This window comes from Algoriphagus sp. (assembly GCF_029254265.1).
In the GTDB taxonomy this organism is placed as follows: domain Bacteria; phylum Bacteroidota; class Bacteroidia; order Cytophagales; family Cyclobacteriaceae; genus Algoriphagus.
Genome location: NZ_JAQWXX010000001.1, coordinates 1 through 44,647 on the forward strand (window position 1 = coordinate 1; position 44,647 = coordinate 44,647).

34 protein-coding genes are annotated in these 44,647 nt (G+C 38.2%); 20 read left to right on the forward strand and 14 right to left on the reverse strand.

Features of this window, described 5'->3' with window-relative positions; all coding sequences use genetic code 11:
* Positions 1-245: 245 nt before the first annotated feature.
* A complete protein-coding gene (locus P8O16_RS00005) occupies positions 246-2,018 on the forward strand; it encodes a histidine kinase N-terminal 7TM domain-containing protein (protein WP_300309549.1) in 1,773 nt (590 codons plus the stop codon).
* On the opposite strand, the gene P8O16_RS00010 is transcribed toward P8O16_RS00005, so the two are convergent.
* Positions 2,010-3,026, reverse strand: a complete 1,017-nt coding sequence (locus tag P8O16_RS00010) for an acyl-CoA reductase (RefSeq protein ID WP_300309551.1) — start codon at positions 3,024-3,026, stop codon at positions 2,010-2,012. The genes P8O16_RS00005 and P8O16_RS00010 overlap by 9 nt on opposite strands.
* 138 nt (positions 3,027-3,164) lie before the next feature.
* Here P8O16_RS00010 and P8O16_RS00015 point away from each other — a divergent pair, with 138 nt between their 5' ends.
* From P8O16_RS00015 to cas6, 5 genes are all read left to right on the forward strand, one after another.
* Positions 3,165-3,512 (forward strand): 4Fe-4S dicluster domain-containing protein, encoded by a 348-nt coding sequence (locus P8O16_RS00015; protein ID WP_300309553.1) that lies wholly within the window; start codon positions 3,165-3,167, stop codon positions 3,510-3,512.
* 166 nt (positions 3,513-3,678) lie between these two features.
* Positions 3,679-4,008, forward strand: coding sequence for a DUF3276 family protein (locus P8O16_RS00020; protein WP_300309555.1), 330 nt, complete (start codon positions 3,679-3,681; stop codon positions 4,006-4,008).
* An 82-nt stretch (positions 4,009-4,090) separates the two neighbouring features.
* Positions 4,091-5,185 (forward strand): AI-2E family transporter, encoded by a 1,095-nt coding sequence (locus tag P8O16_RS00025; RefSeq protein WP_300309557.1) that lies wholly within the window; start codon positions 4,091-4,093, stop codon positions 5,183-5,185.
* On the forward strand, positions 5,185-6,282 hold the full coding sequence (gene ychF, locus P8O16_RS00030) for a redox-regulated ATPase YchF (protein WP_300309559.1): 1,098 nt from the start codon (positions 5,185-5,187) through the stop codon (positions 6,280-6,282). The genes P8O16_RS00025 and ychF overlap by 1 nt, the downstream gene beginning before the upstream one ends.
* 96 nt (positions 6,283-6,378) lie before the next feature.
* A complete protein-coding gene (cas6, locus tag P8O16_RS00035; RefSeq protein ID WP_300309561.1) occupies positions 6,379-7,275 on the forward strand; it encodes a CRISPR-associated endoribonuclease Cas6 in 897 nt (298 codons plus the stop codon).
* A 34-nt stretch (positions 7,276-7,309) separates the two neighbouring features.
* Here cas6 and P8O16_RS00040 read toward each other — a convergent pair whose 3' ends face one another.
* Positions 7,310-8,584: a DUF5103 domain-containing protein gene (locus tag P8O16_RS00040; protein WP_300309563.1), complete on the reverse strand. Its 1,275-nt coding sequence runs from the start codon at positions 8,582-8,584 to the stop codon at positions 7,310-7,312.
* A 38-nt stretch (positions 8,585-8,622) separates the two neighbouring features.
* A complete protein-coding gene (locus P8O16_RS00045; RefSeq protein WP_300309565.1) occupies positions 8,623-10,548 on the reverse strand; it encodes an ABC-F family ATP-binding cassette domain-containing protein in 1,926 nt (641 codons plus the stop codon).
* Positions 10,549-10,639: 91 nt separating this feature from the next.
* On the opposite strand from P8O16_RS00045, the gene P8O16_RS00050 reads away from it, so the two are divergent.
* Complete coding sequence (locus P8O16_RS00050; protein WP_300309567.1) at positions 10,640-11,842, forward strand: PQQ-dependent sugar dehydrogenase; 1,203 nt, start codon at positions 10,640-10,642, stop codon at positions 11,840-11,842.
* A 32-nt stretch (positions 11,843-11,874) separates the two neighbouring features.
* Here the strand turns inward: P8O16_RS00050 and P8O16_RS00055 are convergent, their stop codons facing one another.
* The 4 genes from P8O16_RS00055 to P8O16_RS00070 all read right to left on the reverse strand — a co-directional run bounded on the left by P8O16_RS00055 (position 11,875) and on the right by P8O16_RS00070 (position 16,290).
* The gene (locus tag P8O16_RS00055; RefSeq protein WP_300309569.1) at positions 11,875-13,191 is read right to left on the reverse strand and encodes an AarF/ABC1/UbiB kinase family protein; all 1,317 of its coding nucleotides are present in this window, start codon (positions 13,189-13,191) and stop codon (positions 11,875-11,877) included.
* A gap of 2 nt (positions 13,192-13,193) precedes the next feature.
* Positions 13,194-13,859: a TetR family transcriptional regulator C-terminal domain-containing protein gene (locus tag P8O16_RS00060; RefSeq protein WP_300309571.1), complete on the reverse strand. Its 666-nt coding sequence runs from the start codon at positions 13,857-13,859 to the stop codon at positions 13,194-13,196.
* A gap of 120 nt (positions 13,860-13,979) precedes the next feature.
* Positions 13,980-14,522 carry an ATP-dependent protease subunit HslV gene (hslV, locus tag P8O16_RS00065; protein WP_300309573.1) on the reverse strand — a complete coding sequence of 181 codons (543 nt, stop codon included), beginning with the start codon at positions 14,520-14,522 and terminating at the stop codon, positions 13,980-13,982.
* 142 nt (positions 14,523-14,664) lie between these two features.
* Positions 14,665-16,290 (reverse strand): pyruvate dehydrogenase complex dihydrolipoamide acetyltransferase, encoded by a 1,626-nt coding sequence (locus P8O16_RS00070; protein ID WP_300309575.1) that lies wholly within the window; start codon positions 16,288-16,290, stop codon positions 14,665-14,667.
* Between the two features lie 120 nt (positions 16,291-16,410).
* Here P8O16_RS00070 and P8O16_RS00075 point away from each other — a divergent pair, with 120 nt between their 5' ends.
* The 6 genes from P8O16_RS00075 (at position 16,411) to P8O16_RS00100 (ending at position 21,659) form a co-directional block, all read left to right on the forward strand.
* Positions 16,411-17,370: an alpha/beta fold hydrolase gene (locus tag P8O16_RS00075; RefSeq protein ID WP_300309577.1), complete on the forward strand. Its 960-nt coding sequence runs from the start codon at positions 16,411-16,413 to the stop codon at positions 17,368-17,370.
* Between the two features lie 26 nt (positions 17,371-17,396).
* Positions 17,397-18,095: an SOS response-associated peptidase gene (locus tag P8O16_RS00080; protein WP_300309579.1), complete on the forward strand. Its 699-nt coding sequence runs from the start codon at positions 17,397-17,399 to the stop codon at positions 18,093-18,095.
* A 90-nt stretch (positions 18,096-18,185) separates the two neighbouring features.
* Positions 18,186-19,184 carry a 3-oxoacyl-ACP synthase III family protein gene (locus P8O16_RS00085; protein ID WP_300309581.1) on the forward strand — a complete coding sequence of 333 codons (999 nt, stop codon included), beginning with the start codon at positions 18,186-18,188 and terminating at the stop codon, positions 19,182-19,184.
* A 1-nt stretch (position 19,185) separates the two neighbouring features.
* Positions 19,186-19,752: a hypothetical protein gene (locus P8O16_RS00090; protein ID WP_300309582.1), complete on the forward strand. Its 567-nt coding sequence runs from the start codon at positions 19,186-19,188 to the stop codon at positions 19,750-19,752.
* 127 nt (positions 19,753-19,879) lie between these two features.
* The gene (locus tag P8O16_RS00095; protein WP_300309584.1) at positions 19,880-21,448 is read left to right on the forward strand and encodes a toxin-antitoxin system YwqK family antitoxin; all 1,569 of its coding nucleotides are present in this window, start codon (positions 19,880-19,882) and stop codon (positions 21,446-21,448) included.
* Between the two features lie 46 nt (positions 21,449-21,494).
* Positions 21,495-21,659 carry a Lacal_2735 family protein gene (locus P8O16_RS00100; RefSeq protein WP_139316563.1) on the forward strand — a complete coding sequence of 55 codons (165 nt, stop codon included), beginning with the start codon at positions 21,495-21,497 and terminating at the stop codon, positions 21,657-21,659.
* Positions 21,660-21,712: 53 nt separating this feature from the next.
* Here the strand turns inward: P8O16_RS00100 and P8O16_RS00105 are convergent, their stop codons facing one another.
* A complete protein-coding gene (locus tag P8O16_RS00105; RefSeq protein ID WP_300309588.1) occupies positions 21,713-22,234 on the reverse strand; it encodes a phosphoheptose isomerase in 522 nt (173 codons plus the stop codon).
* A gap of 207 nt (positions 22,235-22,441) precedes the next feature.
* On the opposite strand from P8O16_RS00105, the gene P8O16_RS00110 reads away from it, so the two are divergent.
* From P8O16_RS00110 to P8O16_RS00120, 3 genes are read left to right on the forward strand one after another with little or no spacing between them, the layout of a single operon-like run.
* Entirely contained in the window at positions 22,442-23,689 is a 1,248-nt protein-coding gene (locus P8O16_RS00110) for an ROK family transcriptional regulator (RefSeq protein ID WP_300309590.1), read from the forward strand.
* 19 nt (positions 23,690-23,708) lie between these two features.
* The gene (locus P8O16_RS00115; RefSeq protein ID WP_300309592.1) at positions 23,709-26,999 is read left to right on the forward strand and encodes a VCBS repeat-containing protein; all 3,291 of its coding nucleotides are present in this window, start codon (positions 23,709-23,711) and stop codon (positions 26,997-26,999) included.
* Positions 26,996-28,312 (forward strand): vanadium-dependent haloperoxidase, encoded by a 1,317-nt coding sequence (locus tag P8O16_RS00120; RefSeq protein ID WP_300309594.1) that lies wholly within the window; start codon positions 26,996-26,998, stop codon positions 28,310-28,312. The genes P8O16_RS00115 and P8O16_RS00120 overlap by 4 nt, the downstream gene beginning before the upstream one ends.
* Before the next feature lie 34 nt (positions 28,313-28,346).
* Here the strand turns inward: P8O16_RS00120 and P8O16_RS00125 are convergent, their stop codons facing one another.
* The 6 genes from P8O16_RS00125 to P8O16_RS00150 form a co-directional block, all read right to left on the reverse strand.
* The gene (locus P8O16_RS00125) at positions 28,347-30,209 is read right to left on the reverse strand and encodes an FAD-dependent oxidoreductase (RefSeq protein ID WP_300309596.1); all 1,863 of its coding nucleotides are present in this window, start codon (positions 30,207-30,209) and stop codon (positions 28,347-28,349) included.
* A gap of 87 nt (positions 30,210-30,296) precedes the next feature.
* Complete coding sequence (locus tag P8O16_RS00130; RefSeq protein WP_300309598.1) at positions 30,297-31,154, reverse strand: ROK family protein; 858 nt, start codon at positions 31,152-31,154, stop codon at positions 30,297-30,299.
* A 23-nt stretch (positions 31,155-31,177) separates the two neighbouring features.
* Positions 31,178-32,332 (reverse strand): glycoside hydrolase family 18 protein, encoded by a 1,155-nt coding sequence (locus tag P8O16_RS00135; protein ID WP_300309600.1) that lies wholly within the window; start codon positions 32,330-32,332, stop codon positions 31,178-31,180.
* A 91-nt stretch (positions 32,333-32,423) separates the two neighbouring features.
* Positions 32,424-33,989 carry a SusD/RagB family nutrient-binding outer membrane lipoprotein gene (locus P8O16_RS00140; protein WP_300309602.1) on the reverse strand — a complete coding sequence of 522 codons (1,566 nt, stop codon included), beginning with the start codon at positions 33,987-33,989 and terminating at the stop codon, positions 32,424-32,426.
* A 31-nt stretch (positions 33,990-34,020) separates the two neighbouring features.
* Complete coding sequence (locus tag P8O16_RS00145) at positions 34,021-37,149, reverse strand: SusC/RagA family TonB-linked outer membrane protein (protein WP_300309605.1); 3,129 nt, start codon at positions 37,147-37,149, stop codon at positions 34,021-34,023.
* Between the two features lie 550 nt (positions 37,150-37,699).
* A complete protein-coding gene (locus P8O16_RS00150; protein WP_300309607.1) occupies positions 37,700-39,862 on the reverse strand; it encodes a glutamine synthetase III in 2,163 nt (720 codons plus the stop codon).
* 231 nt (positions 39,863-40,093) lie between these two features.
* On the opposite strand from P8O16_RS00150, the gene mtaB reads away from it, so the two are divergent.
* The 4 genes from mtaB (at position 40,094) to P8O16_RS00170 (ending at position 44,265) form a co-directional block, all read left to right on the forward strand.
* Entirely contained in the window at positions 40,094-41,413 is a 1,320-nt protein-coding gene (mtaB, locus tag P8O16_RS00155; RefSeq protein ID WP_300309609.1) for a tRNA (N(6)-L-threonylcarbamoyladenosine(37)-C(2))-methylthiotransferase MtaB, read from the forward strand.
* 122 nt (positions 41,414-41,535) lie between these two features.
* Positions 41,536-43,545 (forward strand): alpha-amylase family glycosyl hydrolase, encoded by a 2,010-nt coding sequence (locus P8O16_RS00160; protein WP_300309611.1) that lies wholly within the window; start codon positions 41,536-41,538, stop codon positions 43,543-43,545.
* Positions 43,546-43,631: 86 nt separating this feature from the next.
* Complete coding sequence (locus tag P8O16_RS00165) at positions 43,632-44,030, forward strand: hypothetical protein (RefSeq protein ID WP_300309613.1); 399 nt, start codon at positions 43,632-43,634, stop codon at positions 44,028-44,030.
* Between the two features lies 1 nt (position 44,031).
* Positions 44,032-44,265 carry a hypothetical protein gene (locus P8O16_RS00170; RefSeq protein WP_300309615.1) on the forward strand — a complete coding sequence of 78 codons (234 nt, stop codon included), beginning with the start codon at positions 44,032-44,034 and terminating at the stop codon, positions 44,263-44,265.
* Positions 44,266-44,647: the final 382 nt, after the last annotated feature.

A 44,647-nucleotide genomic window follows, 5' to 3' on the forward strand; every position in this document is an offset into this window, starting at 1 on the left:
TCAAAACCGTTTATTTTGACCTAATTTAGTACCCGTTAAGATCGCAAGAAAGCGATTGTCACTGGCTGTCACTTCTAACTTATTTGGCTACTGGCATCTTTGCGGATATACATATTAAAAAATCTTTAGTCTTTTTGGACATCATAGATGATATTTTTTTTTAGTTGGTAATTATACAGTATAATTATGATCGATTAGCATCACCTTATCACTTCCTGTTACAAAACTGAACCTTCCATCAATTAATGGAATTAATCTTCAATCCATTTTCTATTATCTTAATTCTTTCTGGATTGATCGTAGGAGGACTATCCTTGATCATTGCATCAAGAATGGAAAGCTCCACCAAATGGGTCGCCATCACTATGCTTTGTGCGGCATTTTGGGGATTTTTCTATGGACTTGAACTGAGTTCTACGGATTTAGACTCAATTCTTATTTTGATAAAGCTCCAGTACATTGGGATTTCGTTCCTTGCGGTATCCTGGTTGTTTTTTGCCTTCAAATACGCAGGACTAGATTTCAAAAACTATTCCCAAGCTGTATTCTTGGTGCTGCTAATACCAACATTGACTTTCTTTTTCGTCTTTACAAATAACTTTCATGGTCTTATTTATGAATCCTACGAACTAGTCACAAAGGGTCCATTCAAAGCCTTAATTACTAAGATCGGACCTTGGTATCCAGTCCATGTAATTTATTCTTACCTCGCTTTTGGCTTTGGAAATTACATTATCTGGACCCGGTTCAAGTTTGCTGATCCAATTTTTAAGGCTCAAACCAGGTTAATATTTTTAGCAGGACTTTTCCCTATAGGATTTAATGCATTTTATCAATTAGGGATATATAAGCCATTTGAATTCATAGACTTAACCCCAATTGCATTTCTTTTTACATATATACTTGTCGGGATCGCCATAGTAAAATACAACCTCTTTAGCATCAAGCCTATAGCTAAGAATAAGATTTTTGAGGCAATTACAAAAGGGGTTCTTGTGATTGATATGAATCAGATTATCATTGATTTCAATCCAGCAATTTTTAAATTTTTCAAAGATTCAAAACAAATCAAAGTAGGAACGAAGCTGAGTGAAATCTATCAGAAACACCCTGAAGTTCATGAATTCTTAGATGATTTTGAAAAACGTGTGATTGAAATCAGAGAGGAAGCAGAAAAAGGCACTCGAATTATCAGACTGGAAATGATACCACTATTGGGCCGGGGATCCAGCTCTAATGGAACAGTAATTTTAATGGATGATATAACAGAAGAAGTAAAGATTAAAGAGACCTTGATTGCCCAAAAAAATGAATTAGCACAGCTTAATGATTTGAAAGACAAATATTTTAGTATTATTTCTCATGATTTAAAAGGGCCGGTTTTTGGAGTTAAAGAATTGATTCACTTGACGCAGACTGGCCTAATTTCCAAAGAAGAATTCTTTGAATTACTTCCAGAAGTTTCCAGAAATATGGAGAATGTAGCACAGCTGTTAGAAAATCTCCTTGCTTGGACGAGTTCACAGATTCGAGGTGAGCAATTAGTTCTTGAAGATTTTGATATTTACAGAGTTCTTAATCAACAAAAACAACTTCTGGAACGATTAGCGAAAGAAAAAAACATTAAAATAACTCTGGTAGAAAACCCTGAAATCCATGAAGTTATAGGAGATAAAAACATGATAGAACTCGTTATCAGAAACTTGATCAATAATGCAATAAAGTTTTCAAATCAGAATAGTGAAGTGATAATTTCCACAACAATATCAAATGGTTACGTTAAGATTTGTATTGAAGATTTTGGCAAAGGAATCAGCGCAGAAAACTTAGAGAAAATAAACGAAGGAATCTCATTTACCACCAAAGGATCAAAAAATGAGACTGGTACAGGTCTAGGACTAGTTTTAGTAAGAGAGTATGTTCGGAAAAACTCAGGAAGTTTAGAAGTGATTTCTACTGAAAATAAAGGGGCAAAATTCTGTATTAATTTAAAAGGAACAAAAACACCTTTAGATTAAATCACACAAAAACTTCATTGTATCAACCCCGTCTGCGTAATCCCAAGGTTCAGGACATTGGGCAGTTCCAAAAGGTAAAGAGTTCTCATATCTCCCATCTTTCGAAACTATACACTGAATTTTATCCTCAATCTCCTGCAATTTAGATTTCAGTTCTTTTTCTCCATCATATATTTCGAAAAACAAAACTGAGATTGGAGACACTAACGCTTCTGACTCTGTCACTAAGAGAAAGCCATTGTCTAAATGACTAACCCCGTTTACCAAATAAATGGACTTGTTATAATCATAGTTATTATGATATTTATGATGGTTTGACACATCGTTGAATACCTCAATTGCTCCAAGAAAATCTTGAAGTTGCTCGATATTTTTGAGAAAAACCTTAGATACATTTCTACAACCTAATCCAAAATATTGGAAAACATCTTTTCCTAATTTAAGATAATCTTCGGTAGTTTCGTCACCATAGAGAACCGCAACCGAAGTCCTGTTTTGCCGAATAACATGAGGGTATTTCCCAAAATAATAATTGAAATAACGAGATGAATTATCACTTCCTGTTGCGATATAGGCATCTTTGGCTTTCAACATCTCTTCGATTTCTATCAGATCTTCAAATTGAGGTTCGATTTTGATCAAATTGAAAATCAACCAGTTCATAATAACGCTATCGGTAGAACTAAGTTTTACTGAAGCAGTATGGCCTGAAAGCAAAACGCACATCAAATCATGAAATCCTACTGCCGGAATATTTCCAGCCATTAAAACCCCAACCTTTAATGAAGAGAAATAAGAAGGTAGCTCATATTGACTGAGCCAAGTATTCAGTTTTGAAGAATCCAGCATCGAAGCAATCCCTTTGAGAGCCTCTGATACTGAAGCCACAGTAAACCAATTATTAGCATTTTGAGCTCTCCACTGAATTTCTTCAAATTCCTCTTGGTCTAGATTTTTTATAAACTCCCCTAATTTAACAAATGCTGCAATCCTATCCTTTGAATCCATATTAACTTTTTGAAAGGTCAAATTTACCTATTTTGAAGGATCATACCTTAGAATTGAATTAAATTAGTTAGTACAACAACTTTTTTATTGCCTCTCAGTTTTATGGTTATTACTTTTGAGAATTAAAAAAATGAAGTCATGGCAATAATGATCACCGATGAATGCATCAACTGTGGTGCATGCGAACCTGAATGTCCAAATACTGCAATCTACGAAGGTGGTGTAGAGTGGACTTGGGGCGGAGGAACAAATTTGAAAGAGGTCACTCTTCCTGATGGGACCGTGGTAAGCGGAACTGAAAAACAAGAACCAGTTTCTGACGAGTTTTACTATATCGTAACTGACAAATGCACAGAGTGCAATGGCTTTCACGAGGAGCCTCAATGTGCAGCTGTTTGTCCGGTAGATTGTTGCGTAGATGATCCAGACCATCGGGAGACCGAAGAAGAATTGCTTACAAAAAAAGCATTTTTGCACGGAGAATAAAAGGTAGTTTATCTACCTTTTATTTTGCTTCATTGTTGATTGCTAGTAACTTATACTCGTAAAATCTCCATTCCTTTAAAAAAGAACAAGATTTGGTTGAAATCTAAATACGAATTGTTTTATCTTAGTTCTTATTAAATTAACCCCGTACCAAACTGAAAGCACTGTGGAAGATCAAAGAGGCTATGATAGAGAGGAGATTTTCTCCAAAAAAGTAAAAGCAGGAAAGCGCACTTATTTTTTTGATGTCAAATCTACTCGAGCAAACGATTATTATTTGACAATTACAGAAAGTAAGCGCAAAATGAATGGTGACACCTTCACCTACGAAAAACATAAAATTTTCCTTTACAAGGAAGATTTCTTCAAATTTGCAGAAGCTCTGAATGAGGCAGTAGATTATGTCAAGCATGATTTATTGCCTGATGTGGATTTTGAGCAATTTGAAAAAGAAGATGAAAATGAAGAAATCAACTCTGACCTTAAATGGGAATAATGAATTATCTAAATTTCATTTTAACAATTGAGAAATAGTATCTTTAGAGGAGGCATAATCGCCTCCTTTTATGGTTAAATAAATGCAGCGTTTTTTTGCTTACCTAATTTTGTTTATTGTTTTGTTCCTCCTTTTCGGATGGTACTTTTCGAACATTACAATTTATTTAATAGCCTCATTGATCCTTGCAGCACTTTTGAGGCCTTTAACCAACCGATTGCATGATTTCCATGTTCTGGGACAACATATCCCTCGGTGGGCGGCTATTTTACTCTCCTATGGCTCAATAGTGTTGCTTTTTGTTTCACTCAGCTTTTTGTTTTATCCACTTATTAACAATCAAATCATCATCCTTAGTGAGTTGGATCTGGACGGGATTTACGAGAAAGTTCAAGCACCGGTCTCAAAGGTTGAGCGATTCCTTTTTCAATATGAACTTTTAGAAAATAAACCGGGATTTCTATTCGGAGAACTTAAAAACTCAATGATCGAAACCATCAAGGGTTTTGACTTTACAAGTTTTATAGGTGGAGTGATTAATACCACGAGTAGCTTGTTTATAGGATTCATGGCTATTGCATTTATCACCTTTTTTCTACTTTTAGAAAATGGGCTACTGAGAAGAAATCTAATAAACCTTATTCCTAATCCTTATTTTGAACTTTCAGTAGCTACTTTTACAAAAGTTGAAAAGCTCCTTTCAAATTACCTCTCCGGGCTATTGATTCAAATGCTTGCCATTTTTTCTCTCGCCAGTCTGGGGCTGAGTATTTTAAGCGTAGAATACGCTTTGACTATAGCATTATTTGCAGCTGTAGCCAATCTTATCCCATATGCTGGGCCTATTTTAGGTGCAAGTTTTGGAATCATTGTAGGAATATCATCAGGAAATTTCGAGACTAACGTAGAACTTAACTATCTGATTTTTAAAATACTATCGGTCTTTGCTACTGTACAGATTATAGATAATATCTTAATTCAACCATTGATATTTTCTAAATCAGTAAAAGCTCATCCCCTTGAAATTTTTGTTGTTATCTTTGCCGGTGCAAAAATCGGCGGTGTAGTCGGAATGATTTTCGCAATACCGGTTTATACCATTTTTAGAGTTTCATTTATTGAATTCTTTAAAGGGTATAAGTCTTATAGAATATTTAAAATAAAACCTACGAATTAATGGCCTTACAATGTGGCATAGTGGGACTTCCTAATGTGGGAAAGTCTACTTTGTTCAATGCACTCTCAAGCGCAAAAGCTGAAGCTGCAAATTTCCCATTCTGTACGATTGAACCCAACGTCGGCGTCGTAACAGTCCCAGACAATCGACTCAAGATTCTTGAGCAATTGGTCAATCCAAATCGCGTATTACCTACAGTAATTGAGTTCGTTGATATTGCAGGCCTTGTAAAAGGTGCAAGTAAAGGTGAAGGCCTAGGAAATAAATTTTTGGCAAATATCCGAGAAGTTGATGCCGTGATCCACGTGATTAGGTGTTTTGAAGATGATAATATTGTTCATGTCGCGGGAGGAGTAGATCCGATATTTGACAAAGAAGTAATTGACACTGAACTTCAGCTCAAGGATTTAGAATCTGTAGAAAAGAAAATTCAAAAGTCAGAAAAAATTGCAAAATCTGGAGATGCTAAAGCCAAGAAAGAATTAGAAACTTTGATTCTTTTCAAAAATGCACTTACTGAAGGGAAAAATGCCCGATCAGTTGATGTTGAAAGGGAAGATTTGGAGGCAGTGAGAGATTTGCATCTCCTGACTATCAAGCCTGTACTTTATGTAGCCAATGTGGACGAAGGAAGTCTAGCTAAAGGAAACAAGTTTGTAGACGCACTGAGAGAAAAAGTGAGTGAAGAAAACGCTGAAGTTATCATTCTTTGCGCTGCTATTGAGGCACAAATTGCTGAGTTTGAAGATCCAGAAGAAAAGGAAATGTTCCTTGGAGAATATGGTTTAGAAGAAAGTGGTCTCAATAAATTGATTTCTGCAGCATACTCTTTATTGGATCTAATTACTTATTTCACTGCTGGAGTTCAGGAAGTGCGAGCATGGACTATCAAAAAAGGCTGGAAAGCTCCCCAAGCTGCAGGAGTGATCCACACAGACTTTGAAAGGGGATTCATAAAGGCTGAAGTTATCAAATTAGCCGATTACCAACAGTTGAAAACTGAAGCTAATTGCAGAGATAATGGGAAAATTGCGATTGAAGGCAAAGAATATGTAGTAAAAGATGGAGATATCATGCATTTTAGGTTCAATGTTTAATCTTTTCCAATAAAAGTTGTAATTTTGTCGTTCTGTAGTTTAATCACCCTTAAATAGCAGTTTTAAATTTATTGTCTCATTTATTTTTAATTTATCGTGAGAGTTAGACTTATATTTTCCCTAAAAAACAAGGGCTCGTACTTGCCGTTCCACCACCAGTACATCTTAGCCCAATTCCTTAAAGGAGTTATCGTAAAAGGTGGAAGAGAAGAATTTTTCAACTACAACTACTTCAATTTTTCTGGCCTCAAAGGTCAGACTAAGGTAAGTAGAAGTGGATTGCATTATTATTCAAGTTTGGTCACCCTAGTCCTTTCTTCACAGAGTGAAGAATTTATGGACTACCTACTTGAACAAGTATTTGCTACTCCTAAAATTGAGTTGGGAAATCTTATTTTAGTACCTGAGTATACCGAAATTGAAGTAGAACCAACTTTGGAAACTTCCAACAAGTTTGTTTGTATTTCACCTTTGGTATTAATCACTCCTGCATTCAATGAAGAAGCTGGAAAGCGTTTTATCAGTCCTGATAGTGACGAGTTTTCAGATTTGCTTTATGAATCTACTTTAACAAGAATGGAACGATCTGGTTGGTACACACCTGAGCAGATGGAGACTTTCTACAAATTTCAAGTAGTTCCTGATATGGTTTATGTAAATAAGCTGAAGGATTCCCAAAAGAAATTTGCTCGTATCTATGCAGTATATGATATGGATGTGAAGTATGAAGTAAGAGGATATACACTTCCAATTACCCTTTACGCAGCTCCAGAAGTTCAAGACTTTGTTTTCAAATGTGGTCTTGGTGCATTTACTCATAAAGGATTCGGAATGTTGGATCTTGCAAACCACGGAACTGGTGTACGAACTAATACCTATAAGTTCAAGCGAGAAGGATTTGTTCCCTACAAGCCTTCAGAAAGAACTCGACAAAACGTTGCTCCAACCTCTGATGAAAACGAAGAAAGTCAACCTTCATCAGATGAATCTTAAAAAATTAAAGCCTGCTTTTCAGCAGGCTTTTTCATTATAACCTTCTTTTGTTTGGATTAAGATTTATATATCCAACAAGTTGGTCATACCTAGATCCTAAATTTCTGAAATAGATAAGGGTTTCATATTCATTTTCTGTTTCAAAGTGACTTCCCTCAAAATGTTTCGTTTCAAATACCCCATCATCTGAGACTGCAAACTGGTAATCATACCAACCTTGCTTCAACAGTAATGTGGTTTGATATACCTTTAACTTGGGATCCCACTTCATTTTTGCCTCAGGTGATTTACCCCACTGAGTAAGTGCTCCTAATAAGAAAATTTGAGAAGATGTCTCTGGAATCGAAAAACGAAAAGTAACCAACATATATTCACTTTCAATCTCAGGGTCTCCACCTGGGCGATCATTGGTGAAAACAAGATATTGCCCATTAAGATCTAAGTATTGAGAGTATACACTATTTTGACGAGGTGTATTAATTACCGCATCTGCATAAATCACATCTGTCTCTACTCTCACATCTGCAATATTCAAACCTGTGGCTCGAATAAATCTCAAATCTACAAAACGGAATTCATTACTTGCATCAAACTCATTTTGTCCATCAAATAACTCATATCTCAGGATTTTTGAGCTTTCATTCATAAATGTAGGCTTGACCAAATACTTAGAATTGTCCCATCGCTGATTTTGTCTAAGTACAACTTTGATTTGGTCTGTGGGATTCATCACTTCTCCTTTCGAATAATTCAACACCACATTTATTTGCTGAGCCCCTCTTCTATCTTGAGTTTGGGAAGGAGGAACGATTGCAGATCCAACCGTAAAAAGCTCTTCATAAATCATAAAGCGTTTTGTCAGAATCACATTAGACTCATCTCTCCCTCTATAAACTTTGAGAATATAGTTGCCTGACTTGGTTACTCTGGGAAGTTCAAACTTATAATGAATATAGGGGATCCGAGTACTTATGGAATATTCATAATCCTGAATATTGAATTCATTGAAGGTGATCAAAAAGTCATTATCACGTAGTTGAGATTTTTGCCAGTCCGCATCGCAGTGGATCAATTTTGCGCTATACTGTTCTGCATCATAAGCTAAATCGTCAAATAGCAACACTAATGGTCTTGAGCCTGAAAGTGGTGCAACGGGAGAGCTTAATTGACTTTCGGCAGTTGCTCCAAGAGGAAAGAGACGAACCGACTGAATATGATCTGTATAAATTTTATCCTCCAGTTGGGAAAAAGCATTGAATCGAATCCCAAAAAGAAGCAGAAAAAGAAAACTCTTTAAATAAATCTTCATTCTGAAAATTAATCAAAACATAATTGATTCCTCAATTTTCAAGCAATGACTTCCTGCAATGATGAAATTTGATCTACCAGTTTTTCCCAATCGCTATTCAAATCAGAAAGCTTTGATTCAAGTTTTTGATGTTTTTCTTGAACAATTTGGGCTTCAACTTCATTAGAATAAAGCTCTGGATTCGCCATTTCAACTTCAAGCTTTTCTTTTTGGGTTTCAAGTGTTTCTATTTCGCTCTCAATTTTCGAAAGTTGTTCTTCCAATTTCTTGAGTTCCTTTTTCGCCAATTGAGCTTCCATCGTATTCTTTGAAACCGGAGCTTGTTCTTTCTTCTGAACTTTCACCACATTTGGAAGAGGCTTCTCCTCCACTTGATTCGCTTTCCAAATTTCATACTCTTCATACGTTCCTGGATATTCTTTGATCTCATGATTCTCGATGTACCAAATCTTATTTGCTACACCTTTTATAAAATGTCTATCGTGAGAAACAGTTACAAAAGTGCCCTCATATTGCTGAAGAGCCTGGATCAAAATATTTACCGACTGAAAATCCAAGTGGTTGGTTGGCTCATCCAACAAAAGAAAATTAGCCTCTGAAATCAAAGTCTTAGCTAAAGCAACTCTGGATTTTTCACCCCCAGACAAGACTTTTATCTTTTTAAATACTTCTTCATTCGTGAACAGGAAGCAGCCTAAAACACCTCGAAGCTCCATCTCAGACTTTGCACTTCCGGCCTGTGTCATTTCCTGAATGATCTCATTATCTAAGGTAAGGGCTTCCAACTGATGTTGTGCAAAAAAAGATTTGATCACATTGTACCCTTCTGTACGCGTACCAGTGGTTTTTTCAGATCCATCAATAATTCGAAGAAGTGTTGACTTACCTTTTCCATTTGCACCTATCAAAGCAATTTTATCTCCCCTTTCGATTCTTGCTGTTGAGTTTTTTAGAATCACCAAGTCACCATAAGACTTTGAAACTTGATCTAGCACGATTACGTCACGGCCAGATTGCTTCGAAAACTTAAATTTGAAATTTACCGAAACCTCATCACTGACTACCTCATGGACTTTATCCAATCGGTCTAGGGCCTTGATTCTAGATTGTACTTGATTTGATTTAGAGGCTTTTGCTCGGAATCGTTCGATAAACTTTTCCGTCTGCTTGATCATTTGCTGCTGATTCTCGTAAGCGTTTTGCTGAATTTCCATCCGCTCTACTTTCTCCTCCTTATAGAAGGCATAATTTCCAGCATATAGCGTAAGCGTCTGATTCGCAACTTCAACAGTACTACTGATGCAATTATTCAAAAAAGTCTGATCGTGAGAAACTACTACAACAGCACCTTCATAGGTTTTCAGATAATTCTCAACCCACTGAATAGAAGGCAAATCAAGGTGGTTGGTAGGCTCATCAAGCATGAGTAAGGAAGGCTTTTCCAAAAGTAGTTTTGCAAGCATAACCCGCATTCTCCATCCTCCAGAAAAAGTACGAAGCGGCTTTTCGAGATCTGCTGTTTTAAACCCAATCCCTTCCAAAACCTCTTCTGCTTTTGCCTTAATGGTGTAGCCTTCATTCGCTTCGAATCGCTCTTGTAAAAAAGCTAATCGATTGATGATCTCTTCCGAATAGTCCGTTTCCATTTTTTTGAGAACTTCATCAATTTCATCCTGAAGACTCAAGGTTTCTTTAAATGCTGCCAGTGCAACATTTAAAATACTTTCGTCAGATTGGTAGGATAACAAGTCCTGATTTAGAAAGCCAATAGTACAATCTTTCGCCTTTTGTACCTCTCCGGAAGAAGGCTGATAATCTCCATTTATTATTTTCAATAAAGTGGACTTTCCTGTTCCATTCTGTCCTACCAAGCCTATTTTATCTTTTGGCTTGATATGAAGATTGGCATTTTCGTAAAGTGGACGGCCTCCAATAAAGTAAGAGAGATTATTAATCGATAACATAGCGCAAAAATAACATTAAACCCGCTTATAAACCTTTCAAAGCAAAACAATCTGAACTTAGCTATATTTATTATTCAAAGATTCTACGCATATGAAAACTGAATTCAATTTCTCACTACCGGTTTTATTTCTTTTTTTCGCAATCATTTTCGGCTGTAGTCAAAAGCAACCTGCTGACGCTCAGTCCCTAAAAACCCCAAACAGCTCCAATAAACGGAATATTAAAAACGCTGTTGCTGACGTACAATTGGATAAAATCAAACTTCCAAAAAATTTTAAAATTGATGTTTGGGCTGCTGATGTTCCCAATGCCAGATCAATGGCTTTAAGTGACAATGGAATTGTCTTCGTAGGCAATAGACAAGAAAAAAATGTCTATGCCATCATTGATGAAGACGGTGATGGAAAAGCTGATGTCAAATTTATTTTAGCAGAAGGTCTGAGAATGCCAAATGGCGTTGCATACAAGGATGGAGATCTTTATGTAGCTGAAGTCAATCAAATTCTGAGATTTAAAGATATCAAAAACACCCTCAACAATCCCAAATTCGAAGTCATCTATGAGGGATATCCAACAGAAAGGCATCATGGATGGAAATTCATTTCATTCGGCCCTGATGGAATGCTTTACGTCCCTGTAGGAGCACCTTGTAATATTTGTGAGTCTGAGGATGAGATTTTTGCGAGTATCACACGAATTGACCCAAAATCTCCAAACCCTAAACCAGAAGTCTACGCTCATGGAGTGAGAAATTCAGTCGGGTTTGATTGGCATCCAGTCACTGGTGAACTATGGTTCACTGATAATGGTAGAGATATGATTGGTGATGATGTCCCAAATTGTGAGCTCAACAGAGCTACCACTGCTGGACAGCATTTTGGATACCCTTATTGGCATGAGGGATCTGTAAAAGATCCTGAATTTGGTGATAAAGGTAAAGCTCAAAGTGCCTATGTAGCTCCCGCTGCTAAACTTGGAGCTCATACCGCTCCTCTAGGAATGCGATTTTATGAAGGGGGAATGTTTCCTTCTTCCTACAAAAATCAAATTATCGTGGCAAAACATGGTTCTTGGAACAGAAGCAAAAAATCTGGCTATGTGGTCGCTTTAGAAAAACTAGATGCAAACTCTAATGTAATCGGTGAAGAAATTTTCGTCTCAGGATGGCTTGATGAAGTGACTCAAGAAGTTTGGGGCAGACCAGTGGATGTGCAAGAATTACCCGATGGAAGTCTGCTTATTTCGGATGATATGGCAGGAGTTATTTACCGAGTAACATATACAGGAGAATAAAAGTAAAGGGAAGCAAATGCTTCCCTTTATTATTACAACCAATCTGGCTTTGTAGTATCCACTTCCGCCTGAAGTTGGTTTAATAGGTTATACAATCCGAAGTAAGTTCTGTTGATATATAATCCGTGTCTTGATCCTCTCGCTTGACGAGATTTTTTAAACATTTTATCATTAGAAATACGATCTCCAAGCTGGAAAATACGCTCAAAGAATCCATCATCGGCAAAATCAAATCGATCCACGTGAAATGGTTTGCCCAATAAGCTGATCATTTCTCTGAATATCCCCTTAAAATAAAGCTGTTCCTCTGGTGTATCTTTATCCGAGATGAATTCAAGATTGTAGAAAATCTGGTTGAGCTCTTCCTCCTTGATCAATAAGTCCTTTTTGATGAGGGCAAAATACCCTTCATAAAAATCCTCAGGAATTACTTTTACACATCCAAAATCAATAATACCAAGCTGATCTCCCTCCTGTACAATGAAGTTGCCCGGGTGAGGATCTGCATGTACTTTTTTAAGATTATGAACTTGATGATGGTAGAAATCCCAAAGTGCTTGTCCAATTTGATTTTTAGATTTTTGAGTTGGGTTTGTATCTAGCCATTCTTTCAAATGTTTTCCATCAATCCAATCCATCGTGATGATTCGATCTGAGCTATACTCATCATAATAGATAGGAAACTTCAAATTCGGAATATGCCCACATTCAGAAGAGATTTCTCTTGACCGTTCAATTTCCAGAACATAATCTGTTTCCTCTAACAGCTTTTCCTCAACTTCAGCCATGTAATGATCCAATTCTCGCTCATTCATATTCAAGAGACGAAGCGCAAATGGTCTTACTAATTTTAGGTCCGAACTTACCGAATCCGCTACACCCGGATATTGAATCTTTACTGCAAGTTTTTTACCGTCTTTTGTTGCCTGATGAACCTGTCCGATTGATGCGGCATTTATCGCAGACCTTGTGAAACTTTCAAATATACCTTCTGGAGTTTTGCCAAAATGTTTTTGAAAAGTTTTGACTACCAAAGGATAAGATAAAGGTGGAGCAGAGTATTGCGCCATGGTAAATTTGTCCTGATAAGCTCTCGGTAAAAGGTTCTTATCCATAGACATCATCTGAGCAACTTTCAATGCGGAACCCTTCAACTCGCTCAAGGAATTATAAATATCTGAGGCATTATTTGAATGGAGCTCTTCCTTATCCATTGATGGGTTGACCATCTTTTTTGCATAATGCTTAACATAATTCCCCCCAACTTTGGCTCCGGTAGAAATAAATTTTGCAGCACGCTGAACCTTTGAAACAGGGATTGCCTGTTGTTCTCTTAATTTTTCAGCCATGATTATTTCGATTGATATATAAATTTTGCGAAGTCTAGGAATGAATCTAAAGCACTTTTCCCCATCAAGTCGAAAGCTAGATTCACTGATTTTTCGATTGCTGCATCTGTTTTCTCAAATCGTGGTGAACGATCATCCAACCAATATTTGAATACAAACCAAACCTGTAGCCACATAGCCTCATCGTATCGGTCACTGATGATTGGTCGGGTTGCAATCTCTTCTGTTTCCTTTCCTTCAAGAATGATTTCATTTGCAAAATCCTTGAATTTATCCTTGAAATCTGAAATTTCTTTTGGTAGGGAAAGCATACCTTTTGAACCTTCACCGTAGATACTAAGGAGAAAGGATCTGTTTTTCTTCAATTCTTCAATCCAGGTAAACAAGAAACTGAGGAATTTTTCACGAGCAGAATATTCTTTAAAAACCTCCTGCGATTCGATTTGAGATATCGTGTCCTCGTAAATCTGGATCCAGACTGCTGATTTGATTGAATCAAATGAAGTGAAGTAGGCATAAAACTCTTCCTCCTTCATTTTTAAATCTTTTGCAAATTTGAAAACGGACTTAGGTACAGTACCATGCTCTAAGACATGATTTTTATATCCCTCCAAAATCAATTTTCGAAAATCCTTTTTGGCCGTTTTCTTGGTAGTAGCTGATTCCATAATTTTTTTTCAATGTCAGAGAGGTAACACATAAATGGACGTACTGGTTTTCAATCGCACAAAAAAACCGAAGTTATTTAACTTCGGCTCCCAAAAATCTTATTTATATGCCTCTAATAATTACTTGATTACTTTTTCGATCACCAAATTATGATTGGTATAAATACATACATCTGCAGCGATATATAGGCTTTCTCTTACCATTTCCTCAGCAGTCATAGTTGGAGCAAACTTCTTCATTGCACGAGCTGCTGACTGTGCAAACATGCTTCCCGAGCCTATGGTTGCTATTTCCATATCTGGCTCAATCACATCTCCAGTTCCTGAGATAATCAAAATATCATCTGCATCAGCTACAATCATCATCGCCTCAAGCTTACTCAGCATTCTATCTGTTCGCCACTCTTTTGCCAATTCTACTGCTGCTCGCTTCATGTTATTCCCAAAAGCACCTAGCTTCTCTTCAAATTTCTCAAGAAGTGTAAAGGCATCAGCTGTAGAACCTGCAAATCCGGTAACAATTTTCCCTCCTTGTAATACTCGGAGTTTTTTCACGGAACTCTTAGCTATGGTATTACCTAAAGTCGCTTGCCCATCTGCACCAATTACTACTTCTCCATTGTGCCGGATAGCTACAACAGTGGTTGATTTAATTCTTTCCATACTAATGATTTAAATAAGTTTGAGTTTAAAAACCCAGAAAAAGCAGCAATAATTTCCCTGGCAATTATCTATCGGGCTTTTCACTCCAATAAGTGTACAAAAAGCAAAAAGTCCTGAATTCAGGACTTTTTGGCAGTCATTTCTAAATTAATATTCTTACTGGATCTTCCAAGAGGCTCTTAAGTGTCAGAAGGAATGCCGATCCTACCGCACCATCTACTACTCTGTGGTCACAAGAAAGGGTTACTTTCATGATATTACCAATTTTCATTTCACCATTTTTCACAATTACAGTCTCTTTGATGCCTCCTACTGCAAGGATACAAGCATCAGGTGGGTTGATAATAGCTGTAAATTCATCGATCCCAAACATACCAAGATTGGAAATAGTAAAGGTATTTCCTTCCCAATCTTTAGGTTGTAGCTCTTTATTTTTAGCTTTTGCTCCAAGAGTTTTAGCCTGATTAGATATCTGAGAAAGTGATAGATTATCCGCAAATCGGATCACAGGAACCAAAAGGCCTTCCTCTACTGCAACAGCCATTCCAATATGGATATGCTCATTATATCTGATTTTATCTCCTAGCCAGCTAGAATTCACTTTCGGATTCTGACGTAATGCAGCAGCTGAAGCTTTGATAACCATATCATTGAAAGAAATTTTAACCGGAGAAATCTCATTCATAGATTTCCGGGCTTCGATCGCTTTATCCATGTTGATTTCCATGGTCAGATAGAAGTGAGGAGCTCCAAATTTACTTTCTGCAAGTCTTTTGGCTATCACTTTACGCATCTGTGAAACTTTCTCCTCGTGGAAACTTTCCTGTCCAACTGATGATACTACTTGACTTGAAGAAGCTACAGTAGGAATAGCAGCCGGTACAAAATTCTCAATATCTCGTTTTACTATTCTCCCTCCTTCTCCAGATCCACTCACTTGAGTAATGTCAAAACCTTTTTCTTCCGCCATTTTCTTTGCAAGCGGCGAAGCTTTAACCCGATCGCCGGAAGAACTGGTAGCAACAGGTGCGGTGGGAATTGAGGCTGTCGAATTTTCCTTAGGAGTTTCTACTTTAGGTGCTTCCTCTTGCTTAGACTCCTCAGAGACTGTATTCTCTTCAGCTTTCTGTGCTTTGAGCAAAGTCTCAAAATCTGCTCCTTTTTCACCGATTACAGCGATAACTCCATCAACGGGAACACTATCTCCGGCCTCTACTCCTATATATAAAAGAGTACCATCTTCATAAGACTCAAGCTCCATTGTAGCTTTGTCAGTTTCCACCTCAGCTATGATTTCACCTGATTTCACAGAATCACCAACCTTTTTTAACCAAGAAGAGATAGTGCCTTCCTGCATGGTATCAGACATTTTCGGCATTGTAATTACTGTAGCGTTGATTGAAGACGTATCAATTTTCTCAGCTTTAGGCTTTGATTCCGATACAACTTCTTTCTTTTCTTCAGCAGGTGCTACTTTTTCTTCCGCTTTAGCTTCTGCACTACCATTAAGCAAATGATCAAATTTCTCACCCTTTTCTCCGATAATGGCAATTACACCATTTACAGGTACTGAATCTTTCTCTTTTACTCCAATATATAAGAGGACACCCTCATCATAGGATTCCAGCTCCATAGTTGCTTTATCGGTTTCAACTTCAGCCAAAATATCCCCTGGCTTAACGCTATCCCCAACTTTTTTCAACCAAGCAGCGATCACACCTTCTTCCATGGTGTCACTCATTTTAGGCATTCTTATAATTTCGGCCATATGTTATTGCGCTCTGTTCGTTTTTAAAGTGTCCAAAAATAGTTTTTATAAAGTCTTTATTCAAATTTAAAACTAGTAATTTCCCCATGCTTTTCAGCCCCAATCACTTATTCTTCTGAAATGCCTCTAATTCAAAACAGTACTTACAAAAGACCAAAATGGCTTTTCAATAGTCATCTTGAAACAATTTATCCTGCAATTTTCCGGAAAGTAGAACTCTCAAAACCTACTTCTGAACGAATCACCACACCTGACGGGGATTTTCTCGAATTGGATTGGTATCGCAACTCTAGTTCTAAACTCGTGATTATCAGTCATGGTTTAGAAGGTAACAGTTCTAGGGCGTATATGCTTGGAATGGCAAAAACATTTATTAAAAATGGATTTGATGTGTTGACTTGGAATTTTCGGGGTTGTGGAACCGAAATGAATAGTCAAGTAATCTTTTATCATTCAGGAGCTACTTATGATCTGGATTTTGTAGTGAAACATGCAGAAAAAGATTATGAAGAAATTCATCTGATAGGTTTTAGTTTGGGGGGAAATTTGACTTTAAAATATCTTGGAGAAAAAAAATCATCTATTCCAAAGATTAAAAAAGGAGTGGCAATTTCGGTTCCAATGCACCTGGGGAGTTCTTGTGAAAAAATATCCAAAGGTGAAAACACGCTTTATTCCAAACGCTTTTTAAAAACGCTCAAAGAAAAAGTTGTTAAAAAATCACTGGCTCATCCAGGCAAAATCCCAATTGGCACATTAAGAAATATAAAAACTTTATCAGATTTTGATGATTATTTTACTGGGCCACTTCATGGTTTTTCGGATGCAGCAGAATATTATGAAGTAAACTCTTCTTTATATTTCTTGGATCAGATAGAAGTGCCTTCATTGATCTTAAATGCACAAAATGACCCTTTCTTAAGCGAGAAATGCTTTCCTATTCACCTAAGCAGAAAATTGGAAAATATTTTTTTTGAATTCCCCAAACATGGGGGACATGTAGGTTTTAGCCCGGAAAATTCGGACTTGCCATACTATTCTGAGCAACGCGCTATTGAATTTATTGCCAAGGGTTTCTAACTTTCAGAACATAATCACTCAAAATCATGTGCGGACGATATTCTCTCAGTAAAAGTAAAATCGAACTTGAAGAACGATTTCAGGCGGAAATGCTACCGGATTTTACCCCACGATATAATATCGCTCCTACACAGTTGGTTCCCGTGATTACTTCACAGAGTCCTAAAGGCTTTTCCTTTTTCTATTGGGGTATCACGCCGGACTTTGGTCAAAATAGGCCAGTAGCCCAAAAGCTCATTAATGCGAGAGCAGAAACAGTGACTGAGAAAGTGACTTTTAAAAGCTCTTTTCAAAAAAGAAGATGCTTAATTCCCGCTGATGGATTTTATGAATGGAAGCGTTTAGGAAAAAAAACAAAAATCCCTTACAGGTTTACACTACGTGAAAATGAACTCTTTGCTTTCGCTGGAATCTGGGATGAATACGAGACAGTCAATGGCGAAATTCAACACACTTTTTTGATTTTGACTACAACTCCAAATGATAAAGTAGCTGAAATTCATGACCGGATGCCTGTTATTTTGGCCAAGAAGGATGAAAAAAAATGGCTTGATTCATATTCTTCAGAAGAGGAGTTAACACAAATTCTGAATCCTTTTCCTTCAGATTTAATGATGGGCTACACCGTTTCTCCATTGGTAAATTCGGTTGAAAATGACAACCCTACATTGATCCGAAAAACATCCCCCATGGATCAGCACGGAAACTATACGCTCTTCGGGTGAGTTAAATAGTGATCCTTCCATCACATCTTTTTTGTAAGAGTGAATGAAGGTCCGCATATTTGCCGTCCAATTTATAAACCCATAATAAAGATGAAGAAGTCCAGAATTCTAGGAGTAGGTCATTATGTACCAGAGCGTGTTGTGACAAATGATGATTTAGCCAAAATGATGGATACAAATAATGAGTGGATAGTAGAACGAACAGGAATTAGAGAACGGCATTGGTTCACACCTGGGGTTGACACGGTTACCTCCATGTCAAAAAACGCTTCAGAAATGGCGCTAAAAAGAGCTGGCGTCCTAGCATCAGAGATAGATTTTATAGTTTTTGCTACCATCACACCTGATTATTTCATACCTGGAAATGGAGTTCTTCTTCAGCGAGAACTTGGCATGGGAACAATTGGAGCTTTGGATATCCGAAATGCATGTTCTGGATTTATATACGCCCTCTCGATAGCAGATCAGTTTATCAAAACTGGGATGTACAAAAGAATACTTGTTGTGGGAGCTGAGATTCAATCCTCCGCATTAGATAAATCAGACGAAGGCAGATCCAGTTCGGTAATTTTTGCAGATGGAGCTGGTGCGATTGTACTTGGCGCAGTAGAATCAGATCAACCTGGCATCTTATCTACTCACCTTCATGCCCAAGGAGAATACGCTGAAGAATTATATTGTTCGGATCCGGGTAGTAGCCGTGAAGTTCGAATTTCACAGGAATTAATTGACTCTGGAAACTTCAACTTAAAAATGAATGGGAATGCAGTATTCAAGCATGCAGTTGTTCGATTCATGGAGGTGATCAAAGAGGCTCTTAATGCGAATCATTTGGATAAATCAGCTATCGACCTTTTAGTACCACATCAAGCGAACCTCCGAATCAGTCAATACATCCAGCAAAAAATGGGACTTCCTGATGAAAAAGTATTCAACAATATCATGCATATGGGAAATACAACTGCAGCAACTATTCCGATTGCATTGAGCGAAGCTTGGGAACAAGGAAGAATCAAGGAAGGTGATTTGATTTGCTTGGCTGCATTTGGTTCAGGATTTACTTGGGCTTCTGCCTTGCTAAACTGGTAATATGGAGGAAAACATTCCAAAATTAGACTTGCAGCTCTGGCTTGACAAGGAATTGTTTCAGAGTCAAAACAAATTAAAAGCGGGATTTTGGGATCTTTTTTCACAGATCGGAAATGAAATTGACACAGCTATTTTAGCTAAGATTCATTTTAAAAGTAAAGGGATAAAGCTGTCGAAGGGAGGGGATTTACTTGGATTCCCCTACCATGTTTTGGATTTGATTAGGGATTTCGATCCTGATAGAGGTTTAAATATTAGAATTCTAAATTGGTTTGGCCAAGGAATGTATCTCTTTGTACATTTTGGTAAAAACCATCCACTTTCTTATGAAGACTATTTTTTTCAAAATAGCTTTTTTTATGCTTTAAGCTCATCTCCTTGGGACTATCCTGATTTAATTTTAAAGGAATTGAAAACCACCTCCCCAACTGCAGCAGAGATGAATTCTATGAAATTTCACCAGTATTTTAAAAAAATTAACATCGAATGCCAATCTAGTAATCCTAAAAAGATGATCTTGGAAGAATTAAAAAATTTGTTAGAGTTCTTCCTCTTAAAAATGGAATAAAAGAAGATTTAACTTATTTTTAAACAGGAATCGGATTCTTCCGTACAATAATCGAATTGAATAGAAAAAGACTTTTCTTTTTTCACAATCCGGTTAACCCTCCGGCTTGATCCGTAACAAAGACTGTATGAAATACCTCCTTATCGGCTTTATTCTTTTTAGTACTCAACTTTTTGCCCAAGAATCAAACTTGATTCGACAATATAGCCCTGACTCTACAATTATGGCTACAGGGGTGGTCACCAACAGTTTGAGAGAAGGTCTTTGGAAATTTTATGATCCAAAAAGCAACAATATTCTTACTGAAGGCACATTCAAGAAAGGCTTAAAAGAAGGCACCTGGATATCCTATTATCCAGATGGTAAGAGGAGTATTGAAGCTGAGTATAAAGACGGAAAGCTTTTTGGTCCAGCGAAATATTATGATCCAGCAGGAGCTTTAAAGTATGATATGATTTTCCAGGATAGCGTTTTGGTTGGAAAATTCACTCAATACTACGGCAAAACCGGGAATCAGGAATTTGTCTCCCCTAGTCAAGTCTTAATGGAAGGTTTATACGAAGCAGGTGAAAAAACTGGTCAATGGCTAAAGTTTTATCCAAACGGAGAAATTTCTTCTAGAGAATTTTATGTCAAAGGAAAGAAAGAAGGGCCATTTATCGAATACGATTACTATGGCGAACTCATTACTGAGGCTATGTACAAAAATGATCTTCTAGAAGGGACTTATAAGGCGTTCACTTATGAATCAAACTTGATAGAGGAAGGCAACTTCTCAAAAGGAAAAAAAGTCGGGGAGTGGAAACGGTATTTCCCAGGAACAAAAAACCTAGAAGCAGAAGAATATTACGATGAAAATGGGAATCGGGTCGGCACTTGGAAATATTACTATGAAAACAAGCGCTTAGCACGTATAGAAAAGTATGAAAATGGTATTGCAGTAGGTACATGGGAAGAATACTATCCTAATAAATCTATCTCGAAACGAAAAACCTATGAATTAGGTGTTCCAGTTGGTGATTATATCGAGTATCATAGCACAGGTGAAATTTCAGTATCCGGTCAATATTCAAATGGTATGAAGACAGGATTATGGAGAAGTTTTTTTCCTGACGGCGAAATTTATTCTATCGGAGAATATCGAAATGATTTGAAAACCGGTCTTTGGAAATACTTTAATAAAATTGGAATTCTAATCGCGGAGGGAGAATATAGCTTAGGGATGGAAGTCGGTCAGTGGTTCTATTACTACGATGGAGGCCAACTCAAGTCAGTAGGAACCTATGAGCTGGGATTTGAAAACGGTATTTGGGGTCTTTTCTATGATAATAAACAGTTGACCCAAGAAGAAATTTGGGACAATGGAAGACTGATGAACGTTAGTGATTACAACAATTACACTGGAAGCAAAAAACTAGACAAAGGAACCTTGAAAGATGGTAATGGTACCCGAATCACCTATTATGTTTCTGAAAAGAAAGAATCTGAAGGAACTTACAAGTCCGGAAAACCCAGTGGTATTTGGATCTTTTATCACGAAAATGGCCGAAAAGCTTCTGAGGGTGTAATGGTCGATGGAAAAAAAGAAGGACCTTGGAGATATTACAACCCAGCCGGAAGGTTAGAAGATTTAATCAATTATAAAGGTGACGAAATTGTGGAGAATCAGCTTCCAACCGTTCAAGAATTCAATTAACTCCAAACCATTTCCCTAGAATCAGGTTCTTCTTAAAAAAGAAATCATGTTTGGACTATTCAAAAAAAAATCCGAGAAAGAAAAACTTCAGGAAGCTTATGCTGCAAAATTAGCTGAAGCTCATAAAATGTCCACCTCCAATAGGACTGCGGCAGACAAACTCAGCGCAGAAGCTGAAGAAATAGCCAAAAAAATTGACTTGTTGAAGTAATTATTGACTTGCCTATAAACTGAAAAGCCTGATTGATATCAGGCTTTTTCTGTTTAGGATCTTGAATAATCATCTTCAAGTCGTACAATATCATCTTCATCGGATGGATTAGTTGAATCTGAATGAACCCAAATTTCAGCTACTATTCCCCAACCATCTAAACCAACCAAACGATGTCGCTCTCCTTTTTCTAAGGAAACAGTTTCTCCTAACACCATTTCTATTAATTCTCCTTGTTCATTGGTTTGACTTCTCACGATTCCCGATTCACCTGAGATCAATTTCCAGAGTTCGGATCTGCGAAAATGATATTGCCAAGAAAGTCTTGCTCCAGGTGACACCAAAAGAAGTTTAGGGCTCAATTTCTGTGAAAGTTGATTTTCCGACAACTCAACTTCATCAAAGTAAGTTGATTTGAATTTCGCTATTTGAGTTTCATCCAAAACAAAAAAACCTCCCCAAGGTCTTGATTGATCTATTTTCGAAATATGAAACCCCTCTCTCATCAAATAATGACTGACTTTTTGAAAAACCTCTTCTTTACTCAAGTCTGCCTCTAGGGTAAAATATTGCATGGAAATTATTTTTTTTCAAAAATAGAGCTTTCTGGAAAAGAAAAGATGTATGATTATTAAATACATTTGAAATCTTTTCAGATAATCAAACCAACTCTGATAATTTTTTTATCAAAAATTGATAAACCACAGTCTGTTATTCTATTTTTTTTAAAAAGTATTTTTTGAAACATGAAAATTCGCTTAATTCAAGTGTAACTTTAGCATATGAACCTGATTAATCCTCAAGCTGTCATCGATAAGATGGATGGCGTGGTAGAGATAAAGAGCTACCTCAACAAAATAAAAATCATCAAAAACCTCTACCAAAAAGGAGCAAACACCGCTAGTGAGATCTGCAGTGAAGTTGGAATCTCCCTACCCACCGTAAACTCACTGCTTAGCGATCTTATGGAAAATGGAGAGGTCATCAAACATGGAAGAGCAGAGTCTCAGGGAGGAAGAAAACCCGACCTTTACCGCTTAGCCGAAGACGCTTTCTATGTACTCTCCGTAGACCTTTCCAAATTCAACCTTAATCTTGGTCTTTACTCTTGTACACAGCAATTAACCTTTCCGAAAGAAAGCAAAAAGATCAACTTAAATAATGAGCAAGAAACATTTGAGCTGATCTGTAACTATATAGAAGACTATCTCCAGCGATCCGGAATTGAACCCTCAAAAGTAATTGCAATTGGCATTTCCATGCCAGGACTATTAGACTCCCTTGGCGGGGTAAATTATACGTATCTGAGATTCGGAAAAAAGACTCTTTTAGAGAATCTCGAAGCCCGCTTCAACAAAAAAATCTTCCTTGAAAATGACGCAAGGGCAATGACCTTAGCCGAGTTTAAATATGGTACTGAGCATAATTACAAAAACGTACTTGGACTATTTATTGGTTGGGGTATCGGTTTGGGGATTATCATAGACGGGAAAATATACCAAGGTGCATCTGGTTTTGCAGGAGAATTCAGTCACTCCCCCATCTTTGAATCTAGAGATATTACCTGTTCCTGCGGAAAAAAAGGATGTCTAGAAGCTGTAGCCTCAGGGACCGCAATTGTAAAAAAAGCAGAGCAAGCCATTCTTTTGGACAAAAATGGTATTCTGGCCAGAATGGTAAGAGATCACGAAGGTGAACTTGAACCAGGTCTAGTAGTAGAAGCTGCATTATCAGGAGATCAACGAGCAATCACGATTTTATCTGAAGCGGGACTTGATCTTGGAAGAGGAATCTCAATGCTTATTCAATTACTCAATCCTGAATTGATCATTATCGGTGGATCTGTAGCTGAAGCAAATCAGTACCTGATTACTCCAATACAGCAAGCGCTAAATATTTACAGCATGGCCAAATCAAGAGAAAAGACTAAACTTTCGCTCTATCAACTTGGTGAAGATGTTGGTTTGCTTGGAGGTGTAGCTGTAGTTAATGAAAAGTTATTTGATGATTTGATTACCCGGTTTGGATAAGTTCTAAGAATCAATTCACATGATCATCCAATTCATTCAAAAAATAGCATCAATTACAACCCTAGGGTTTATTTTAAATCTTTCAATGGTTTGTAATACTTTTTCCCAAACAGATTTTTCGACCAATTTCCAAAGGATAAACTCCAGAAAAGCAGGCGTCACTTTTAAAAATCAATTAAAGGAAGATGCTAATAACAATATTCTGAGATACGAATATTTCTACAATGGTGGAGGTGTCGCTGTTGGAGACTTAGATAATGACGGCCTGGAAGATATATTTTTCACAGGAAATATGAGTTCCAATAAAGTCTATAGAAATCTTGGAAATCTAAAATTTGAAGATCTGAGCAAGAAGTCCGGCCTTGAAGGAAAAGAAGTCTGGACTACAGGTGTCTCGATGGCCGATGTAAATGGGGATGGCTTATTGGATATCTATGTTTGCTACTCCGGGAAGGGCGAACCGAAAGAACGAGGAAATGAACTTTGGATCAATCAAGGGAACTTCGTTTTTAAAGAAGAGGCTGCAAGTTTTGGAATCGCAGACCAATCCAATAGTACACAAGGGTTATTCTTTGATTTTGATCGTGACGGGGATCTTGATTTATATCTTCTAAATCATCATATCCAAGTCATCAATGAATTGGAATTTGATGAGGCAAAGACAGTTCGCCACCCCTTTGCAGGAGATAAATTGTATCAAAACGACAATGGTAAATTTATCGACATCAGTGAGAAAGCTGGCATAAAAGGCTCTGCATTAGGCTTTGGTTTAGCCGTTATCGCTTCAGATATCAATCAAGACGGCTGGATGGATCTACTGGTTACCAATGACTACATCGAACCAGACTACCTTTATATTAATAATCAGGATGGTACCTTTTCGGATCGAATCACTGATTATTTTCAGCACATCTCTCATTTCTCCATGGGAGCAGATATTGCCGATATCAATAATGATGGCAACCCTGATGTCTATACTCTTGACATGCTTCCGGAAGATAATGAGCGGCAAAAACTCCTTTATGGTCCTGAAAATTATGAGCAATACGCCTTGATGATCCAAAAGGGTTTTTACCATCAGAATATGAGAAACATGCTTCAACTAAATCTTGGGGATGGATCATTTTCAGAAATCGGTCAACTTTCCAATATTTCCAATACCGATTGGAGCTGGTCTGCTTTATTTTTTGATGCCACGAATAGCGGATACAAAGACCTTCTGGTTACCAATGGATATTTTCGTGATTACACCAACCGCGATTTTTTAAAATACAAAGGAGATTATTATTTCAAACAGGCTGTCGCAAATGAAAAAGCTGACACGCTTCATTTGGTCACCACAATGACCTCTACGCCAGTTCATAATTATTTCTTCGAAAATCAGGGAAACTTGGAATTCAAAGATCGTTCTATGGACTGGGGTTTTGAAGAAAAAATATTTTCAAGTGGTGCTGCCTACTCGGATTTGGATAATGACGGAGATTTGGATTTGGTTATAAACCATTTGAATGAAACTGCTGGAATCTATGAAAACAGAGGAGAAACAGGTAATTGGTTAGAAATACAGCTAAAAGAAAAGTCCAAAAACACCAATGCTATAGGGGCAAAAATCCAAGTCAACTTAGGCGATTCAAATCAATTCTTTGAAATGCAACCCGTTCGAGGATTTCAATCTTCTGTAAGCCAACGAATACACATAGGTTTAGGTGAAATAGAAACTGTCAAATCACTACAAATAACATGGCCAGACGGATCCCTGCAAGTATTAGAGAATATTGAGAAAAATCAAATTTTAACGATTTTAAAAGAATCGAATTCTCAATTTTCTGAGAAGCAAAAAACTGAACCTATTTTAATTTCTTCTGACAAAGTGCCTCCTTTTATCCCACAATCAGTTGGCTTCAATGACTTCAAAAGACAGCCTTTGATGCTCACGATGCCAAGTTATATTTCTCCAGCATTAGCAAAAGGCGATTTAGATGGCGATGGAAATGAGGAGGTTTTTATCGGGGGTACAAAAGGTCAATCCGGAAAAATTTTCTCAAACATAAATGGAGAGTGGGTTCCTTATGCAAGATTCACTTCCAGTACTTCAGTCACAGATGCTGTCGCTATTTTCGAAGATTTCAACAATGATGGAGCACTTGACCTTTATGTTGGAAGTGGAGGCTATCAGGATTACATTGGTTCAGATGAAGCTCTAGAAGATCGGCTTTACCTCAATGACGGCAATGGTAAGCTAACTAAAGCTCCCTTTCCAAATTATAAATTCAGCACGGGAACGGCACAAGCTATCGATATCAATAAAGACGGTTACCTCGACTTATTTATTGGAGCTAGGATGATTCCAGGTAGATATCCTCTAGTAGCAGGTAGTAAAATTCTTATTAATGATGGCGAAGGCACATTTACCGATCAGACGGTTGCATTTTTACCACATGAGGGTAAAATAGGCTTAGTAACTTCATCCCAAAAAATGGACTTCAATGGGGATGGTTTCGAGGATTTATTGGTAGCCGGGGAGTTTATGAATTTGACTTTCCTAATTAATGAAAGTGGCAAAACCTTCTCTGACCAAAGCCAAAAATACTTAGCCTCTCCTCTTTCAGGTTGGTGGGGAAGTTTAGCTTTAGGCGATTTTGATTCAGATGGAGATTTGGATATCGTAGCAGGAAATTTTGGTTTGAATTCTCAATTTGAAGCAAATGAGCAAAAACTTTTGAAGCTCTATTCGGCTGATTTTGATCAAAATGGATCAATTGACCCCATCTTGGAATGTTTCATTGGAGACCAAGCTTATCCATTCCCAAGTAGAGATGAGCTTCTGGATCAAATGGTAAGTATGCGAAGTAAATTCACTGATTATGCGAGCTATTCCAAGGCGAAAATGAATGACTTATTTTCATCAAAAGAATTGGATGATGCTCAGATTTTGACCGCTAATACCCTAGAATCCATTTATCTCGAAAACACATCAGCAGGTTTTGTCCCCCACGCTCTGCCAAAAATTGCACAAGCCTTCCCTATTTATGCCATTCTACCTATAGATATAAACCATGATGGGAATTTAGATCTAGTCTTGGGGGGAAACCAAACCTTCACCAGAATCCGTATTGGTTTGATAGATGCAGGGTTGGGATTGGTCCTAAGCAATGACGGAAAGGGAAATTTCAAGGCACTTCTCCCTTCTGAATCAGGGCTCAATATAAAAGGAGACATCAAATCAATATTGCCAATAAATGTAGATGGAGAAACCCAGCTCCTTTTTGGTATTAATCAACAGGCTTTACAATTATTTAAGGTCAAATGAATTCACTAAAAACATATTTGCTATTGGCAGGATTGACGATTTCACAGTTAGTCCATGCTGAGCCTAAGTCTCCAAATTGGCCAAAAATCTATACAGATAAACTCTTTCATTTGACCGAAATCATGGTAACTGACGTGGCAAGTCCTCCAGTTGCCGCTAGAATCTATGCTTACGCTACCTTAGCTTCCTATCTAACTATAAAAGATCAAGGAATCGAATTCAAGCATTCTTCGCTTTTGGGAGGCACTTACCTAACCAAGAATTCTTGGTCAATTACAAAGACTACTTTAAAGTCTCCAGAATTTGCTGCAATCATCGCAATGCTTCAAGTGGGTGAAGCAATTATGCCCTCAGGTTATTTACTTAAGGAAAAACAGGAAGAATGGATTTCAGAAGCATTAAAAGCTAAAATCATTTCCAAAAAAGAGCTTCAGGGTCATTTGGAATATGGAACTGAAATTGCAAAATCAGTAATGGCAGTTGCCAAACAAGATGGCTATCTTCAACTCTCTACTTTAACCAGATATACTCCTTCGCAAGGAGAAGGCTTTTGGTACCCTACTCCGCCTGCTTATATTGCTGCCGTAGAGCCTGAGTGGAAAACCATCAAACCATTTTTCATTGAGGATTTAGCGGCATATAAACCTGCCTCGATGGCTCCTTTCAATCTTACGGAAGGCAGTTCCTTTCATACACAATTGATGGAGGTATATACAGTAACTCAAAAATTAACTGAAGAACAAAAACTGATTGCGAATTTTTGGGATTGTAATCCATTTATGGTGGATTTCAGCGGGCATATGGCGATTGGAATAAAGAAAATATCACCGGGAGGACATTGGATTGGAATTACTGGGATTGCTGCAGAAAAGCAGCAGTTATCATTTGCAGAAACTGCCTATGTACACGCTTTGGTAGGATTAACACTCCATGATGCATTTATTTCTTGTTGGCAAGCCAAATATGAAACGAATAGAATCCGACCTGAAACTGTCATTAATCAAAAGATGGATCAACGTTGGAGACCCTTGTTACAAACTCCCCCTTTCCCAGAATACACTTCAGGTCACTCGGTCATCAGCCGAGCTTCTGCAGTGGTATTGACTGGTTATTTCGGCGATAATTTTGAGTTTATTGATAGCTCCGAAACCTACTTTGGGCTACCCGAACGACCATTTAAATCCTTTTTACTAGCTTCTGAAGAAGCGGCAATTTCCAGATTATATGGAGGAATTCACTTTCGGGATGCAATTGAAGAAGGGGTCAAACAGGGAGAAAAAATCGGGAAGATGATTTGGGAGAAAACGAAGTAAATCAAATTCTCCTCTATTCTCCTTTTTCGATAGCTTATTTAAACTCCCCTTCCCAATTCACTTCCACTTCAAAAGGATTAAGTAACTCATCAATCAAAACTGCAACTTCCAACCGATTCAATTTTTTATCTGTGGTAAATTGACCAGAAAGTCCAGTTCGCTTATAAGCTTGAGCAATTTCCAAAAGTGGAGTGTTTGGTTTTACTTTTTCCAAGATCATCTGAAATCGCTCACCTGTCAATGAAGTTCCTGATGCTCCCCAGAAATCTTTCAGTTCTGAAAAGATCGGTCTTAGCCCATCTACCAATTCATATTCGGACACCAAGCGTTCTGGATAAAACCAGGTCTGATTAGCCCATAAATAAGGTACACCTTCACCTTTCAGAACGCCGCTAACTCCGATTTTCTGTACCGCCTGAAAATGTGGGCTTGAAGGATCGATATCAATAAAAGGCATTAAATAAGCGCCTTGATCCAAAAGGGTTTGCTGAACAGATCTAATGGAAACCTCGGCTGGAGCTTTTTTAGTCTTCAAAGAAACGCAAGCCAAAGTTCCTGCCGCTTGGCCTATTCCCAGGACCACAGGCTGAAGTCGCGTAGCTCCATTGACAATATTGGAAACTGATATACTTTTTTCTGCCAAGATCAATCCTTTATGATCTTTTGGTACCAAAGCTCCTAGAGGCACATTGTAAGATGGCACCCGGATTTTGATAAAATCAATAGCTGGAGCTTCCAAATTCTTTTTATGATGATGATCAATGGTATAATCTCCTACTATGGCTCCTGTACGATAATAGGGATTTGGGGCGGTATATGGATTTAACACATAAGGCAAGGTGAAATCCACCAAACCATAATATCGTCTGGATTCACGATGGTAGGGAATCATCGGCAGATCATCTGCAGTAGGATATTCTTCCTCAGCAAGGCCCAAATGTTTAAAACCTAATTCGTATTGAATATAGTAGACAAACCTGAGCGTAGCAGCTTTTGCGGCTTTCAAAGCTTCTCTTCGCTCATCCCTATCCATTTCCACAATATTCAGGTAATAATCATTTCCACAATTAGGCCAGTTAATCATGTATTTACCATTCGGTAATTTGCCATAATCCAGCATTTTACCGCAGTCCAAAGTAGGGGCATTATCTGTAGTGGGATCAGCATGAGCACAAGCGCATGCAAATTCAGTAGGATCGTAATTTGCTGGTTTTGGAATTGTCTTATCAGCTCCCGCTCCATAATCTTGAAGCGTAGCCACATAGGTCAAGTCCTGAATAATATTGTTGGCTTCGACCGGAGCATAGATTTCACCAATTACCCCACTTGCATCCATTCCTAGACGGTATTTTAATCCTTGTGCCGCAGCCACATCACCCAATTCTGTAGCATCGATCAAGAGTGTGCTGGTCACAGTAACTTCTTTACCAGCCTTGACAAAAGTGACAGTCCAAGTTTCCTCCTCATAAATCGCTGTATTCCATATACTTTCAAAGGAAATTTCAAGGTTTGGAGTTTGGGATGCTAATTTTTGCAGTAGTTCACTAGCTACTTTCGGTTCAAAAAGTGTATTGCTGACCCAGCCGGTTGCCATGTTTTTCGGACCTCCGTAATACTCCTCCAAACCCTGCTTAAATTCTCCATAAAAACCTCCGGAGATCTTATCATTCCCATCAATTGCAGAAACTCCTGCTGCTGTCAACATCCCTCCTAGCCAAGTACTCTCTTCTATTATAAGCGTTTTTATCCCAAGTCTTCCCGCCGAAATTCCAGCTGAAGTTCCACTGGCTCCTCCACCTACGACGATGAGATCAAAACTTTGCTGTGCGAAACTTTTAAAGGAAAAGAGTTCTATCAGGAGAAAAGTAACCAGAACTATAAAGTGTCGATTTTTCATGTGTTTAGAAGCGATTAATATTGGTCACAAGGAATCTCGCATGGTAATTAAACGTCTCAGTTTTTGACTAGTTAGTCATGCTCGATTTCATAATTTATGATTTTTAATATAGGGTTGGCAAGCACCAATAAGTGCCGCTTGCTCTCCCAAGGTTGAAATTTCAATCTTTACAGAACAGCCGTTATGAGAAAGATATTGGTTCATGGCTGGTAAAAACAACTGATGAAGTAGCGCAATTTTTCCACCTAAAATCACTGCCTCAGATTGAAGTCTGATAAGATAAGGGAACAAAAATTCTCCCAGTGTTTTTCCAAAAACATCAAAGAGTAGGGCAGCTTTTTCCAAATCAGAATCAACCAAATCCTTAACTCCTGTAATATTCAAATCAAACTGCTTTTTGGCTTCTCGAACAAACCAACTTGTACCTAAATAATCCTCAGCAATTCCACCTCTAAAGGGTGCTGTCCAAAGTTTTGCATCTTTGACCACATCCTCCACTTTAATCGCAGAGCCAAGTCCAGTACCGAGTGTAATTCCAATTGAATTCTGGAAGCTTTTTCCCGAGCCTGCCAGACTTTCCCCTAAAAGAAAAGCCTCTGCATCATTTGTAAATTGAATATGATTGGAAGGTATTCTCAGCGACTGTGCAAGTAGATTTTTGACAGAAACTTTGTAAAGTGCTTTCATTTTCCCTTGATCCTGAATCAGAGATACTCCAGCTGGATAATCATAGGGACCGGGCATAGCGATTCCTAACTGAAAGTTCTCTGAACCATTTGCTGTTGCTAGGATCACGTCTGACCAAGATGAAATTAATTCTTCGGAAGAAACTGATGTGTCAACAGAAGACTCTTCTAGATCATACAGACCTAGCTCCCCTCCTTCAAAATTTATGGAAGCTGCTGAAATATGAGAACCACCAATATCTACTCCAATGAGTTTCATGATTTAAATTAAAAATGAGGAATTTATCTTTTGAGCTTAAAATCGTTCAAAGGTCTTTTAATATTAATGTCAATCGCATCCAATAATGAGCCAGAAGGATCTTCCGAAAGCTCCCAAAACATCACTCCCGCAAGTTGCTCTTTTTTCATAAAATAGATCTTATGCTCTATGGATCTTCGGCTTTCAAAAGTCACCCATTCCCGATTTTCTTCAGAATACAAAAAAGGATTTTCTGAATTATAATCCCACCATTCTCGATAGGAAGGATTACTTTGTAATTCATAGATTTTATCCTGAGAAAGCCCTCGATCAAAAGTTCCAGGTTGGTAAAGCCCATTATTTTCAGGACCAACATCTTTCCAACGCTTGCCGTAAAACGGGATTCCTACAACTATTTTTTCTCGAGGAATTCCAAATTCAATATGATCCATTACTGCGGATTCCACAGATCGATTTCGTTTTGCTGCTGGCATTAAAGCTGGGTTTCCCTTATACAAATTAGCATGATGACCTGTGGTGTCATCTCCTGCACCAAAAAGATCATAACTCATGATATTAATTAAGTCCAGATACTGTTGAGCAGTACGGAGGTCATTTACTTCAAGATATTTCCGAAAACCTCCGGTAGCAATTGTTGATAGATAGTGCTTGTTATCAATCGCGCCAAGTGAGTCCAAAGCCTCTCTGAAGCTTTTAAGCATTGCTACAAAGTTTTCCTTATCAACATCTCTGACGACATTATTATCGCCTTGGAGTGCTGGATATTCCCAATCAAAATCCAGTCCGTCTAATCGGTGCTTAATTAAAAAATCGATTCCAGAAGCCGTTATTATTTTTCGACTTTCCGGTGTCAGAGCTGCATCAGAAAAACCTTTGGACCAAGACCATCCTCCAATCGAAACCAGTACTTTAAGGTTTGGATTCCGAGATTTGAGTGAATGAAGTTTCAAAAAGTTTAAGCTATCCCGCTCTTCAAGCCCATCACCGGAGCGAATTATTCCATCTACCACATTAGCAAATGCATAATTGATATGAGTTAGTTTTTCTACAGGTATTTTTTCAGGTTCAACATCTTTCCAACCAGCAATGTATCCGATTACTACCTTGTTTGGATTTGATTGGGCGAAATTTTCCTGAAAAAGAAATAAAAAGAGGAAGATCAAAAGATAGTTTTTCATAGAATTAGGTTCTATATAAATAAAGATAGAGGCCCGGGAGACCCAGAACCTCTATCATAAATTTGGTTATTAAATTAGAATATAGGGCAAATTAATTACCTCCGTCCCACCAAACTTTAGTAGCAAAAAGATCACCACCCATTCTTGAAACAGCGGCCTGATAATTTTCAGGATTTGCTCCGATTTCAGATTCCCAATATCTCAATCTTCTTGGAATGAAATTACCTTCGAATGCATTCGGATCTTGAGTTGGAGTTAATGCTGGATATCCAGTTCTTCTCCAGTTCGACCAAGACTCGATATCATTCAAATAAGTGGCTGCCCAATATTCTTCACCGATCAATTTCAATTTATCAGCATTAGAAGCAGCATCAAATCCTCGACCAGCGATATACGTTTGAATTTCTGGACCAGTCTTGGCAAATGAAGGGTCAAAAATAACCCAAGATGAAATTGCTGCAGTAACACCATTAGTAAAGTGGGTTGATGGATTACTAGAAATCCAACCCTTCACAGCAGCCTCAGCTCTCATTAATTCTACCTCTGCATATGAAATTAAGTAGTAAGGATCTTCCCAATCCAAATATTTCAGATTAAGCATAGAGAAGTTTTGCTGAACTGTAGAAAAACCGTCAAGTGTACCCGGAGGCACTGCATCTACTAAATTGGTTGAATTGTAGCCATTTGGAAGACCAATTTGCTTTTCAGGATCAGTGATCCAAGTAGACGCATCATCTGGATTACCTACACCACCTGTAATAATCATCATTCGGGGGTCATCATTAGCTTTCATCCAGTTCAAGAAAGTCTCAGAAATCTTGCAATCTCTAGAGTACTTATAAGTGTTCCAATAGCCATCATTCAGGCCGTTACGGTTTACACCTTGTGGTCCTGGGGCATAGTGAATAAATGCAATGTCATCATTACTGGTAAATGCGCCACTAGTATTGGCTTCAGTAAATACAGACTGAGCGGTAGAAGGATCAACATTACTCATTCGCATTGCCATTCTCATCAAAAGCGAATTTGTAAACTTCTTCCACTTATCAATATCACCACCATATAAGAAATCCTGTACTCCAAGCGATCTTGCAGAAGGAGAGAACTTATCTCTGGCTGCTTTCAAATCAGCAATCATAAGAGAATATACCTCTTGCTGAGACTGATAAGTCGGGAACCAATTCTCCTCAGCTTCTAAACCATATCCAGCCTGAGTGTAAGGAATATCTCCATACATATCTGTCATCCTTAGAAGATCAAACACTCTTAATACTGTTGCTGCTGCATTGAGATTCGCTTCGTTTGGATCCTCTGAAGTCTTAGTGATTACGTGAGAAAATAACCGAATTACGTCTGTAAAGTGTCTCTCCATGTAGGCACCGCTATACTGTGCACTGTAGAAATATTTATCTCCACTAAAATACCCTGCAGTTGATGCCGTATGCTGAATCATTGTTGCTGCATAAAGCATGTTTGCTCTGGTGTTTTCATATTCTCCACCGATTCTCAATGTACCTAGGGAGAATAGATAACGCATATCGATATCCTCAACTGCGTTTTCATTTATATTTAGGTCCAATAAATCTTGCTCATTACAAGATGTGCCAAGGAGGATAGCTCCAAGCAAAAGACCGGTAATTTTATTTCTTAGTCTCATAGTTTCGTTTTTTTAGGTTAAACCTTCGGTCTTAGAAGTTAGCAGATAGGTTAAATCCAATACTTCTGTTCGCAGGAACTGAGAAAAACTCCAAGCCTTGAGAGTTACCAGATGTAGTATACGCAGCTTCAGGATCAAGATTTGGCACATTAGACCAAAGGATCGCAAGATTTCTACCCACCACAGAAAGAGAAAGTGACTGGAATGGAGTCTTTTCTAGGAATTTCTTCGTGAAAGTATATCCGAAGGAGAATTCACGAAGTTTTCCAAAAGAAGCATCATATACCACATTCTCTGATACTTGAGCATATCGTTGCCAATAGTTATCAATAAGATACTTAGTAGGATCAGAAGGATCTGCCGGAATAGTCCAAGTACCAGGGGCACCCTCCGGTGTCACACCGGTCACAGTCAGATTACCATCTCTTCCAACCAAAGTATTCTTATGAAGACCATTTTGGTAAGCAAAATAGTTCGTGCCTGACATCATTGATCCACCAGATCTAAAGTCAACCAAGAACATCATTCTGAAGCCTTTGTAAGAGAAGTTATTGGAAATACCTCCCGAAACTGGATGACGACCTTCTGCGATGGTTTCATATCCTGAGGTAGTCACAGGGTATCCATTTGCATCATAAACCGGTTGACCGTTGATTTGAAGATGTTTGAAACCAGCAATCATTCCAAGAGGCTCTCCTACAATATGACGGATCCGCTCTCTTCTTACCCGAGACTCATCTAGGTTGATGAATTCAATTGGATCGCCAGCGGCATTAGTTCCCAAGCTAAGAACCTCAGAAATGTTTCTTGCATAGTTAAATGAAATATCCCAACGGAAATCACCTATAATTGGAGTTACGTTTAGGAGTACTTCTAAACCTCGGTTTTCCAGCTCTCCAATATTCACGGTGGTAGATCCAAATCCTGAAGTTGCTGAAATACCGGTATTCAGAATATCATCTGAAGTTCTTCGCTTATAATAAGCCAAATCCAATCCGATTCTGTTTTCCATAAACCTGATATCTGTACCGATTTCCCATTCAGAGGAAAGGTATGGACCTAGGTTAGCATTAGGAATAGAACCGTTATTGATCTGTCCAAGACTAGCTCCACCAATATGTCCAGCTCCAACCAAACCATAGGTTAGATTCAATGCGTATGGATTTGGACCACCACCGCCTACTTGAGCCCATCCACCTCTTAATTTCACAAATGTGAAGAAATCAGGCATTTTGACCATATCTGATATTACAGCACTGACACCTACTGAAGGGTAGAAAATTTTACTGTTTTCAGGAGCAAGTGTAGAGAACTGATCTTGACGGCCTGTAAGGTTTAAGAAGATCATATTTTTGTAACCTACGTTTGCAGCTCCATATATTGAGTTGATCCCAAACTCGGAAAATCCGTATCCAAATGATGGTGCTGCAACATTAGTAACACTGTGGAAATATGGAACGACCAAGTCGTTTCCACCACCTCTTTTACTTTCATTTGTTCTTCTCAGTTGATTTCCACCTAAGAAACCATCCACATCGAAATCACCAAAAGTTTTATTGAAACCGATCATAATATCAGCGTTGTTCTCGCGAACTGTTCTCGCAGAAGTATTATAACTACCTCTAGGTTTGAAAGCTGTACCATAACCTTCGTATCCATCTTCAGCTCTAACCTGAAAATCAGTACCATATCGACCCTGTACATATAACCAATCTGTGAGATCATATCTTAGTGACATGTTTCCAAATACTCTGTCAGTCACATCAGTTCTTCCCCACTGATAAGCTGCCCAGTAAGGATTAGTCTGGAATACATTTCCCTGATATCTTAATTCAGTTCCGTCAGGATTAGCACCCAGCTTATTTGGATCTCCTTTAATTACATCCAACGGAATATTACCTGGCTTTACTACCATGGAGAAGTTAGCATTACCGGGAGAATCTGAAAGTCTTGGCCTATTAGTAGCTTCTTGCTTGGAATATTGCCCAGACACAGCAAGTGTAAATTTACCCTGCTTACTATTGACATTGATACTTGCTACGTTTCGGTCAAATCCCGAATTTGGAAGCACGTCATCATTAGCCAAATTTGAGAATGAGAATCTATAGCTAGTGCTCTCATTTCCTCCAAATAAGGCCACTGAATTATTCCAAGTACTTCCTTGATTATAAAAATCATTGAAATTCTCTCCTAGAAAAGAGTAAGGACGCTGTTGCCCGTCAAATTGAATTGAATTAGCTCCATCATAAACACCTCCCCAACCATTGGTCGAAGTATTTATTGCCTCATCCTGAGTACCAGGCTTTCTTCCATCCTGACCAGGCCCATAAGTTCGTTGGAAATCTGTACGATCTACCACTTGATCAAAAGTGAAGTTGGAGTTTACAGCAACACCTACGCCTTTTCGAGCGGTACCTTTCTTAGTGGTGATTAGGATTACACCATTTGCTGCTCTTGCTCCATAAAGAGCCGCTGCAGTATTTCCTTTCAATACTGAAATACTTTCAATATCATCCGCATTAATTGAAGAAAGACCATCACCTGCATCATTTCCTCCCCACATACCTGCATTACCAAGGTTACCTGATTCGATTGGCACTCCATTGACAACATATAGTGGCTGATCCGCACCAGTTAAAGAAGAACCACCTCGAATCACTACTCGAGTAGATCCTGCTGCACCTGTGGATGGCGGCGTCACATTCACACCTGCAACCTTACCAGTTAATGCATTTCCCACGTTAACTGCTCTAGATTCTGTGAATTTATCTCCAGAAAGTTGTGTGACTGAATATCCAAGAGACTTCTTGTCTCGTTGCATACCAAAAGATGTCACCACCACCTCTGAAAGCTCATTTGCATCTTCAAGAAGCGTTACGTTTAACTCAGTAAGATTCCCAACAGTAAATTCCTGCGTAGTAAATCCTATAAATGAAAAGACTAGTACTGAACTAGAACTTACAGAAATAGAATACTCACCATCCACATTTGTGGTGGTACCAGTGTTGTTCCCTTTGTCCAGGATGGTTACTCCTGGCATGGGTAGGCCATCCGACTCTGCGGTTACGACCCCCTTGAGAACTCTTGTTTGAGCTTGCACATGAATAGTGAGGCCCACCGTCAGCACAAGAGCAAAAGCAATTGATAGAAGTTTTCTCATAGTTTAAAATAAATAGTGAAATTAAATTGTTTTGAATTCCCGGAATTACGGGTTCTTTCTAAGGAAAGAATTACTTGTTTGTTTTTTACCATAAAATTTAAATTGACCAATAAGTCGACCTGAAGTCTATCCTAATTCACTGAAAAACTGGATTCAAGGAATCAACTTTAGTTTCATTGATCGTAAATCTAAAAATTTCCAATTTCTAACAAAAGATATCTATTATTTTTTTTTAGCAAAAAGAAGATTCTTATTATATTTTTTTATAAAAGTTAAAATATATTTCACTTTATTTTAAAATTCAAGTCGATCTAAAAAAATATTTTAAAATAACCCTGCCTTAAAATTAAAATTTAAAGGATAACAATTAGGGGTTCTCTAATTTTTGTTTAGACAGATAAAAAAGAAATCAAAATATTATTCTATAAAATAGTTTAATTGAACCAAGATTAGTCGATTATTCTGAATAATAAAAAAACTGCAAAAGCAGATCTTAAACAAAAAAGCCATCCCAAATAATTGGGATGGCTTATCTTCTATTAAAAAGCTACTATCTAAGGAAAAGTAACTCTCTGTATTTCACCAATGGCCAAGACTCATCGTCTACCAATAACTCAAGTTTATCAACCGCATATCTGATCTTATCAAAGTATTTTTCTTTGACCTCAGTCTGATAGCTTTTGGCCTGTACTTCAAAATCAGGATTTTTATTGATTTGTTTTCTGGCCTCGATCATAGCTGTGACGTTTTGTTTCAAAGATTCAATATGCTTTGACACTTCTTTGATCGTATCAACAGCAGTTGAATGATCTAATCCAAGCCCTTTCAATCCATTTGCATTCTCGATCATTTTGTTTTGATATAGAATTGCTGTTGGGATGATGTGATTTAAAGCAAGATCTCCCATCACACGACTTTCAATCTGAACTTTCTTGATGAAGTTTTCAAGCATGATTTCATGACGAGCATGAAGCTCTATATGATTCAAAACATTATGACGAGCAAAAAGATCTTTTGTGTCTTTCGTTTTGTAAACATCAAGTGCCAATGGAGTAGATTTTAAATTTGATAAGCCTCTTTTAGCAGCCTCTGTAGCCCACTCTTCAGAATAGCCATCTCCTTCAAATCTTACTTTCTTAGAATCCTTGATGTATTTACGCAACACATTCACGATTGCGATCTTCTTTTCCTTACCAGCTGTCATCTCTTTTTCAATGTCTTTTAGCATTGTTTTAAGGACATCAGCTACAATAACATTCAATACTGTCATTGGCCCGGCAACATTTGCCTGTGAACCTACCGCTCGGAATTCAAATTTATTTCCTGTAAATGCAAACGGAGAAGTTCTGTTGCGATCAGTATTATCGAGAATGATTTCAGGAATCTTGGAAATCCCAAGCTTCATATACATGTTATCACCTTTTTCAATCTTGATGTTTCCGTTCTTTTCAAGTTCATCAAGCACCTCTGTCAGAGTTTTACCAAGGAAAACAGAAATAATTGCCGGTGGTGCTTCATTTGCACCTAACCTAAAATCATTTCCCGCAGAGGCAATGCTTGCTCTTAACAAATCAGCATAGTCATAAACAGCTTTAACAGTAGCTACCAAGAAAGTTAAAAACTGAAGGTTCTCTCTTGCAGAATTGCTTGGCTGGAACAAATTCACTCCAGTGTCTGTGATTAGGGACCAGTTGTTATGTTTTCCACTTCCATTGACTCCTGCGAAAGGCTTTTCATGAAGAAGAACTTTCAAATCATGTTTTTCTGCAGCCTTTTCCATCACATCCATCAGTAATTGGTTGTGATCTGTTGCCTTGTTAATTTCTTCAAAAACCGGAGCAACTTCAAACTGACCTGGGGCAACCTCATTGTGACGAGTCATTACCGGAATACCCAATTTGTGAGATTCCACTTCAAACTCAACCATAAAGTCTTTAACCCGTGTTGGAATGGAACCAAAGTAATGATCATCTAATTGTTGACCTCTTGCAGGGCTATGTCCATAAACAGTTCTTCCAGCCATCACCAAATCCGGACGAGCTGAAAACAAAGCCTTGTCTACCACAAAATATTCCTGCTCTACCCCAAGAGAAGGTTGCACTTTTTTCACATTTCGATCAAAAAGCTGGCAAACCTGTATTGCAGCATCATTAATTGCCTCAACCGATTTAAGAAGAGGTGTTTTAAAATCTAATGCCTCACCAGTATATGAAACAAAAATTGTCGGGATACAAAGGGTGTTTTCGAAAATGAAAATCGGCGAAGTTGGATCCCAGGCAGTGTAGCCTCTCGCTTCAAAAGTTGATCTAATTCCACCATTTGGAAATGAAGACGCATCTGGCTCCTGCTGAACTAAAGCCGAGCCCTTGAATTTCTCAAGACCTGCATACGCATCAAAAAACGAATCATGCTTTTCAGCAGTTGAGCCAGTCAAAGGCTGAAACCAGTGTGTATAATGAGTCACTCCTTTAGAGAGTGCCCAGGTTTTTACAGCTGATGCCACTTCTTCTGCAGCTGAAGCATCGATTTTTGATCCCTTATCGATCGCTTCCATTACTTTTTTAAACACAGATGGTGCGAGAGATTCTTTCATCTGCTTAGCCCCAAATATATTGGTACCAAAGTAATCTGAGATTTTAGTGGATGGTGGAGTTACTGCTTTTCGCTGTCTTCCCTGCACCATCGCCAAAGCTTGTTGTCTTAGTGTTGCCATTTCTACAATGTGTGGTTTAAAATTAGATGTACAAAAATAGAAAAATACTTGTCTTGAAAAGCTTTTGATGAATTTTTGAGGTATTTTTTTCAAAAAATTACACATTTTTCAAAAAATGAAGCAAAAAATTACCCTAATACCTGAAAATATACAAATTTTGGGCTCAACATTAGGGAATTGAAAACAAGTCAAGTTTAATTACCTTTGTGTACTCAAAAAATAGAACTCATTTTGAAAAAAGTAGCCTTTTACACACTAGGTTGTAAACTCAATTTCTCCGAAACGTCAACAATAAGCAGACAGTTTGAAGCAAAGGGGTACCTAAAAGTAGATTTTCAGGAAAATCCAGACATTTTCATCATCAACACTTGCTCAGTCACTGAGAACGCAGATAAAAAATGCAAGAAAATCGTCAAAGAGGCTAAAAAGATCTCACCTAATTCTTATGTGACTATTATTGGTTGCTATGCGCAGCTAAAGCCAAAAGAAATTTCTGAAATAGAAGGAGTCGATGCGGTACTTGGTGCCGCCGAAAAATTCAGATTGATCGAGTTGCTCGATGATTTCGCGAAGGCACAAGAAACAAAAGTACTTGCTTCAGAAATCCAAGAAGCCACTATATATAATAATGCGTATTCTATCAATGATCGCACGCGTACCTTTTTGAAAGTACAAGATGGCTGCAACTATGGCTGTGCTTTCTGTACGATCCCACTTGCCAGAGGAAAAAGCCGAAGCAATACCATTGAATCAGTTTTGGAGTCTGCTCGAGAAATAGCCGCTACAGACGTCAAGGAAATCGTTCTTACAGGTGTGAATATCGGAGATTTTGGAATAGTAGAAGGAAAACGAAATGAGCGTTTTGCTGACTTGGTCTATGCTATCGATGAGGTAGAAGGAATCAATCGCTTCCGAATCTCCTCAATCGAACCAAATTTGCTGACAAATGAGATCATCTCATTTGTTGCTACCTCCAAACGGTTTGTCCCTCATTTTCACGTTCCCCTTCAGTCTGGTTCAAATACCATCTTGCGTAAAATGGGCCGCCGATATCTTCGAGAGCTCTATGAAGATCGAGTCTCCAAAATCAAAACATTGATGCCGCATGCCTGCATAGGCGTCGATGTGATCGTAGGCTTTCCAGGTGAAACCGATGAGCTTTTCCTAGAAACTTATAATTTCCTAAACGAGCTCGACATTTCTTACCTACACGTTTTCACTTATTCTGAGCGAGCAAATACACGAGCTGCTGAAATGGATGAAGTAATCCCAATGAAAAAGCGGAATGAGCGATCCAAGATGCTTCGGATTCTTTCGGAGAAAAAACGAAGGAAATTTTATGAAGAGAATTTGGGGAAAACTTTCACTGTTCTTTTCGAGGAAGATGTAGAAAATGGAAAAATCCATGGTTTTACCGAAAACTACATCCGAGTAGCTGCAAAATATGACCCAATGCTTATCAATGAGCTAAAATTAGTTACCCTTGATCAAATCAATGATCAAGGCAACGTAGAAGTCTTGGAACCTGACTTTGTGTTTGAAAAACACTAAATCAAAGGGGATTGCTTTTTGCGATTCCCTTTTTTTATTCCCTAATCTCCTAAACTTTTTTATTCATTCATTCCAAACCAACCTATTTTTCCTAAATTCAACTCAAGCAAAATCTATTTTTCGTGAGCAAAAAACACATTCCCACTTTAGTCCAAGATGAACCTTGGTTGGCAGATTATGAAACGCAGATCAAAGCAAGATCTGATCGATTTAGCAAAGCGCTCCATGAAATCAAAAATTACAGTGGAAGCATAACCGAATTTGCGGGAATGCATCTCTACTACGGAATTCATTTCGAAGCCTGGCGAAATGGCTGGGTTTATCGGGAATGGGCTCCCGCCGCCAATCAACTCTATTTTATAGGTGATTTCAATGGCTGGAACCTTTCCTCCCACCCGATGCGGCGAAATTCTCGTGGAGATTGGGAAATTTTCTTGCCCTATGAGGAATATAAAGATCGATTTATCCATCAGGGAAAAGTAAAAGTGAGGGTAGAATCTGCCAAGTTCACCTTGGATCGGATTCCTGCTTACATCACGAGAGTGGTTCAGGATCCTGAAAATCATGATTTCGCAGGGCAACTTTGGTTTCCTGAGAAATTCAAATGGAGCGATTCAAAGTTTTCTCCGAAGTCCAATTTCAAGCAACCATTGATCTATGAATGCCATATCGGGATGGCTCAGGAGAAACTGGGAGTTGGGACTTATGCGGAATTCGAGGAACTCACTTTACCTCGCATCAAAGCAGCAGGATACAATACCATCCAGATGATGGCAATCATGGAGCATCCCTATTATGGTTCCTTTGGTTACCATGTCTCTAATTTCTTTGCTCCTACATCCCGGTTTGGAACACCTGAGGAACTCAAATCCTTGATCAATACCGCGCATAAAATGGGAATCGCAGTGGTCATGGACATTGTACATTCTCATGCAGTGAAAAATGTAAATGAAGGACTCAACGAGTTTGATGGCAGTGAAAATCAATATTTTCATCCTGGAGAAAGAGGCTATCATGAAGGCTGGGATTCCAAGCTGTTTGACTACGGCAAATTCCAAGTGCAGCAATTCTTGCTTTCGAATATCCGCTATTGGTTAGAAGAGTTTCATTTTGATGGATTCCGATTTGATGGGGTGACTTCGATGATTTACAATCATCACGGACACATTTCCTTTGGAGATGCATCAGCATATTTTGATGAGGGCGTAGATGAGGATGCGGTTCTTTACTTGCAGTTGGCAAACACACTGATTCATACAGTGAATTCAAATGCTATTTCTATTGCTGAAGAAGTAAGTGGGATGCCTGGGCTTTGTAGAAAAGTGGAAGATGGTGGAATCGGCTTTGATTTCAGATTAGCCATGGGAATTCCTGACTTTTGGATCAAGACCCTCAAGCACAAGCTGGATGAGCAATGGGACATGTTTGAGCTTTGGCACGAACTGACCAATCGACCGAAGAAAGAAAAATCTATCGCCTACGCAGAAAGTCATGACCAAGCCTTGGTGGGTGATAAGTCCATCGCCTTTTGGTTGATGGATAAGGATATGTACTTCAATATGTCTATCCTTCAACCCAGTTTGGTCGTAGATCGAGGAGTGGCGCTTCATAAAATGATTCGGATAATAACCCTTACCCTAGGTGGCGAAGGCTATTTGAATTTTATAGGAAATGAATTTGGTCATCCGGAGTGGGTAGATTTTCCACGAAAAGGAAATGACTGGAGCTATCAATATGCTCAAAGACAATGGTCACTTGTCGACGACCCACTACTTCGCTACCAGCAGCTAAATGCTTGGGATAAGGCGATGATCAAACTAGCTACTGATTATAAGCTTCTTGCTTCCCCACCTGCTGTGCAACTTCACTTGGATCCTGATAAGAAAATATTGGCCTACGAGCGAGGTGGATTGATCTTTGTGTATTCCTTCAATCCTACGGAGTCATTTTTTGGCTTTCCGATCTATGTTCCAACTTCAGGAAGCTACCAGATTATTTTAGACTCTGACGAAAAGCGCTATGGAGGTTTTGAGCGATTAGATCCATCAATCAGCTATCCTACCGGTGATTCCCAACACCTCCAACTTTATATTCCAAACCGGGTGGTCATCGTACTCGAGCGAAAAAAATAAAAGAGGGTAAAACCGTGTCCATTGATCCGCATAAGATATATAAATATGGAAAAACCGTAGCAATAAATAAGTTGTAAACCATTAAAATGAAACACCAAATTAAAATAATATCCACTGATTTAATGGACAGGTTCGAAGGCACTGTTCAGTTTGAAATTAATGGAAATATTTATTCAGGGTTCTTCTATGGTGAAGAGTTTAAGGCAGGACAACTTATTGAAGCTGATTTCGGCAATTTAGAAGATGGACTTGATTGGGATGTTATTTTTAATGAGAACAAGAACAAAGAACTAAAACTTGAACAAGCTAATGATTCCGAATGGAGTTATTATGGATATGGGCAAATTAAATCTATTGACCCTATAATTGCTGATTTTGGAGATATACAATTAGACTTAGGTAATTGGACAAATGACAAAAATGTAATCGGAGATTACATTTATTGGAAAGTTGAACGCTTGGATATTAGCACCAATAAAGATTAGAATGGCGAATATTAAAGACGAATTGATAACAAAGAAAGAAGGTTATGAAGCAATGCTTTATTTATTAAAAGCATACTGGGAGAATAGTGGCTCAAATGATTTAACTGATATTCTAAGTGGCGGTGAATATTGGAAAGGGACTGATGAACCTGCGGACTCTGCTTTTTGGGAATATTGGACAGAAGCAATTGACAAAGTGAAATCAGATGGCCCTATGTTTAAAGAACTAAAATAAAACGGTTTACAATCGAGTAGCCTGACCTGAGCCAGACGGCTCAGGTTGAGGCTCTCACACCACCGGATCCTTCCTTCGTCAGGACAGGCCAAGCGGGTCTCGTATACTGCGGTTCGTAAAGCATAGCATGATCGCTCTTTACTCCGATGATACCTTTCCACTACTTTTAAGTATAGGCTATACATTGTATTCCCATACGAATTTTCGCTTCACAATACGTTCAGTCCTTCACTACTTCTGTGAGACCTCCATAGTTCTTATTGGGCTCGTTCCTCGTAGCTACTATGACCTCGGCTGACTTCTCTTGGATGTTCACGACATCCAGAGACCTCCCCAGGTAAGAGCATATTCCTTCCCTCAATATCCACTGGATCTACCATCT

What these genes read in the sequence shown, in the direction of transcription:
- P8O16_RS00005 (WP_300309549.1), top strand. Translation starts at nt 246, where the DNA reads ATGGAATTAATCTTCAATCCATTTTCTATTATCTTAATTCTTTCTGGA.
- P8O16_RS00010 (WP_300309551.1), bottom strand. Translation starts at nt 3,026, where the DNA reads ATGGATTCAAAGGATAGGATTGCAGCATTTGTTAAATTAGGGGAGTTT.
- P8O16_RS00015 (WP_300309553.1), top strand. Translation starts at nt 3,165, where the DNA reads ATGGCAATAATGATCACCGATGAATGCATCAACTGTGGTGCATGCGAA.
- P8O16_RS00025 (WP_300309557.1), top strand. Translation starts at nt 4,091, where the DNA reads ATGCAGCGTTTTTTTGCTTACCTAATTTTGTTTATTGTTTTGTTCCTC.
- ychF (WP_300309559.1), top strand. Translation starts at nt 5,185, where the DNA reads ATGGCCTTACAATGTGGCATAGTGGGACTTCCTAATGTGGGAAAGTCT.
- P8O16_RS00040 (WP_300309563.1), bottom strand. Translation starts at nt 8,584, where the DNA reads ATGAAGATTTATTTAAAGAGTTTTCTTTTTCTGCTTCTTTTTGGGATT.
- P8O16_RS00045 (WP_300309565.1), bottom strand. Translation starts at nt 10,548, where the DNA reads ATGTTATCGATTAATAATCTCTCTTACTTTATTGGAGGCCGTCCACTT.
- P8O16_RS00050 (WP_300309567.1), top strand. Translation starts at nt 10,640, where the DNA reads ATGAAAACTGAATTCAATTTCTCACTACCGGTTTTATTTCTTTTTTTC.
- P8O16_RS00055 (WP_300309569.1), bottom strand. Translation starts at nt 13,191, where the DNA reads ATGGCTGAAAAATTAAGAGAACAACAGGCAATCCCTGTTTCAAAGGTT.
- P8O16_RS00060 (WP_300309571.1), bottom strand. Translation starts at nt 13,859, where the DNA reads ATGGAATCAGCTACTACCAAGAAAACGGCCAAAAAGGATTTTCGAAAA.
- hslV (WP_300309573.1), bottom strand. Translation starts at nt 14,522, where the DNA reads ATGGAAAGAATTAAATCAACCACTGTTGTAGCTATCCGGCACAATGGA.
- P8O16_RS00070 (WP_300309575.1), bottom strand. Translation starts at nt 16,290, where the DNA reads ATGGCCGAAATTATAAGAATGCCTAAAATGAGTGACACCATGGAAGAA.
- P8O16_RS00075 (WP_300309577.1), top strand. Translation starts at nt 16,411, where the DNA reads ATGCCTCTAATTCAAAACAGTACTTACAAAAGACCAAAATGGCTTTTC.
- P8O16_RS00080 (WP_300309579.1), top strand. Translation starts at nt 17,397, where the DNA reads ATGTGCGGACGATATTCTCTCAGTAAAAGTAAAATCGAACTTGAAGAA.
- P8O16_RS00085 (WP_300309581.1), top strand. Translation starts at nt 18,186, where the DNA reads ATGAAGAAGTCCAGAATTCTAGGAGTAGGTCATTATGTACCAGAGCGT.
- P8O16_RS00090 (WP_300309582.1), top strand. Translation starts at nt 19,186, where the DNA reads ATGGAGGAAAACATTCCAAAATTAGACTTGCAGCTCTGGCTTGACAAG.
- P8O16_RS00095 (WP_300309584.1), top strand. Translation starts at nt 19,880, where the DNA reads ATGAAATACCTCCTTATCGGCTTTATTCTTTTTAGTACTCAACTTTTT.
- P8O16_RS00100 (WP_139316563.1), top strand. Translation starts at nt 21,495, where the DNA reads ATGTTTGGACTATTCAAAAAAAAATCCGAGAAAGAAAAACTTCAGGAA.
- P8O16_RS00105 (WP_300309588.1), bottom strand. Translation starts at nt 22,234, where the DNA reads ATGCAATATTTTACCCTAGAGGCAGACTTGAGTAAAGAAGAGGTTTTT.
- P8O16_RS00110 (WP_300309590.1), top strand. Translation starts at nt 22,442, where the DNA reads ATGAACCTGATTAATCCTCAAGCTGTCATCGATAAGATGGATGGCGTG.
- P8O16_RS00115 (WP_300309592.1), top strand. Translation starts at nt 23,709, where the DNA reads ATGATCATCCAATTCATTCAAAAAATAGCATCAATTACAACCCTAGGG.
- P8O16_RS00120 (WP_300309594.1), top strand. Translation starts at nt 26,996, where the DNA reads ATGAATTCACTAAAAACATATTTGCTATTGGCAGGATTGACGATTTCA.
- P8O16_RS00125 (WP_300309596.1), bottom strand. Translation starts at nt 30,209, where the DNA reads ATGAAAAATCGACACTTTATAGTTCTGGTTACTTTTCTCCTGATAGAA.
- P8O16_RS00130 (WP_300309598.1), bottom strand. Translation starts at nt 31,154, where the DNA reads ATGAAACTCATTGGAGTAGATATTGGTGGTTCTCATATTTCAGCAGCT.
- P8O16_RS00135 (WP_300309600.1), bottom strand. Translation starts at nt 32,332, where the DNA reads ATGAAAAACTATCTTTTGATCTTCCTCTTTTTATTTCTTTTTCAGGAA.
- P8O16_RS00140 (WP_300309602.1), bottom strand. Translation starts at nt 33,989, where the DNA reads ATGAGACTAAGAAATAAAATTACCGGTCTTTTGCTTGGAGCTATCCTC.
- P8O16_RS00145 (WP_300309605.1), bottom strand. Translation starts at nt 37,149, where the DNA reads ATGAGAAAACTTCTATCAATTGCTTTTGCTCTTGTGCTGACGGTGGGC.
- P8O16_RS00150 (WP_300309607.1), bottom strand. Translation starts at nt 39,862, where the DNA reads ATGGCAACACTAAGACAACAAGCTTTGGCGATGGTGCAGGGAAGACAG.
- P8O16_RS00165 (WP_300309613.1), top strand. Translation starts at nt 43,632, where the DNA reads ATGAAACACCAAATTAAAATAATATCCACTGATTTAATGGACAGGTTC.
- P8O16_RS00170 (WP_300309615.1), top strand. Translation starts at nt 44,032, where the DNA reads ATGGCGAATATTAAAGACGAATTGATAACAAAGAAAGAAGGTTATGAA.